Origin of the sequence: Cryptosporangium japonicum (assembly GCF_039524755.1) — a bacterium.
GTDB lineage: Bacteria > Actinomycetota > Actinomycetes > Mycobacteriales > Cryptosporangiaceae > Cryptosporangium > Cryptosporangium japonicum.
The window spans coordinates 55040-112243 of sequence record NZ_BAAAGX010000003.1 but is presented as its reverse complement, the minus strand read 5'-3'; the positions used below and the strand labels follow the sequence as shown (position 1 = coordinate 112243).

The following is a 57204-nucleotide window of genomic DNA, read 5'->3' as shown; positions in this document are numbered from 1 at the left end:
ACGCTGATCAGCCCGGCGGCCGGCCCGACCGACAGATCCATGCCACCGCCGCCGCTGAGCACCACCGGTGCCTGCGCCATGCCGAGCAGGATCAGCGGCGACGCGTAGACGAACACCAGCTTCCAGCCACCGTCGAGGAACTGCGGGGCCTTCAGCGCGGTGATCACGATCATCAGCACGACCGCGAGCACCGCCGGCACGAAGTACGGCACGCTGCGACGCGTCGCCGTGAGCGTGGTCATGAGACCTCCTGTCCGAACATGGCCGCGAGCGCCGCGTCGTGGGTCATCGCGCTGCCGTCGAGCACGGTGGCGACGCGGTGATCGGCGCAGACCGCGATCCGGTCGCACGCGGCCAGCAGCTCCTCGAGCTCGGTGGAGAGCATCAGCACGGTCGTGCCGTCGTCGGTGAGCCGGCGCAGCAGCGCGTAGAACTCGACCTTGGTGCCCAGGTCGACGCCGCGCAGCGGGTCGTTGAGCACGAGCAGGTCGGGTTCGGTGGCCAGCCAGCGTCCGACCAGGACCTTCTGCGCGTTGCCGCCGGAGAGCCCGGTGATCGGGTACCGCGGGTCGGCCGGGTGGACGCCCAGGCCCTCCATCTGGTCCCGCACGGTGGCGAGCACCCGGCTGCGCCGGAAGAAACCCCGGCGGGCCAGCCGGGGCAGGATCGCCATCGCCAGGTTGTCGGCCACGTCGAGGGTGGGGAACAGGCCCTCGTCCTGACGCTTGCCCGGGACGTACGCGACGCCGGCCGCGAACGCCGACCGGTGTCCGGTGATCGCCACCCCGTCGGCGGTCTCCACCCGGCCGGCGCGCGGTCGGCGGAGCCCGGCGACGGTCTCGACCAGCGCGCTGCCACCCTGGCCGTCGAGCCCGGCGACGCCGAGGATCTCGCCCCGCCGCAGCGTCAGGTCGAACGGCTCGGCGCCGGGCTCCAGCGCGACGTCGCGGAGCCGGAGGAACGGGTCGCCGCCGGTGCGCGGAGGGCCGCTGCGTGCCGGGGCGGCCTGCTCGGACCGTCCGCTCATCATCGCCAGCAGCGTCGCCGGGGTGGCCTCGTCGCTGGTCACGGTGCCGACCGTCACGCCGGAGCGCTGCACGGTGGCGCGGTCGATGATCAGCCGCATCTCGTCCATGCGGTGCGAGACGAACAGCACGCTGCGTCCGTCGGTGGTCTGTTCCTTGAGGAGCGCGAACAGCCGGTCGCGGGTGGCGAGGTCCAGCGCGGAGGTGGCCTCGTCGAGGATCAGCAGCCGCCAGGGCCGCACCAGCGCGCGGGCCAGCGTCAGGACCTGCCGTTCGGCCAGGCTCAGGTGATCGGGGGTGAGGCTCAGCAGGCCCGGGTCGGCGCCCAGCCGGCTCAGCGCGTCGGCGGCGGCGGTGCGCTCGGCGGCGGCGCCGCGCCGGCGCCGGAACAGCCCGTCGGTTCCGGCGAACACGTTGTCGAGCGCGGTCAGTTCGTCGGCGACCAGGGTTTCCTGGAACACCGTGACGATGCCGAGCCGCTGCGCGTGGGCCGGCGAGCGCAGCGCGACCGCGTCGCCGTCGACGTGTACCGATCCGACGGTCGGGCGCATGATGCCGGACAGCAGCTTGACCACGGTGCTCTTGCCCGAGCCGTTCTCGCCGACCAGCGCGTGCACCTCGCCGGGTGCCACCTCCAGCCGGCAGTCGGCCAGGGCGACCGTCGCGCCGTAGCGGTGCTGCACACCGCTCAGGGAAACCAGCATGGTGGTCACAACCTCTGCGCGACGTGCCGGTCGCGGCCGTAGACGGTGATGAGGACGAGGATCGCCAGCCCCAGCAGCACCTGCTGCATGGTGGCGCCGATGCCGACGCCGATGAGCAACGTGGTGAACTCGGTGGTGACGAGCACGCCGGCGATCGTGCGGGCGTAGCTACCGGCGCCCCCCAGCAGCGACGTACCGCCGACCACCACCGCGGTGATCGTCGAGAACAGGTAGGTGGAGCCGATCCCCACCGACGCGCCGCCGCTGGAACCGGCCAGCAGGACCCCGGTGGCCGCCGCGCACAGCGCGCTGACCACGTAGACGGTGATCTGCACCCGGGCCGGGCGGACGAACGCGAGCCGGGCCGCGCGGGTGTTGGCGCCCACCGCGTACAGGTGCCGGCCGAACACCGCGCGGCGTTCCACCCAGAGCACCAGCGCCGCCACCGCGACCCAGGCCAGCACCGCGAACGGAACCGGCAGCGGGCCGACGGTGCCGACCGGCGACACCGCACCGGTCAGCGCGGCCGGCACCGAACCACCGGTGTTGCCGCCGGTGGCCACCAGCACCGCGCCGGTGACGACCGAGCCGACGCCGAGCGTCACCACCAGTGGGTGCAGCCCGAGGCTGCTGGCGAGCGCGCCGTTCACCACACCGGTGGCGACGGCGACCGCCGCGATCGTCGCGAGCGCGGCCGGGAACCCCCATCCCTGGGAGTAGAGCGTGGTGAGCAGCACGTTGGCCATGCCGATCGTGGCCGGTATCGACAGGTCGATGCCACCGATCAGGATCGCCCAGGTCTGCCCGACCGCCGCGATGCCGAGCAGCGCGGCCAGCACCAGCAGCGACATCACGCCGGTGCGGGAGAGCACCTCGGGCAGCACGGCCACCAGGACGACGAACAACGCGACCGGGGCGACGTAGACGAGCCGGACCAGGAGCTGGGGGAGCGCGATTCTCGGCGCTGCGATGGTGGACATCGTTCTCCTCGAAGACGAGCCCGGCCGGCACGTGATCCGGCCGGCCGGGCGGGCGTCACTTGATCGGCAGCGCGCCGAGGTCGGCGGTGAACGTGGCCGGCTTCGCGTCGCCGGTGAACAGCGCGTCGTAGTAGCTGTCCGGTACCGACTCACCGTCGAGCGGCTGGGCGTTGCATCCGCTGTTGAGCGTCATCTGCGGCTTGTAGTACTGGGCGAAGTTGCCCGCGTTGATCTCCGGCAGCGGGTAGAGCAGCGTGTTGACCGTCGACTTCTGACCCGCCAGCAGACGCAGGGCCACCTTGAACGCCTCGACGACACCCTGGCCGCCGCCCTGGGTGAAGCCGATCGACTCCTTGCCGGTCTGCTTCCAGCTGGCCAGCCAGGCGCAGCCACCCTCGAATCCGCTCACGAACGGCAGAGTGCGCCCGGCCTGCTGGAACGCCTCGTTGACCGCGACCGCGCAGACCCCGCCGTCCCAGACCCCGGCGACGTTCCCGGCGTGCGTGCTCAGGTAGCTGAGCATCTGCGACTTGATCGTCGAGGGGGTCCACTCGCCGGTGATGCGGTCGACCTTCAGCCCGGCCTTCCGGAACACGGCGGCCGCGGCGGCCTGGCGTGCCTCGGCCGCGGCGACACCGGGGATGCCGTCGCACATCACGACCGTGCCCTGGCCGCCGGACTTCTCCACCAGCCACTGCGCGGACTTGGCGCCGGTGGCGTACTGGGCGAAGTCGGACTGGATGACGTTCGTGCACTCGGTACCGGTCTGCATGACGACGACCAGCGCGCCGGCCTTGTTGGCGTTGTCGAACGCGTTGCACATGCCCACCGACGGCGGCTGCATCGCGAAGATGACCTGGCAGCCCTGCTGCACCATGGTGGTGACCTGGGTGGCCTGCAGGCTGGCGTTGTTGTTCGCGTCCGCGACCACCAGGTCGCCGTCGACCAGGTTCTGGGTCTTGAGCTGCGCGACGATGTTCCGGGCCACGGTGAGGCCCTCGGCGCGCCACGAGTTGCCCTGGTACGCGCTGGAGTAACAGAACTTCCACGGCGCCTTCGGCGGCGTCCAGTTCGCGTACGGGCTGGGGCCCAGCCGGGTGGAGTGCCAGAAGCCGTCGTAGGACGTCTTCACCGACGCCGGCAGCGCGGCGAGCGCGTCGGTCTCGGTGCTGGTCGCGTCCTTGCCGGTGCGTAACGCGGTGTAGCCACCGGAGGTGCTCCCGCTGTCGTCGCCACCGGAGTCGTCCGCCGACAGACCACCGCACGCGGCGAGCACGCTGATCGCCAATCCGAATACCAGGGCCCGCCACAGGCCCAGTGCTCTCGGTCGGTACACGGGAGCTCCTCTCAGAGTGTCGAAAGTCCCCGGATTCACTCCGCTGTCCGGATGCTGTGCCATGTAACATGCAACATGGAACACGCGTCAAGAGGTCTCGGGGGCCGACGGCGCAGGTGAAGCGCCCAGCCGCCATGCTTGACGGGTTCGGCGTTCGATCGGAGGCGAATGAAACCCCTGCGCGAGGGTTCGATGACGGAGCGCGCCGCGGCCGCGTTGCGCGCGAGCATCCTCAACGGCGAGCTCGAGCCCAACACCCTGCACGCCACCCACACGGTCGCCGACCAGCTCGGCGTCTCACGCACCCCGGTGCGTGAGGCGCTGATGCAGCTGGCCTCCGAAGGGCTCGTGCGGGTTCAGCGCAACCGCGGGTTCGTCGTGCTGCGCTCGTCACCGCAGGACCTGCGGGAGATCTTTTCGCTCCGGATCCTGCTGGAAGTGCCGGCCACGCGGGTATCGGCCGCGCTCGCCGCGCCCGCGGACATCGCGCGGCTCGAGGCCGACATCGAGCGGATGCGCGAGGCGATGGACGACGCCGAGCGGTTCCTGCGCGCCGACCGTCAGTTCCACCGCTCGCTGCTGGCGATCGGCGGCAACGAGCGGCTGGTCGAGTTCGTCGACGGGCTGCGCAACGTGGTGCTCACCAGCGGGGTGTCGACGGCCAACCGCACCGAGTCGATCGAGCAGATCCTCGAACCGCACGTCGAGCTGCTGGAGCTGGTGCGCCGCAACGACGCGGCCGGCGCGGCGGCGTCGATGAGCCAGCATCTGGTGAGTACCGGGCTCAAGCTCATCGGGCAGGAATTCGGTCCCGACTCGGCCGACGAGTTCCGCCGCACGGTGACGATGCTGGTGCCCGGCTGAGTCAGCCGCGCCCGGCGAAGACCGCGTGCACCAGGGCTTTCAGGCCCGCCTCGGTGTCGGCGTCGGGCTGATCACGCAGGTGTTCCACCAGGTCGGCCCGCACCGCGGCGATCAGCGCGTGGGCCAGGAAGTCGGCCGGGTCCACCCCGGCGGCGACCAGCAGCCGGGTGATCTCCGCGTGGAAGCGCTCGTAGCTCTCGTTGCGGTACGGGCTGCCTCGCCCGGCGCGCTCCAGGGCCAGGGCCAGGCCGCGGTTACGCACCTTGAACCGCCACATCCTGGTCAGCAACTCGACCGCCTCGTCGGAGGGATCGAGCCCGCGGCCGGTCGGCAGGGTGTCGAGCTCTTCGGTGATCCGCTTGACGTAGAGCGCACGCACCAGGCCGAGCCGGTCGCCGAAGCCCCGGAACAGCGTGCCCTTGCCCACGCCGGCGGCGGCCGCGATGGCGTCCATCGAGACCGTGTCGGGGTCGTCGGCGGCGTCGAAGAGGCGCTCGGCGGCGGCGAGGACGGAGTCCTGGTTGCGTGTCTTGTCGGCACGCACTGATGACCTCCTGGCGAAACGGACCGTCAGTCCGCTACGGTGAAAGCGGACCGACAGTCCGTACCGTATCGCACCGATCTTCGGAGGATCATGTCCGACAGCCCGTCCGCCGTCGTCCGGCAGGCGCTCGACCATCTCCTCGCGCACGACATGGCGTCGTTCGTCGCGCTCTACGCCGACGACGCGGTCATGGAGTTCCCATTCGCCCCGCCCGGGCGCCCCACCCGGCTGGAGGGCCGGAGCGCGGTCGAGTCCTACCTCGACGGCTACACCGACCTGGTGAACATCCAGCGCATCCACGACGTGGAACTGCACCAGACGACCGATCCCGACGTCGTCATCGGCGAGTTCGCCGCGAGCGGCCTGTTCGTCGCCACCGGCGAGCCCTACACCGCGCGCTACATCGCCGTCCTCACGATCAGCGGTGGTCGCATCCGGCACTACCGCGACTACTGGAACCCGCTCCTGCTCAGCGACGAGCGGGCGACCGCATGACCGTGCTCGTCCTCGGCGCCCGCGGCACCACCGGCAGCCGGCTCGCCCGGCAACTGACCGACCGTTCCGTCGACGTGCGCCGGGCCGGCCGGTCCGCCGGCGCCGACGTGTACTTCGACTGGTCCGAACCGGACACGTTCACCCCGGCGCTGCACGGGGTCGGCGCGGTGTACCTGCTGGCCCCGGTCGGCGTCGTCGATCCCGAACCGGTCATCCTCCCGTTCCTCGGCGCGGCCGAAGAGGCCGGCGTGGAACGCGTCGCGCTGCTCGGCTCGTCGGCGATCCCGATGGGCAGCCCGGGGCTCGGCGCGGTCGGTACCCGGCTGCGCGACTTCGTGCCCGGCTGGGCGGTCCTGCGGCCGACGTGGTTCGCCAGCAACTTCACCGGCGACCACCTGCACGCCCGCACGATCCGGTCGCACGGGGAGATCGTCAGCGCCACCGGCGACGGACGGGTGCCGTTCATCGACCCCGACGACATCGCCGCGGTCGCCCGGCAGGTGCTCGTGGGCCCGGCCGCCCCGCAGCGCGACCTGATCCTCACCGGCCCCGAGCCGCTGAGCTTCGACGACGTCGCGGCGCAGCTCACCCGGCCGGACCGGGCGGTACGGCACCGGCGCGTCACCGAGGCCGGGATGTCACGGCACCTCCGGGAGGACGGGATACCGCCCGCGTTCGCCGACCTGCTCGCCGGGATGGACACCGCGATCGCGCGCGGAGCCGAGGACCGCACCACCGGCACGGTCGAGGAGATCACCGGGCGGCCGCCGCGCTCGTTCGCGCGGTTCTCGATCGACTCGTAGCCGCCGGAACCGCAGAATGCCGGCATGACGCTGTTACTGCCCGCCGACGTGCTGCGCCCCCGCCGCGTGGACGAACACTTCGCCGGCGAGTTCGACGCCGCTCGCCGCCTCGGCCACGAGGTCGCGCTGATCGACCACGACGCGCTGGCCGGTGACGGCGACCGCGCCCGGGCGGTGGCGCGGGTACCCGAGGGCGGGATCGCGTTCTACCGCGGCTGGATGCTCTCCGCCGACGCCTACGCCGGCCTGGCCGAGGCGCTCTCCGCCCGCGGAACCCGGCTGCGTACCGACGCCGCCCGGTACCGTCGCGCGCACGAGCTGCCCGGCTGGTACGCGGCGCTCTCCGCGTTCACCCCGGCGTCGACCTGGACGGTCGGCGCCGACCGCGACGGGTTCGACGTCGCCGCGGCGGCCCTGGGTGCCGGTGCCGCCGTGGTGCGCGACTACAGCAAATCGATGAAGCACTACTGGGACGAGGCGGCCTACATCCCCGACCTCGCCGACACCGCCCGGGCCTGGGCGGTCGCCCGCCGACTGCACGAACTGCGCGGCGACGACTTCACCGGCGGTTTCGTGCTGCGCCGGTACGAGCCGTTCACCGGGCCGGAGGTGCGCACCTGGTGGGTCGACGGCGCCTGCCGCTTGGTCACCGCGCACCCGGACACGCCGGACCAGGCACCCCCGGGCGACCTGGACGTGGCGGTGTTCGCGCCGGCCGTCGCCGCGGTGGGGCTGCCGTTCGTCACCGTCGACCTGGCCCGTCGCACCGACGGCGCGTGGCGGATCGTCGAGCTCGGCGACGGCCAGGTCTCCGACCGGCCCACCAGCACGCCACCGGAGGACCTGGTCGGCGTACTGCCGTGGCCTTAGTGGACGTGTCCTCCGATGCCGCGGTCCGGACGCGCGCATCGACCCTCGGCCGGTGTCCACTTATCCTGGGCGTCCCGGACGCGTCGTGGGAGCCGAAGCCATGCCGTATGTGCTCGATACCGCCGGCATCCCGCCGGAGGACCGGATCGAGGCCGTTTACGCCGCGATGATGCACGCCTCGGCGCCGTGCCACGTCCTCCACGAGGACCCCGACGGCGACGTCCATTGCCGGTTGGAAGTCTGGGACCTCGGCGACGCGAACATCTTCCTCACCCGCTCCTCGGGCATCCGCCTGCTGCGCACCGACAAGCTCGCCAAACAGGAGGCGATGCCGGTCGTCGCGGTGTCCGTTCAGGAACGCGCCCACGGTCACCTCGAGCAGCGACGACACCTGCAGGTGGTGCCGCCGGGGAACCTGCTCGCCGTCGACCTGTCCGGTGCCTACGACTACGCGTGGTCCGGTCATGGTGCGGCCGGATGCATCCAGATTCCGGTCGATCAGCTGGGACTGCCGATCGACGTCATCCGGCGGGCGATTCCCCGGCTGCGGGCCAGCCCGCTGTATCGCATGGTCACCGCCCACATCACGAACCTCGTCCGGGATCGGGCGCGGATCACCGCGGACCCGGCGGTGGCGACCGTCGCCACCGCCAGCATCGAGCTGGCTCGGGCGCTGCTGGCCTCCGCCGACCGTGCGGAGCAGGTCACGAGCCAGGTGCTCGCCGAGACCCTGCTGACCCGCGTCCGGGCTTACGTCCGCCGGCATCTGGCCGACCCCGACCTCACCCCCGGACGGATCGCCGCCGCGCACAACGTCTCCCTGCGGCACCTGTACAAGGTCTGCGCGGACGCTGACCTGAGCCTCGAACAATGGGTGATCACTCAACGCCTGCACCGCGTCTGGCACGAACTCGCCGATCAGGACAACCGGCACCTTCCGATCGCCGTGATCGCTCGCCGCTGGGGATTCCGGGACCCGACGCACTTCGCCCGGCGGTTCAAGGCCCGCTACGGCATCTCGCCGGGTCAGTGGCGACGAGTGCAGGGAGAGGCACCGCCCTCGTGATCGTGCACGGTGGGAAACGTCCGTGCACACAGGGCCGCTGATCAACCGGCTCGCCGACGCTACTTTCCCCCCGTCAGGAGCGGATGGGGAGTCGAATCATGCTCGTTCTCGATACACGATCACTGCACCCGGGAGAACGCGCCGAGGCGTTCCAGACCACGGTCAGCGCCAACTGCTCGTCCAGCATGGCCTCGTTCGAGGACCCGGCCGCGATCCAGGCGAGAATGACCGTCTCCGACTTCGGCCCCGCGAAGGTCTTCAACATCGAGGCGTCGGGAACGACGCTGCGCCGCACCCCGAAGATGTCGCGGTCGTCGGACGAGTCGTCCATCGTGCTGGCCCTGCCGACGCGTACCGACAACCACATGACCTGGGCCCGCGAGGAGCGGCTGTTCGGGCCCCGGGATCTGATCCTGGTCGACTTGTCCGTGCCCTACGTGTACGGATGGAAGGGCGCCGGTGCCTCGTACGCACTGCACGTCGACGTCGACCACCTGGGCGTGCCCCGGGACCTGATCCACGCGGCGGCCACCCAGCCGCGGCGCAGTCCGCTGTACGACCTGGTGCGCGACCACGTCGCCCGCCTGACCGCGCAGGCGGAACAGCTGGCCGACACCGCTGCCGCGGCTGAGCTCGGGGTCGCGTCCGCCGAGTTGATGCGCGCGCTGGTGATCTCGGCCGCCGGCAGCGGGCAGCGGCTCCGGGACTCGATGCAGTCCTCGACGCAGGCCCGGGTACAGGCCTACGTCCGCCAGAACCTGCGCGATCCCGACCTCACCCCGGCGCGTATCGCCGCGGCGAACGCGATGTCGCTGCGCGCCCTGTACAAGCTGTACGAGACGATGGGGCAGAGCCTGGAACAGTCGATCATCGAGCAGCGGTTGCAGGGCGCCCGTGCCGACCTGACCGCGTCGCACCGGCGGTACACCTCCATCGCGGCGGTCGGCCGGGCCTGGGGCTTCTCCAACCCGAGCTTCTTCACCGCCAAGTTCCGGCAGGCCTTCGGCGTCACTCCCCGGCAGCTGGTGGCAGCGCGGTCCGTGCCGGAGAACGCCGGCGTCGCGGCCGCCGGGGGCGACCGCGTTCCCGGGTGAGGCCCAAGTGCGCAACGAGGCGACAGACCTCTGCATCGTCAGAACACTCCCACGGCCGACGCGGTGCCACAGTGCTCGCCGTGCCGGTCCGAACGTGCCCGGCAGTGTGAGGAACACGATGATCAGATCTCCGCGTTACTGGCCCTTCCTGAGCCTTCTCGTCGCCGTCGCGGTGTTGCTCGGAATGAGCGGTTCGGCCGCCACCGCGGCGGGCCGTTCCGGCCCGAAGCCGACCGTCGTCCTCGTCCACGGCGCGTTCGCCGACGCGTCCGGATGGAACGACGTCGCACGCAACCTGGTACGCAAGGGCTATCCCGTGCTGGCGCCGGCCAACCCGCTCCGCGGTGTCGACGCCGACGCCGCGTACGTCCGGAGCGTGCTCGCGAGCATTCCGGGCCCGATCGTGCTGGTCGGCCACTCCTACGGGGGATTCGTCCTCACGAACGCGGCCACCGGCAACCCGAACGTGAAGGCGCTGGTCTACGTCGCCGCGTTCGCGCCCGACCGGGGCGACACGGTCGGCGGCCTGTCGGCCCGGTTCCCCGGCAGCGAGCTCGGCCCGGCGGCCCTCGACGTCCGCCCGTACCCGGGTGGCAACGACGGCTACCTCAAGCCCGCGCTGTTCCGTTCGGTCTTCGCCGCCGACGTGCCGGCCGGCACCGCGGCGGTCATGGCGGCCACCCAGCGGCCGTCCGAGCTGGCCACCCTCACCCAGCCGTCCGGTGCCCCGGCCTGGAAGAGCATCCCGTCCTGGACCCTGGTCGCCCGGGACGACCGGGTGATCCCGGCGGCGGCCCAGCGCTTCATGGCCCAGCGTGCCCACTCCCACGTCACCGAGGTGACGTCGTCACACGTGGCGATGATCTCCCAGCCGGGCCCGACCACCGCCGTCATCCTCGCCGCGATCAACGGAGTCTCCTGATGCCCTACGTGACCACCGCCGACGGTGCCGAGATCTTCGTCAAGGACTGGGGCTCGGGCCGGCCGGTCGTGCTCAGCCACGGCTGGCCGCTGAACTCCGACAGCTGGGAGGCGCAGGCGCTGTTCCTGGCCGGCAACGGCTACCGCGTCATCGCGCACGACCGGCGCGGGCACGGCCGTTCCACCCAGACCTGGCACGGCAACGAGATGGACACCTACGCCGACGACCTGGCCACCGTGATCGACCAGCTCGACCTGCGCGACGTCACGCTGGTCGGCTTCTCCACCGGCGGAGGTGAGGTGGCCCGCTACGTCGGCCGGCACGGCACCTCCCGGGTGGCGCAGGTGGTACTCGTCTCGGCGGTACCACCGTTCATGCTGCGCACCCCCGACAATCCCGACGGGGTGCCGGTGGAGGTCTTCGACGCGATCCGGGCCGGCTCGCTCGCGGACCGGTCCCAGACCTACCACGACCTGGCGGACGGGCCGTTCTTCGGCCACAACCGTCCCGGCGCGAACGTCTCCCGGGGCATCCGCGACGCCTTCTGGCTACAGAGCATGGCCGCCGGGCACCGCAACGCCTACGAGAGCATCGCCGCGTTCTCGGCCACCGACTTCCGGCCCGATCTGGACGCCATCGACGTCCCCACGCTCGTCATCCACGGCGACGACGACCAGGTCGTCCCCTTCGCCGTGGGTGGCCAGGCCTCGGCCGCCCGGATCAAGGGTGCCCGCCTGCTGGTGTACCCCGGGGCTCCGCACGGCATCACCGACACGCACAAGGATCAGCTCGGCCGCGACCTGCTCGACTTCCTCTCCGGAAAGGACGCCTGACATGGCACCCGACACGATCGTGCTCGTCCACGGCTTCTGGGTCACCCCGCGCAGCTGGGAGAACTGGATCAGCCACTACGAGAACAAGGGCTTCCGGGTGCTCGCACCCGCCTACCCCGGCTACGAGGTCGAGGTGGAGGCACTCAACGCCGACCCGACGCCGGTTCTGCGGTCCACGGTGCCGCAGATCATCGGCCACCTGGAGAGCGTGCTCCGCGGCCTGGAGTCGCCGCCGATCATCATCGGGCACTCGGCCGGGGGCGCGTTCACCCAGATCCTGCTCGACCACGGCTTCGGCGCGGTCGGCGTGGCGATGAACTCGGCGCCCACGGAGGGCGTCCGGGTGGTGCCGCTGTCGCAGGTGAAGTCGACCTTCCCCGCGCTCAAGAGCCCGGCGAACCGTCACAAGGTGGTGCCGCTGACGTTCGAGGAGTGGCAGTACGCGTTCACCAACACGTTCTCCGAGGAAGAGGGCCGGGCACTGTGGGAGCGCTACGCGATCCCGGCCAACGGCGGGATCCTCTGGGGGAGCGTCCTGGCCAACTTCCAGCCCGGGCACCAGGACACCTGGGTCGACTACCACAACGACAACCGGGCGCCCCTGCTGTTCGTCTCCGGCTCCGAGGACCACATCATGCCGCCGGCGATCCAGGCCTCGAACGCCAAGCACTACAAGTCGAACACCGTCACCGAACGACGGGAGTACGAGGGCTACGCCCACCTGTTGCCGGCGCAGAAGGGCTGGGAGCAGATCGCCGACGACGTCCTCGAGTGGGCCCTGCGACACGCCCGGTGAGCGAGCTGCGGATCACCCACATCGGCGGCCCGACCACGCTGATCGAGGTCGGCGGCTGGCGGATCCTCACCGATCCGACGTTCGACGCCCCCGGCCGGACCTACAAGTTCGGCTGGGGCACGGCGTCGCGCAAGGTGACCGGCCCGGCCGTCCCGGTGGACGCACTGGGCCGCATCGACGCGGTGTTCCTCACCCACGACCACCACGCCGACAACCTGGACGACGCGGGCCGCGCCCTGCTGCCGTCGGCGGGCCGGGTCGTCACCACCACCGCCGGGGGCCGGCGACTCGGTGGCCGGGCGACCGGACTCGCTCCCTGGGAGGTCACCGAGCTGGCCGCGGCCGGCAAGCCGACGATCGAGATCACCGCGACCCCGTGCCGGCACGGGCCGCCGCTGAGCCGGCCGATCGCCGGCGAGGTGACCGGCTTCGTGCTCCGGTGGGACGGCCAGCGTCACGGCCCGGTCTGGATCACCGGCGACACGGTGCTCTACCCGGGCGTCCGGCACGTGGCCGAGCGGTTCACGATCGGCACGACCGTGCTCCACCTCGGCGCGGTGAAGTTCGGCCTCACCGGTCCGCTGCACTACTCGATGACCGCGGCCGACGGCGCCGAGCTGTGCGAACTCGTCCGGGCCCGCACGGTCCTGCCGGTGCACTACGAGGGCTGGAGCCATTTCAGCGAAGGCCGATCCGTCGTCGAGGCCGCCTTCGCCGCGGCGCCGGCCGTGGTGCGGGACAGCCTGCACTGGCTCACCCCCGGCACGGCCACGTCCGTGACGGTCTGACGCGGGTCCCGGTGGCGGTCGCCGGCCGCCACCGGGACCCTCGCGCGGGAGCCTTCGCCGAGCGCCGCCAGCGCGAGCATGCCTCATTCGACCGGATCTGCCGAGAACACTCGGACCACAGACCGAGCGGGGCCTCGCGCGAACCCTCTCGCCGCTCGGGGGAGGGGAGTCCGCTCGCTCCCGCGCTGCTCGACGGGCCGGAAGGTGGACTTCCGACCCGTCGGGACGGTGGGAGTCGGCGGTGAGCTCCACCGACCACTCCGGGACGACTCCGGCCGCGGTGCCGCGAGCTGCGAGGGCTACTACCACTCCACTCGGATCGCGCTGGCCTTGTCGTTGAACTCGGTTCCCCGGTCCCAGATCCCCGCATAGGTCGTGAGAAAGCGCCCCGTGCAGTCGGAGTGCTCAAACAGAGTCATCGAGTAACCGTGCCCGGCAACGCCGGTCCGGTTGACCCAGATCGTGGCCATGTCATTGAAACCGTCAGGCACCAACGACCGGCAACCCTCGATCTGGCTCGGCTTCTGGCGCCAGATGCGTCCGGTCCAGTCCCCGTGCTCGGCAATACAGATCACTTCCTGGTAGTTGTAGCAGTCCGCCCGCGCGGCGCTGGCCGAGCCGGCACCCACCAGACTTCCGGCTAAGACGCCGACAACCGTGGCGCAGGCGGTTGACACTTTGGTACGCAGCTTCATCGTTCTCCTCGTGCGTAATGCCGACCCGCCGACCGTCCCACGCACTCGATCGCGTCGCAGGTCCGTAGTGGAAGGCTGAAAGTTCCTGAAGGCCTACCGCTCTATCGAGTCTTCAGCTTCGGCGAATAGCCTTCTGGCCTTCAGACGTCGTCGTTGACCGAAAGCGGGGTAGCAGTGGTGGTACGTGCACAGCGGCGGTTGTTGGCTCGGGTTCTGCTGGTCGTTCTGGCCGTGGTCGTGGCGCTGTTCGCCGGGGGCGCCGCGGCGCAGGCGGACGTGCTGAAGCCGAGCAAGTGGGTCGACGTGCTGCCGTCCTGACCTGGTGGGGGTGCACCGCTCAGAGTGCGGTGCGCCCCCATCCGACCGCCGCGGCGAAGTTGCCGGACTCGCCCCGTCGTCGGGCGCCCTCGGCACCCGGCCCGCCGAGCGCGGCGCGGGAGGCGTCCAGGACCGCCTGCTGCACGACGAGGTCGTGAGGCAGCGGCGCGAGTCCGGCTTCCGCGCGTACGGCGCGAGCCGCGCCGACCAGGAGCGCGGCCCATCGCAGATCGTCCACCGCCGCCGCCGTCTCAGTGGCCGATCGACGCGCTCTGGCCACGGCCAGCAGATCGAGATCGTGGGCCAGCGCCCATGCGTGTCCCACCTCGGCGTGCCGGTCGAAGGCCTCGCCGAGCAGCACCGTGGTCCGCTGTTCCGCGCCCTGCCGATCGGACACGATGGCCGACAGGATCGCCGCCCGCGCGGTTTGGCCGTCGTTGCGCCGGTCGTGGAACGTCGACAGGGCGCGGGTCAGCAAGGCGGCTGCCTCGTCGAACCGGCCGTCGCCGGTCAGTAACTCGGCCAGCACCAGCTCACACTCCGCGACGCCGCTGTCGTCCCCAGCCGCCGCGAACTCGTCCAGCGCGTCGTTCGCCCAGCGCCGCGCTTCGATCGGGTCGTCCGCCGCCAGGCCGTTGTAGGCCAGCAGCAGCGCGCACCGTCCGATCGCGTACCGGTCGCCGGTACCGTACGCCAACAGCCAGGCTCGCTCTCCCGCCCGGCGGGCGCGCGGAAGATCACCGAGTTCATGGGCGATGTCGGCCAGCTGTTCGGAAGCGCGGATCATCGCCGGCAGATCGTCCAGCGCCCGGGCGCTCTCCAGCGCCCGCTCCGCGTAGCCCAGGGCTTCGGACGGCACCGCGTACGACGCGATGACGGCGGCGGCCAGCTGCGCGGGCAGGAGCAGCCCGGGCTCCACACCGGCCGCCTCGGCCGCGGGGAGCACCCGCCGGTACCAGTGGAGCCCGGCGCGGGGCGACACGTTCGCCCACCACCACCAGAGATCGGCGACCAGCGGCAACGCGAGGTCGAACCGCTCGTCGGAGATCGCGCGACGGAGGACGGCGTGCAGGTCCGGCCGGGCGGTGTCGAGCCGGAACTGCCATCGCGACCGGTCGGGGCCGTGCCGGCCGGCCGCGGCGTCCCGGGCCAGGTCGGTCAGGTATCGCTCGAGCCGCTCGGCAATGTCAGGTGGGGCCGGCAGCGTGCGGCCGTACTGCCGAACCGCCTCCAGCATGCGGAACCGGGCCTCCGATCCGGAGACGTCGGAGGTGACCAACGACGCGTCCACCACCCCGTGGAGCAGATCGAGGACGTCGGGTAGTTCGGACACCGCCTCCGCTGCCCGGAGCGTGAAGGAGTCGGTGAACCGGGCGAGTTCCGCGAACAGCTCCCGTTCGGCCGCGCTCAGTCGTTCGGCCGCCGCGGTCAGCGCCGACGCCAGCGAAGCGTGCCGCTCCGGTGACTGCTTGGGGAGGGCGCGAAGGACGCGGAGCTGGTCACTCAGGCGTTCGACGAGTTCAGTCGGTGTGAGCACCGAGATTCGGCCGCTCGCCAGTTCGATCGAGAGCGGCAGGCCGTCGACCGCCCGGCAGATCTCGGCGATGGTCGGCGCCATCGCGTCGGTGAGCTCGAACTCCGGGCGTACCGCGCGGGCGCGGGCGCAGAACAGCGCGACCGCGTCGGCGGCGAGTGCCTCCTCCGCCGTGGTCACCCCGGGACCGGGTACCGGCAGCGGCGCGAGCCGGTACACCGTCTCGGCCGCTGTTCCGAGCGGAGAGGTGCTGGTGGCGAGGACCCGCACCGGGCCCGCGTCCAACAGCGAACGGACCAGGTCGGCGCACGCCGCGGCCACGTGTTCACAGTTGTCGAGCACGAGCAGGGTCCGCGCGTCAGCGACCACGGACCGCACCTGCTCGGCCGGCGGACGACGCGCGAGCCAGGGCGGCATCGGACCGCAAGCATCCGCCACCGCGGCGACGATCCCGTCCGGATCGGTGACAGCGTCCAGCCGGACGATCACCGCCTCGGACTCCTGGGCGGCGACCTCGGCGGCAAGCCGTGACTTACCGACGCCCGGCGGCCCGGCCAGAGTGACCAGACCGCCGTCGGCGAGCACAGTGGCAACCTCTGCCATCTCGCTGCGCCTGCCGACGAACCCCTCCGAGCCTCGTCCGCGCGGCGTGATCGGCGCGGAGCCGGTTCCGGTCGTCGTCTCGCCCGCCCACAGCCGCTCGGCGACGAGACGGGCGTCATCCATTCGTGGTGCGAATCGGCGATGCAGCGGGGTGTCCACGACATTGCCCAGAGGCGGGCCCTCCCACAGTCGCAGCGCACGGCGCAGCGCGGTGGCGGCCATCTCCCGATCGGCGGATCGCGCCAGACCGCAGAGGTCCTCGAACAGCAGCCAGTCAACCTGGTCACGCCGACCGGTCAGCCGGTAGCCGCCCGCCGCGCGGTCAAGACCGAGCGGCCCGCCGACAGCCTCCAATCCACGACGAACGGTCGAGACGTAGACCTGGACGGTATTGCGCGCAGTCGAGGGCGGCGCCCCGTCCCAGAGCTCCTCGACCAGGAGCTCCACCGGAACCACCTCGTTGAGACGCAGACCGAGCGCGGCGAGCACCGCCCGGGCCTTGCCCCCGACGACCGTGCGCTCACGATCCGAACCGATCAGCCGAATCGGACCGAGGAGCCGGAGAGCGACCCCTGCTTCTGTACGAGAGCTCGTCTTCACTGCCAGTCAGACGCTGACCGCGCAGATGACGTTGCATGAGTGTCGAGTTGTTCACTCCTGGCTTGCCTGGCTACCCGATCATGTCGGGTTGATGTACCAGCGGGGCGCTGGAACCCGGGCCGCCCAGCCCCTGGCCGCGGACGGCTCACAGGTCGGGGCCCGGGTGGATGCCCGCGGCGAACCGCGCGAGCTGCTCGTCGGTCAGGCCGGTGGCGCTGACCGCGACGCCGAGGTTCCCGTCGAGGATCACGACCGCGCCCAGCCGGTCCGGCGGCCGGTCGGCCAGCAACCAGACCCGGCGCCCCTCGACGCGGATCTCCCGCCGCACGGGCAGGCCCGGTGTGAACCCCACCGGACGCCCGAGCAGGTGGATGTTCCCCACGCCGACCCAGACCCGGGTTCCCCGGTACTCGGTGATCACCCCCGTCCAGCCCGGATCCACTGGGGGCCGCTCGCCGGGACCGACGAACGCGACGGCGGCGCCGGTCGCCGGGTCGGACGTGACGGTTCCGGGTTCCACGCCGCCCGGGAGAGTGGCGAACCGCACCAGGTCCGCCACCGGACGCGGCCGGTCGACCAGCCCTTCGGCGATCCGGCGGAGGTCGTCGACGCTCACGTCGACGTCGTCGCTGCCGCTGGTACCGGCCCGGACCTGGATCCACTCGCCGGGCTTGCGTTCGAGGACCAGCAGCCGGTAGGCCGATCGGATCTCGCCCACGCCCTCCTGGTCGCCGGGCGGCGGCGGTACCGAGACGACCGTGGCGGGTTTCCCGCTCACCGCGACGGAGGTCATCGTGCCCTCGGCCGTCCCACGTGTCGGCTCGGTGCCCGGCATGGTGACGGTCAGCGTGGTCGGCGGGTCGTCGCGTTCGGTCTGCAACCCGTAGATTCCCGGGGCGATCAGTGCCGCGCGGGGCGGGTGGAAGCCGGGCGGCAGCCAGCCCAGGTCGATCGGCGACGCGAGGGCGTCGAGTCCGCCCGACGGCCCGGCGGGGACGGCACGGTCGCCGGCCGAGTCGGTTCTCCGGGCGTCGAGTTCGCGGGGCGACCCGGCGGGGACGACCGGATCGTCGGCGGGCCCGGTTCTCCAGGCCACGGTCGTCCCGAGCAGCACGACGACCACCGCGGCCAGCACCCCGGCCACCAGTCGCCGGCGGGCCACGACGCGGCGCACCAGTTCCTGGCCCGCAGAGATCCGACCGTCGGTGTCGAGCTTCGCCCTGGGCTGCATGGGGGCCAGCATGGCAGGCGCGCGCGAGGGGGTGGTTCAGCGTCGTTCGGCGAGGCACGACGGTTCCCTGCACGCAGTTCGGGCCCGGTTCGGTTCCACTGTGTCCAGTAGCGGACCGTCTCTCGAAATCGGTACGGATGCCGGGCACGCTCGCCGAGTCACCGGAGGGACCGGTGAGAAGAACGGGGATCACGTGTTTCGTCAACGTTCACGCGTCATCGCGCTGGTGGCCGCTGTGGTCGGCGCGCTAGCAGCACTCACACCGTCCGCCGCCGTCGGTGACCAGCCCCCACCGTCGGACACCAGCACTCCGTCCACCTTCGCCTGGGGCGCGGCGGTCATCGACCTGCCGTGGACGGCAGCCGCCCTGCCCGACGGCGCCACCTGTCCCGGCGGCCGGATCGCGTTCACGGCGAACGGCGGGAATCCGCAATCCGGCGCGGCCACCGCCGGCGACCACCGCTACACCATCACCCTGGTCGAGACCGTCGACGTCTCCGCGGACGACGCCCGTGAGGCGATCGTCAAACTCGGGTGCTACGACGACGCGAAGGGCGTCTCGAGTGAGTTCTACTACCTGTACTACTGGCACGACGACCGTCCCGAGGTGCGTGACTACATCACCGCCACCCGCAACTTCGCCGGCGGACGACACCTCGTGAAACTGGTCGACGGGCAGCTCGGTTCGATCAGCCTCAAGCAGACCGACAGCACCGAACCCCGGACCTACTCCCGGACGTTCACCTGGACCGCCGACGGCCTCGTCCCCGACGCGCCGTTCGCACCGTTCCCGGCGATCGACACCGCCCCGGCGTGACCTCCCGGGAGCCCGTTCGTTCGAGCGGGCTCCCGGCCCGGGCGCGCGATGCCTTTACGCGGCTCTTCCGGCGGTACGGTCCGACGCCACTGGGCGGCGGAGTCACCCGGCCGGCAGCGGGTCGCGCAAGTATCGAGCACGAGTAGGGTCCGCGCGTCAGCCGGGATGGACCGCAAGCATCCGCCACCGCATGTCCGACGTCGCCGGCCGGCCGGGTCCGGAACTGGAGGAGAAGGGCGGGACAGGACGGGACAGGATGGGACACCTAGCGGCTGAGCTGCTGGGACGCCGTCCCGGGACGAACTTGTGACCATTGTGGACGTCCGCGGTCCGCTTAGACTCGCCGCACCGCCCACTCAGGACCTTCGGGCGGTGTGCCGACGAGAGGATCTTCGTGCGTTTACGTAAGATGGTCATCACCGCATCCGCAGTGATTCTGCCCAGCTTGTTCCTGGCCGTGGTGCCGTCGTCGCCCGCGTCGGCGGCTCCGCAGTGCACCAAGCGAGGAGAGACAATCGCCGGTGACAACGCCGGCGGAATGCTCTGGGCACCGGTTGCCGCGAACGGCTCCACGACCTGCCAGATGGGCTCGGGCTCGGTCAGCTCCGCGGTCGGGGCCCTGCAGCACAGCCTGAAGTACTGCTACGGCAAGAGCATCTCCGAGGACAACAACTTCGGCCCGGCGACGAAGTCCGCCCTGCAGTCCGTGCAGCGACAGATCGGCGCCGACGACGACGGCGTCTACGGCCCGGAGACGCGCGGAAAGATGGTGTTCAGCGCGGTCGGGACCTCCCGCAAGACCGCCTGTTACGAACTTCCCTGACGCGCCCGGTCCCGCTACCGCACCGGTCGGCCGGCTCTCCGACGAGGCGGCCGACCGGGCTGCGGTCACCCGACCGCGTTCCTCAGCGGCATTTCCCAGGAAGGGACCCGGCATGATCCGTTCTGCTCTCGCCGTTCGCAGGCGACTGGCGTTGGCCGCCGCGGTGTTGGCCCTCGGCGGTGGCCTCGCCCTGCTCCCGGCGTCCGCGGCGTCCGCGGCGTACTCGTGCGACTACGATATTTCGGCCAGCGGCTACTGGTACGCCGGTCACTACGCGGGCACCACCGTGCAGCCGTCGGCCACCGGTGTCTCGGCCGCCGGCATCGAGGCGCAGTGTCTGCTCAAGTACCGCGGCTACAACCCCGGCACGATCGACGGGGTGTTCGGCTCGAACTCCCGGGCCGCGGCGCTCGCGTTCCAGAAGCGCATGAACTCCGCGCACCGCGCGGGGTTGACCGAGGACGGCAAGGTCGGCTCGAAGACCTGGCCGTACCTGCGTAACTCGTACTACGACTGAGCGGCGCCCGGCCGTCGCTCGAACAGCGGGCGGCGGCCGGGTCACGGTCGACTCGGCCGGGACGCTCAGGATTCACCGTGGGTGTTCGGCCGCGACCCGATGAAGACGGCCCAGGCGGCCACCCCCAGGCCTGGACCTAGCGCTACACCGAAACCGACGTTGTCGAGAAGAAGCCCGGCGAGGAGGCCGAGGGCAGCGCCGAAGGCGATCCAGATTCCGATATTTCCCCAGATCCCGAGCCTTGCGGCGGTGGGGGGTGTGCTGTTGCTCGGCATCGCATCTCTCCCCGGGACACGGGCGGCCCACCACAGTGGATGCTCAGTCAGGTCTTCGACGATATCAATCGGCTTCAAGGGAGTGCGTGCTCATAGAGCCGGAACAAGCGCAGGCGCGACGACCCGTCGGTCTCCGCGGGGCCGGCGTGATCGAGGCGTTCCCAGCAGGTGGCGGCGAGTCGGCGCGCCGCGGCGCCGGGCCAGGGTGAGGGCAGGAGCTCCGGGGGGAGCAGCGGGTCGGGCCGCATGGCTCGGGTGAACTCGGCGGCGAGTCCGACGGCCATCGTGAGTCGCTGAATCGGATCGGGCTCCGGCGTGGCCTCCAGGTCGGCGAGGCAGCGCGCGGCGAGTGCGGCGAGCCGTTCGTGGCCGGCCCGGATCTCGTCCAGCGGCCAGAGCGCCGCGGCGAGCGCGGGTGGGTCGGTGAGCCTCCCGACGCGGAGGTCGGTGCTGGTGAGGAACGTGACCGAGTCGAGCACGCCGAGCGAACGCGCGTGCGCCTCGACGGCGTCCGCGACGGCGTTGGCGGTGACGTAGAGGCCGCCCTGGAGCGGTGCGGCGCCGAGGTGCAGCAGCGTTTCGCGCAGGGCGTCGCGGGCCGCGCGTCGCGCTTCGGGCACGGCGAACGCGAACAGGTGCCAGGTGCCGTCCCATGGCGCGAGGCCCGCGTCCTGGCGGTAGGCGTAGCGGACGTGGTCCGCGTCCGGAGCGAGGTTCCCGGAGGGGTCGGTCACTGCCCGCAGCACGGCCTTGCGCCCGCGCCCGGTCTGGGTGAACCGGCCCTCGTCGACCAGGCGTTTGACGCAGAGCCGCACCTGCTGGTCGGTCAGGCCGAGCGCGTTCGCGACCGGATAGAGCTCGCCGGCGTCGACCGAGCCGTCCTCACGGACGAGCGCGTGCACGAGCAGCCGGGTGGGGATCTCGGGGCGGTCGGGTGTCATGCTCCGCTCCGGGGTGCGGCCGTCGCCGGGCGGTGCATCGTGGTCACCGCGCCGAAGCCGAGCAGGCGCCGCAGGTAGGGCGTCTGCTCGGTGCGGCGCGCGACGAAGCCGTGGCGCTCGTACAGAGCCCGCGCCCGCGGGTTGGTGTCGATGACGTCCAGGCGGATCCGACGGCACGCGTTCTCGGCGGCGATCGTGACGATCTCGCTCAGCAGGCTGCTGCCGATGCCGTGGCCCCGGTGTCGCGCGTCCACCGCGATGCCGTCCATGACCAGTTCTCCCGGGGCGGGCGTGCGTTCGAACAGTGCGAGGATCGCCAACCGGCGCAACCCGCGGACGGCACCGTAGGCCGACAGCACGTCCCGGGCGCCGCCGCCGGTGAGAGCGCGTCCGCGGAGCTGATAACCCGCCACCCCGACCACCCGGCCGCCGGCGATCGCGACGACGGCTCGGTCGTGGTTGAGGTGCGTGGCGAGGAACGCCCGCCCGGCCTCCGGTGGATCGAGCGCAGGGCCGAGTTTGCGGCCGAACGCCTCCCAGTAGAGGGCGGCCACGTCCACTTCGCTGCCGGGTGGGACGCCACGGCGGTACTGCTCGGGCGCTTGCATGCTCGCATCCTATACGTTCATATCGAGAACGAGCGTTTCGATTCTGAGCGAAAGCGTGGCGATGGGGCACACGCACGCGTTCCGCGACGAGCGGGTGGTGTTACGGCACGCGACCGGACGGCTGGCCTCGGCGGCGGCGTCAGGTGGTCGCGGCGTCGGCTAGAACCTCGCTGATCACGTACCGTGCCTGTGCGGCCAGGGGCTTGTTCGTCTCGTGGTAGTAGGGCAGCTGGAGGCAGGCCTGGGAGAGCGACCACGCGCGACTCCGGAGCCAGGTCGCCTCGTCGACGTCGAGCTGGTCCCGGAAGGCCGGACGGAGCCGGGCCGGCAGCAGGTTCCAGGCGAGTCCGATGTCGACGGCCGGGTCGCCGCGGCTGACACCGGAAAAGTCGATCAGACCGGCCAGACGCCCGTCCCGCACCAGCAGGTTGCCCGGGGCGACGTCGCTGTGGATCCAGGTGCCCGGAGGCTCGCAGGGCGGGAGGGTGAAGGCGGCGTCCCAGACCGCGGTGACCGCGGCGGTGTCGACCATGCCCACCATCTCGGAGATCGACCGCCGGGTCACCTCGTCCCGCGCCTCGAAACCGAAGCCCCGCTGATTGACCGGGCCCCCCGGCACGTCGAGGGCACGGATGGCGTTGAGGCAGTCGGCGATGTCGCGTACGAGCGGCTCGGTGAGGTCGTCGGCGGTCGGGTTCGCGCCGTCGAGCCAGGTGTAGACCGACCAGCGCCAGGGATACCCGTACGCCGGCTCGCCCAGGCCCAGCGGCGCTGGCGTCGCCACCGGCAACAGCGGGCCGATCACCGGTAGCCACGTCTGTTCGTGATCGACCGAGCCCGCGGCCCAATCGATCCGGGGCAGACGCACGACCATCGTGTCGCCGAGCCTGAACATGGCGTTGTCGGTGCCGGCCGATGACGCGTGCCGCACCGGAAGGTTCGCCCACTGGGGAAACTGAGCCGCGACCAGCCGCTCGACCAGGGTCTGGTCGATCGACACCTCGTGCTCGTGCATCCTCGTGGTCAACGGCGGTTCCTCCGACTCGGCCGGACCGTGACCCTACCGTTACGTCAGACGAGGTCACCAGCCGATTCTCGGGTCGGACCGCGGCGTCGCCGTGGCCCGGACGGCACGACCTGGCGCAGCCGGCGCCGTCAGAGCCAGCCGCGGCGGTGTGCGACACGGACTGCCTCGACCCGGGAACGGGCGCCGAGCTTGGCCATGACGGTGGACAGGTAGTTGCGGACCGTACCGTGGGAGAGGAACAACTCGGTCGCGATCGCCCGGGTGCTCAGCCCTCGGTCCACGAGACGCAGAATCTCCTGTTCGCGCTCGGAGAGTGCGTTGGGTCCGCTGCGCAGGGCGTCCGCGGCGAGCTGAGGGTCGATGACGATCGTCCCGGTCGCGACGTTCTTGATCGCAGCGATGAGCCGCGCCCCGGTCGTCGCCTTGACGAGGTACCCGGAGGCCCCGGCCTTCAACGCCCGGTGCAGGTGACCGCTGCCCGGCAGAGCGGTCAGAAGGACGACCTTGCAGTCGGGGTACTTGGCGGTCACCAGGTGGGCCGCCTCGATACCGGTGGCACCGGGCATGTCCACGTCGAGCAGGGCCACGTCGGGACGGTACTTCTCGACGGCCGGCAGCACGTGATCACCGCGACCGACCCGGGCCACGACCGAGAACGTGGGCTCGGTGCCGAGCAAGGCCTCGAACGCCTCGGCGACGAGCTCGACATCGTCGGCGATGAGCAGCTTGAGTGGTCGTCCGCTCATGAGCGGACCGCCGGCCGACCGGCCAGCGGCTCGGTCGTCCCGGCCCGGGCCGGCTCCTCGTCCTGCGGAAGCGGCGAGTCCGCCCCGACGTAGGGGATCCGCACGACGACGCGGAACTGGCCACCGGCGACCGCTTCGGCCGACACTTCACCGTGTAAGGCCGCTACGCGCACGCGGATACCGTCGAGCCCGGTGTGGGCACCGTCGTCGGACGACGGGACGACCCCGTTGTTGACGACGGTGGCGACGATGGCCGCGGACTGACGCTGAATGCCGATCCGGCACCAGGTGGGCCGCCCGTGTTTGAGGGTGTTCGTCACGGTCTCGCGGACGACCGCGGCCAACAGCTGATCCACGACGCGGTCCTCGACCTCGACGGCGGCGATCTCGACCCGCACACCGAGCAGATCGAACAATTCGCGCGCGCTGGCCAACTCGTCGTCGAGGCTGATGAGTGCCGGTCCGCTGGTCAAGGACCGGAGCCTGGCCTGACCGTCGATGACCAGCGATCGAAGAGCGGTGAGCTGGGCGCGGCAGCGCTCGAGGTCGGAGTCGAGCAGCCGTAGCGCGGCTTCGTTGCGCAGCGAAACGGCGACGAGCGTGCGGCCGAGCAGGTCGTGCAGTTCACGCGAGATCCGCAGACGCTCCTCGTCCACCCGGGCCCGGGCCATCTCCTCCCGCGTCCGGCGCAGCTCGTGGAGCACGATGCGCAACCAGGTCACGGCGTAGAGACCGCAGCCGGCGACGAACACCGTCGCGGGGATGGCGAGCCAGGCGGCGACGGGTGTGCCGTCCGACTTCACGAGCAGCAAGGCCACGTCGGCCGCGCAGAGCAGCGCCACGACCAGCAGCCCGCGCCGGCCGACGGCGACGAGCAGCGCCGCTGCCAGCGCGAGCGCGAGCATCGTCCAGGCGCTGCCCAGGCCCAGAACCACCAGCGAGGCCACCACCTGGATCCACATCAGCACCTGGATCTCCCGGCCCCGCAGCCCTCGGTCGAACAGGGTCGCGAGCCGTAGATAGCACCCGGCGACCACGACGCTCAGCACGTCGCAGATCGCCTCGACGGGCACGGTCAGGTTCTCCTGCAACCGCTGCGCTCCGGCTTGGCCGACGCTGAGAAAGAGCATGAGCGTGACCAGCAGCCACACCCCGACGACGGCCGCGACCTCACCGGGTGCCGTCGACCGGCTCCAACGGAACATCCGACGCCTCCGCACTCCCTGCGCTCTTCGCGGGTCACGATAGCCCGGCCGGACATTTCGGTGACAGTTGTCATGTCGGAGAGCTGACTCGTGACCCTGATCCCGGGCGGGCGCCTGCTCCTACGGTGATCAACGTACTGATCAACCGCCGCGCTGCTGGCTCGGAGGTGTCATGAACGGAGCAATCGCATGTCCAAACTCATCACCGCGAAGAGCCCGGTTTTCTGGATCGTCGTCTTCGCCGGCGTGGTCCTTCCCGCGCTCACCTTGCACGGGGTCGCCCAGGCGGTCGTGACGCTTCTGGTTGTCGCGTTCATCGTCGTCGGCCTGCTACGCGCGCGCCGGCGGCAGCGCGCGTCCGCCGCCGAGTGACGCCGATCCAGCGTTCACGCTTCGGCGAGCGGGTGCGCACTCCGCGTCGCACAATGATCCGGAGCGCTGGTGGGGATCCGGCGGGACGACACCACCGGAGACACGCTGATGAGTACCTCGAACGCGCGGTTCGATCTTCCGCCGCAGCCGACGTCACCGGAGATCGCGCGTCGATTGACCGGTGCTCTGCTGGAGGCGTGGGGCGCACCCGCTGAGCGTCGCGACGACGTGGTGATGCTGATCAGCGAGGTGGTGTCCAACGCGGTCGAGCACGTCGGCGGGGAGGCCAGCTTCGAGTTGACGCTCGTGCACTCCGGCGACTGGTTGCGGGTGGGGCTGACCGACGGGTCGTCGATTCCGCCGATGGTGAGGGAACTGGATCGGCGGGCGGTGCGGGGGCGGGGGATGCAGCTGGTGGCGGCGATCGCCGACCGGTGGGGCGTCGAGCAGCACCACGGAGGCAAGACCGTGTGGTTCACGATTCGTCTCGACCCGCACGCCTGAGCTCGCCGGGTGGATGGTGGCGCACGGGCATCCGTTGATCGTGACCGACCTGGACGCCGACCCTCGGGTACCGCCGGAGGCCCCGGCCCGCGCGGCCGGGATCCGGTCGTACCCGGGTTCTCCGATCCGCGACGCGGACATCACGATCGGCCGGGGAAGCCGAGCGCGTCCGAGTTCGGACGCCGCACCGTCCGCGGTGGGGCATCCGTATCCGCGGGTACGCCGATCCGCAGTGCGATCGCCGGGTGCCCGGCCGCTCCGAGCAGGCTGCGCAGCGCGCGCCGCGCCGAGGCGATCTCGACGACCTCGCTGATCGGCGACGCGACGAGTCCACGGCTGGTCAGCGTCAGCCAGACGTCGGACAGCGCCTCTCTGGCCACCAGCCAGGCGAGCCGGTCGTTGCGTTCGGTGAGCAGCACGCCGTACACGGTGCCCCCGTCGGTGCCCGACCCCTGCCCCTCCCGCTCGCGGCGGAACGTCCGCGTCGGCACCGTTCGCCCGGTGTCCGGGACGACGGTCCGCCCGGGCAGGCCGTCCCGCCGGACGGCCGGGCGGGTGGTCCAGGTGCGGAGGTCGGTCAGCAGCGATCGCTCGGCGTGCTCGACGATGTCGGCCACCTCGGCGATGTCACCGAACGACGGCAGCTCCTCGGGCGTCAGGAAGCGCAGCCGGACGCCGTGCTGTACGGCGGCCGCGCTCAGCGCGTCCAGATCGGCGGTCGCGGGCGGCTCCTCCGCGAAGGGCCGTCGTTCGGTCTGACGACGGTAGATCGCCTCGTGGTTACGCGGCTCGGGCGCGCACGGCGGGCCGATCCGCAGCCGGGCGACCAGATCGGGCCGGGCCTCGTCCGGTAGGCGCTCGACGCTCCCGGCGTAGCCGTCGGCACGCAGCGCGGTCACCGCGTGGTCCAGCGCGGCGCCGCAGCTGATCAACAGCAGGCGTCCTTCGGGATCGAGCGCGCGGAGTCGGCGGTTGCCCTCGATCAGGAGTTCGGCGGTGTCGCCGACGAAGCACCAGCGCCACGGCTGGGTGTTGAGGACGGACGGGGCGCGGAGCGCAGCCAGGGTCGCTTCGGTCAGCACCTCGATTGCCGCACGGCCGGACATCGTCGGCTCCCTTCGTCGTCGAGCGGGTCCCACCGCTACGGTCGTCGTCCGGCGGCCGGCGCAGTAGGGCCGACAAGGCCCGGCCCGGTGCGACCAAAGACCCTGGATCGGCGCCGGATCAGCACCTCGCCGCCGGGTCCGTCGCCGGTGCCGCCACGGACTGAACGCCGGAGCGGTGTCGGGACCGAAGACCCGGTGATCCGGGACGGGCGACCCGGGCCGTGGCTGGTTCGTCGGCGGACGATCGAACTGCCCGAGAAGGATCGGCAGACATCGAGGGAAGGCAGCCATGAGCCGAGCAGGAGCGGAGGCCGACCGTATCGTCGTCGGCGTCGACGGGTCGGATGCGTCGGAACACGCGCTGCGCTGGGCCCTGGACCAGGCCCGCGTCACCGGAGCGACCATCGACGCCGTCATCGCCTGGCAGCCCGTCGTCGTGTTCGGCTACCTGCCGCCGCCGGGCGACTTCGACGTCGAGGGAGCCGCGCGCTCCGTTCTTGGCGGAACGGTCGCGCAGGTCGTGGCGGACGGGGAGAGCCCTCCCGTCCGGCAACACGTGGTCGAGGGCGCGGCGAGCCGAGTCCTCGTCGACGCCGCGAACGGGGCGACGCTGCTCGTGGTCGGCAACCGGGGACACGGAGGGCTGACCGAAGCCCTTCTCGGGTCGGTGGGCCAGCACTGCGTCCACCACGCCACCTGCCCGGTGGTGGTGGTGCGCCCGTCGGCGTGATCGGAGGGCGCGTCACGAGCGGCGTCCGGTGGAGCCGGCGCCCACCTTGCCCGACGGCCTCATCGGGAGCCGTCGGGCAGTGGGTGAGGGAGCGATGCCGCTCCGGGTCAGTCCGCGAGGAGGCCGGATTCCTGGGCGGCGGCGTACACCTGCTCGGCCGCGTCGATCAGTTCCTTCAGGTTGCCGAACCCGTACGGCAAGGTCAGGTACACGTGCTCGACGCCGCCGGCGGCGAGTTCGGCCAGGTCCTCCATCAGCTGCGCCGGGCTTCCCGTGTACGGCGCCCGCCCGGCCGACGGCACCTCGGCCAGGCTGAGGTAGCCGACCTGGGTGATGCACGGCAGCTCGGCGCCCGCCGAGTCACGGAGCTGGGACAGCGCCTCAGTGGTCTGCGCCGGCGACAGCCCGGTCGGCAGCCACCCGAGACGACGCTCGGCGATCCGGCGCAGCGCCGGTGCGCTGAGCCCGCCGAGGAAGATCGGCATCTCGCCGCTCGGCTTCGGATTGAGGTAGGAGGGAGGCAGCCGGAACGTCGACCCCTCGAAGGACACCGGGTCCGCGGCCCAGATCGTCGCGGCGACGTCGAGGAACTCGTCCAGCGCCGCGCCGCGCTCGCTGATCGGCCGGGGCGCGACGGCGTCGAACTCGTCGATCGACCACCCCGAGCCGAGACCGGCGATCAGCCGGCCACCGGACGCGACGTCGAGCGACGCCATGGTCTTGGCCAGCTGGACCGGGTTGTGCAGTGGCGCGACCAGCACCCCGGTGCCCAGCGCGATCCGCGAGGTGACCGCGGCGGCCTGCGCCAGCGCGATGAAGGGGTCCGTGACCCGCTGGTAGTGGTCGGGCCAGGGCAGGTCGGGGACGCCGTACAGGCCGTGGGCGCCGCTCTGCTCGGTCGGGGTGATCACCCGTTCGAACACCCAGAGGCTGGCGTACCCGATGCGCTCCGCCTCGCGCGCGAAGTCGGGAACGTCCTTCGCCAGGTCGTACGGGGTGGTCTGGGGCAGATTGACGCCGAGCTTGAGCGGCACGAAGAAACTCCTTCGGGGAGACAGCGAGGGTCGAGTGGCACCGGTTACGTCTAAATTGGAGGATAACTGACGCGATTCAGGTGACCTCCCGGTGTCGTACACAATGGAGCTGGTGCACACCCTCTTCGTGGTCACGGCCGTCGCGCACCTGTGTGCGGTCGTGCTGCTCAGCGTGGAACTGGTCCGGGGATGGAGACCACCGGCCGCGGTCGTGCCGGTGGGGTGTGCCGCGGTGGGCGCCGGCGCCGCCCTCCTGGTCGGGCGCGAGGTGGCGTCGGTGGCCGGCGTCGCGGTGGGCGTCCTCCTGGTGGGTGCGGTGGCCGTTCGCCGGACGCCCGCGCTCCGCGCGTCCGGAGCGGTCGCCTGGACGACGCTCCTGGTCAGCACGGCGGCGGGTACGGTCGTCGGCCTCGTCCACCTGTCCGGATCCACCGTCCACCCGGTCGCTCTGGCGCTGCTCTGGGTGGTCGCGGTCGTCGGCGTCGTGCGCACCCCGTCGAGTCTGCTGCAGCTGTACGAGAACTGGGAGGTCGGGCTGCGCCGGCGGTGGCGGCGCAGCCTCACTCCGCTCGTCGACTGGCAGCCGCCCTCCGACGCCCCGTTCGTTACCGTGCAGGTGCCGATCCACGCGGAGCCGCCGTCGGTCGTCGTCGCGACGCTCGACGCGCTGGCCCGTCTCGACTACCCGCACCTCGAGGTGCTCGTCATCGACAACAACACCCGCGACGAGGAACTCTGGCGACCGGTCGAGCGGCACTGCGCGGAACTCGGTGAGCGATTCCGCTTCCTGCACGTCGAGGGCATCACCGGGGCGAAGGCCGGTGCGCTCAACTGGTCGCGGCCGCACCTGGACCCCAGGACGGCCCTGGTCGCGCTCGTCGACGCCGACTACCAGGTCGACCCGCGCTGGCTGCGGCACACCGTCGGGTTCTTCGACGACCCCGGGATCGGGTTCGTGCAGTGCCCGCACGCCTACCGCGACTATGCGCACTCCGCGTACGGCCGCTGGGCGAACACCGGGTACGAGTGGGCCCAGGTCACCGAGATGCGCTCGCGCAACGAACACGGTGCCGGCATCACCGTGGGCACCATGTCGCTGATCCGGCTGGAGACGCTCGACGCCGCCGGGGGATGGGCCGAGTGGTGCCAGACCGAGGACTCCGAGTTCGCGATCCGGGCCCACGCGGCCGGGTACGGCTCCGTGCTGGTCGACCGGGCCTACGGCTGGGGCCTGATCCCGGAGACCGTCGCCGAGCTGAAGAAGCAGCGGTTCCGCTGGACCTACGGGCCCGGGCAGGAGTTCAAGGCCCATGCCCGGCTCTACGTCGGGCGGTCGCGGCTGACGCGTGCCCAGCGCGTTCGGCACGGCCACTACGGCCTGGTCGTGCTCGTCACCGGCCTGGGGGTGCTCTCGTTGCCGGTCAGCCTCGTGCTCGTCGCGTTGGCGTTCTGGCGCCACGACGTGCCGGACGTCGCGGCGGCGCTGCTGCTGCCGGTGGCGGCCGGGCTGGTGGCGCGCCGGATCATGCGGTGGACGCTGTTCCGGACGGCGGTCGGCGCCGGTTTCGGCGCGTTCCTCGGTGGGTGCGTCGCGCTGCTCGCGGTGAAGCCGACGATGTCGAGCGCGGCGTTCGGGGTGTTGATCGGACGCCCGGCGCGCTGGCAGCGCACGAACAAGTTCCGGGTGCGGCCGAGCCGTTTCCGGTTCCTCCAGGATTCCTGGTCGGAGATCGTGCTGGCCGCCGGCTGCCTCGCGGTGGCGGTCGCGCTGCCGTTCGCCGCACCCGCGAGCGTGGCCACCGTGCTGTTCACGCTCGGCTTCGGCTGGCAGGCGCTGGTGTACGCGTGCACCCCGGTGATGGCGGTGCTGGCCGAGCGGGCCCTGCGGGCCGGCGCCGAGCACCCGCCGGGTGTCACGTACCCAGATGCGGCTGGTCACGCAGTTGGCGGCGGGAGGTGATGCCCAGCTTGCGGAAGATGTTGCGCAGATGGGTGTCCACGGTTCGCGGGCTGATGAACAGCCGCGCCGCGACCTCGTTCGACGTGGCACCCGCGGCCACCAGGCGCGCGATGTGGACCTCCTGCATGGTGAGCTGATCGTAGGTGCGCGGTGAGCGTCCCCGTGGGCGCTCGCCGGTGGCGCGCAGCTCGTCGGCGGCCCGGCGGGCGAAGGCCTCGATCCCGGCCTCGACGAAGACGACGTGCGCGGCGCGGAGGTGCGGACGGCAGTCCCGCCGTCGTCCGGCGCGGCGCAGCCACTCGCCGTAGAGAAGGTGTGCCCGCGCGCGGTACACGGTCAGCGGGCTCTGCTCGAGGTACTCCACCGCGCTGCGGTACTCCTCCTCGGACCCGGTCACCAGCCCACGGCAGTACGCCGCGACGCCCAGCCCCGTGACCGTGCCGGCGGCGTCGGTGCGTCGCGTGAGGTCGGCCAGCGCCGCCTCGGCGGTCGCCGTCTCACCGCACCGGACCGCCGCCTCCACCAGTTCGGGCAGCGAGAAGCCGGCCAGGAACAGATCGCCGCCACTGACGGCCTGCCGGGCGGCGGCCAGCGCGGCGGGATAGTCGGCGAGGCCGTTGTGCAGCGCGGCCGTGGCCCAGTGGACGTTGGCGATCAACAGGCCGCTGCGGTCGGCCGTGGCCGCGTCCAGGGCCCGGCCGAACAGCTCGAGCGCCTCCCGGCGGCGGCCACGCACCGCGGCCAGCTGGATCCGGTGGTACCGCATCGGCGGGCCGCCCGTCGCGTCGGCGATCGCCTCCTCCTCGGCGATCGTCGACATCGCCAGGCCGAGGTCGCCGGTCATCGCGGCGTACACGCCGGCGTGGGCCAGCCCGAGGCGTAACAGCAGCGGCGAGCCGGACTCGCGGCCCTCGGTGATGAGCCAGTCGACGATCTCGGCGTGCAGGTGCAGGTCCCACAGCTCGGCGGCGAGCATCAGCGCGAGCGCCGGGCGGGTGGTCCGCAGCGGATCCGACGGTTCGTCGAGCGCCTTGCGGATCATCGGTACGGCCGCCTGGTGCCCGTCGTCGTCGAGCACGATCAGCGCGTCGAGAACGTCCGGGGGCCCGGGCGCCGGCCGCGACGACCGCGCCGCGTCCAGGACCTGGTCCAGCACGCCGCTGGCCCGGCCGACCAGCAGGCTCATCTCCAGCGCGTCCAGCAGGTACCGGCGGGAGAGTTCCGGATCCCGGTCCGCGACGCGGCGGGCCGCGCGGATCATGAAGACCGGCCCGCTGTCGTCGGTGTGGCTCTGGAACGCCACCTGCGCCCGGAGCAGGTCGGCGTACGCGTGCTGGAACTCGTCGAGCGTCGCGTTCTCCACCGATCGGAGCAGCGCGGCCGCCGCCGGGGAATCGCCGGCGGCGAGTTTGGCCCGAGCGGCGTCGAGCGTCCGTGCGACGCGGACGGCGCCGTTCCGGGAGAGGTCGGCGGCGCGCTCCAGGAAGGCCGCCGCGGCCACGACGCCACCCCGCGCCCGTGCGCGCGAGGCCGACCGTTCCAGCTCCTCGGCGACGTCGTCGTCGGGCCCGGCGCTGGCCTGGGCGCGATGCCAGGCGCGGCGGTCGGGGTCGGCCACGGCGTCGGTCACCTCGGCGAGCACGCGGTGCGCGGTGAGCCGGTCGCTCGCGGTGGCCGCCCGGTAGACCGCCGAGCGGGCCAGCGGGTGACAGAACCGGACGCGGGTGGAGAACGTGACCAGCCCGGTGCCCGCGGCCGCCGCGCTCGCCGGCGCGACGTCGATGCCGAGCCGTTCGGCGGCCGGCCAGAGCAGGCCGGGGTCGCCGGTCGGGTCGGCGCCGGCGACGGTCAGCAGCAGACGGGCGTCCCGGGGGAGGTCCGCGAGACGGGCGCGGAAACTGCGTTCGATCCGGGTGGAGACCGGCGCCGGGTCCGGCGGGCCGAAGCCACCGGACGGCGGCAGTTCCAGCAGCGCCAGCGGGTTTCCCCTGGCCTCGGCCAGCAGCCGGTCGAGCACCTGCTCGTCGAGCACCTGGTGGCCGCGGGCCGCGAGCAACGTCCGGCCGTCGGCGTCGCTCAGCCCGCGCGTGTCGAGACCCGGCAGCTCGGCCAGCTCGTCCGGTGCCGGCGGCCGGAGGGCGAGAAGCAGGGCGATCGGCTCGGACGCCACCCGGCGGCCGACGAAGGCCAGCGTCCTCGACGAGGCCGCGTCGAGCCACTGGGCGTCGTCGACCACGCCGAGCAGCGGGCGCTCGCGGGCCGCGGACGCCAGCAGTTCCAGGGTGGCGAGCCCGATGCGGAACAGGTCCGGCGTGCCGTCGGCCAGACCGAACGCGGTTCGCAGCGCGTCGCGGTGGCGGGTGGGCAGGTCGGTGAGGCGGTCCAGTACCGGGACGCAGAGCTGGTGGAGCGCGGCGAACGGCAGCTCCCGCTCGAACTCCGACCCGGACGCCTCGAGCACCCGCCATCCGGACGCCGCCTCGCGGACGTGCGCGAGCAGGGCGGTCTTGCCGATCCCGGCCTCGCCGCGCACCACCAGCACCCCGCCGCGGCCGGATTTCGCGGCGCCGGTGAGCTCGCCGAGCCGCCGCAGCTCGTCGCCCCGGCCGATCAGGGCGGGCCGGGGGAGCGGTGGCGTTCCCATGGGGAGAGGCTAACCGGCGCAACTGCGTACGCAATTCTCACGGACGCGAAGCGGCGCCCTCGCGCCGGATCCTGGACCCGTTCGGTCACCCGATGACAGGAGAATTCATGACCGCCCTGGAGTCCGCTCGTCCGACGCGTGTGCCGGACCGGACCGGACGTGCCTTGATGGCGATCCTCGCCGCGATCACCGCCGTGGTGTTCGCCGACGCGCTCCGGCGGCTGCCCGGCGTGGACGAGGACATGCTTCTCACCGAGTACTGGCGTGCCGTCGGCTACGTCGTCTTCGGTGGCATGGCCCTTCTGCTGGCGATCGCGCCGCGGAAACAACGCGGCATGTGGGAGTTGCTACTCGTCCACAAGATCGCGGTCACCGTGCAGGCGCTGTTCGTTCTCGACGTGCCCAATGCCGGGCTGACCGCCGCCGTCGACGGGTTCGTCGTCGCGCTCACCGCCACCGCGTACGTCCTGTGCCGCGGCTGGATCGCGTGGCGCCCCGGCCAGCTCGGCCCCGACGACAACCGCTGAGCGCCCAGCCTGCAATAACAAGCCCAGACGCCCACGCAGACGGCCGGACCTCCGCAGGCTCTCGGAGCGCCGGCGTGCCGCCGGGCCGCCGGGCCGCAGTGACCGGAGCGCGCCGGTCATCGGGGCGGCGGCGAGCAGGATCAGCACCGCGCTGGTGCCCCAGGCGGCGCCGAACCCCGCGACGGCGACGACTCCGGAGAAGACCGTCGGGCCCAGCGCGTTGCCGGTGAAGGTGCCGGTCTGGGTCCAACCGGTCGCCACCGAGACGTTGTCGGCCGTCGCGGCCATGGCGAGGTTGACCCCGGCGGTCCATCCCCAGCCGACGCCGTACGCCAGGAGGAGGCCGACCCCGTATGCGGTCAGCGACCCGTGGGCCACGGCGGCGACGACGAGGACGAAGCCGGCGCAGCCGACCACGAACGTCACCGCGCAGCTGAACAGCCCGGCGCGCGGGCCGAGGCCGGCGCACAGCTGGGCGACGACGATGCGGCTCACCGCGCACAGGACACCGGCGGCGGCGATCCACCCGGCCGTCGCCGTGACGTCGAAACCGGCCGCGTGCGCGGACGTCGCTGCGAACCCCGGCGTGGTGGCCGAGGCCGACGCGCCGAACCCGCAGGCCACGGTGAGGAGACCGACGGTCAGGCGGCCGGCGCGCAGCCGCGGGGACGCCGACGGCCCGGTGCTCGTCGCAGGCACGACACGCTGGGGTCGGCGGAGCGGGACGAGCAGCAGGATCAGCGCGCTGACGGCGCCGGCGATCAGGTAGGTCGCTCGCCAGCCGAGCGTCTCGGTGATCAACGGCAGACAGAGCGCGGAGACGACGACCGAGCCGGGCACGCAGGCCTGCGCCACGCCGCCGACCAGCCCGCGCCGACGCAGCGGGATCCACTGCTGCAGCACGGTGTTGGTCGCCGGCTGGATCAACGCGTTGGACGCGCCGGTGATGCTCATCAGCGCCACCACCTGCCAGGGTTCCCTGGCCGCGGCCAGACCCGCGAACGCGAGGACCGAGGCCAGTGCGACGAGGCGCAACGCGGTGAGCGGGCCGGTGCGGGCGACCAGGCGCCCACCCGCCACCGACAACAGCGCCGCCGAGGTGAAGAACACCGCCATGGACACGCCGAGCGTGCCGGTGCCGACGCCGATCTCGGCGAGGTGCACGGCGAGCACACCGGTCAGGAACGGCGCCCAGGACGCCGTGAGCATGACGCCGCCCGTCGACAGGCCGAGCCGGAACGTGCCCGGGCCAGGGGAGTCGGTCATATACTGAGCGGTGTATCCGCCGTCGACGTACACGACGCTGCCCGTCACGTAGCCGGCTTCGGGGTCGAGCAGGGGCACCACGATGTGGGCCACCTCGGCGGGCGTACCCCAGCGTCCGACCGGGAGGCTGGCGAGGAACGCCTTCTGCGCGGCGGCGTCGGTGGTGGCGGCGGACTCGTTCATCGGCGTCCGCACCGGCCCGGGGGCCACGCAGTTCACGGTCACGCCGTCGGTCGCCACCTCCAGCGCCACCGAGCGGGTCAGCGCGGCGATCGCTCCCTTGGTCGCGGCGTACCCGGCCCGGCCGGCCGCGCCGGTGGCGCCGAGCACCGATCCGATCGTGACGATCCGTCCGTAGCTCCGGCGCACCATCGCCGGTACGACCGCCTCGAGCGCCAACCAGGTGCCGAGGACGTTGACCTCGAACGCCGCCCGCAGCTCGTCCGCGGTCAGCTCGCCGAGCCGGCCGCGTGCGAGCTGTCCGGCCGCGGTGACCAGCCCGTCCACTCGTCCCCAGCGGCTCTCGCCCTGTTCGACGGCGTCGGCCAGTGCGTCGGGGTCGGTGGTGTTCGCGCTCAGCACGAGCGCGAGGTCACCCGGCGCGTCCTCGGCGAGCGACTTCCGGGCGTCGGCGCACCGGTCGGGGTCGCGGCCGATCACGACGACCGGCCGGCCGGCACGGACGAGCGCGCCGGCGATGGCCAGACCCATGCCGCTCGTGCCACCGGTGATCAGGACTGCGGACATGAGGCTCCCTCGGTGCCGGACGATCGACCTGACCAGCGTCGGTCGGCCGGGACGCAGGAGGCCAGGAGTTCGTCTTGCTCACCGGACCGAGGGGCCGACCAGGGTGCGGACCAGTGCCCGGCACCGGTGCGAGCGGCGTGGGTGCGGCCGAGGGTGGAGCGGACATCACAGCGATTCCCCGAGGAGAAGCCATGGATTTCGCGATCGAAGTTGTCGTCCTCCCGGTCTCGGACGTGGACCGCGCGAAGGACTTCTACACCCGGCTGGGCTTCCGGGAGGACGTCGACCACCGCGGGCCGGACGGCTTCCGGGTCGTGCACGTCACTCCGCCGGGCTCGGCGACCTCCCTCGTGATCGGCAGCGGGATCACCGACGAACCTCCCGGTGCGTCGCAGGCCGTGCACCTCGTGGTGGACGACGTCGTGGCCGCCCGCGCCGAACTCGAGGCCCGCGGCGCCCGGCCGAGTGAGGTCTTCCACGACGCGGGCGGTGTCTTCCACCACGCCGGCGTGGTGGGCCGCGTCCCCGGTCCGCATCCGGACCGGCAGTCGTACGGGTCGTTCCTGACGTTCACCGACCCCGACGGGAACCTGTTCGTGGTGCAGGAGGTCACCACGCGCCGCCCCGGCCGCGTCGACCGGGTCGTCTACCGGTCGGTGGACGAGGTGGAGAAGGCGCTGGTCGACGCGGCCCGCGCGCACGGCGAGCACGAGAAGGAGATCGGCCGGGCGGACGAGAACTGGCCGGCCTGGTACGCCGCCTTTCTGGCCCGTGCCGCCGGGCTCGGTGCCTGATCCCACCGGGCGGCGTCGGTCCCGCCGGGGCGGGACCGACGTGCGGCGCTCAGCCCCGCGAACCGTACCGGGCCTCGATGGCGGTGACGGTGTTGCTCAGGGCCTTGTCGAGCTGGCCCTTCGCGACCGTTCCGAGCAGGAACCCGACGATTTTCCCCTTCAGGTTCTTCCCCTCCCGGACGACCACGGCGTCCAGGACGGTCATCCCGTCGGCGCGCCGCGTGAGGGTGTACGTGTGGCCGGAGGCCCCGCCCCACAGGTTGGAATCGATCGTCGTCATCACGATGCGGTTCGGGTCCGACCAGTCGTACCGGAGCCGCTCCCAGACGCCGCCGGATCCTTCGGTCACGTCGGCCCGGGTGGGGCCCCGGTCGTGCACCTGGAGCCGGTCGTCCGCGCTGGCGCTGAAGAGCGTCGAACGGCCGGGGCCGAAGTCGGTGATCCCGGCGACGAGCTGCTCCGGTGTGGCCGTGGTGGTCTTGCTCATGCGAATGATCGACATGCGCAGAGCGTCGCCGGAGAACCGGAAGGATCGCGCCCGTGGTGGACACTGGTCCGCACCCGGGTGTCACCGGTGAGACGAAGGAGAGACGTGCTGCTGGGGCGAGGGCGCGAGTGCGATGCCCTGGACGGCCTGCTGCGTAACGTCCGGGCCGGGCGGAGCGGTGTGCTGGTGCTGCGCGGTGAGCCCGGCATCGGGAAGAGCGCCCTCCTGGACCACGTGGCCGGGCAGGCCGCGCCGGGCCGGGTCGTGCGCGTGGCCGGCGTCGAGGTCGAGGTCGACATCGCCTACTCCGGGCTCCAGCAGCTGTGCGGACCGCTGCTGCCCCACCTCGGCGCGCTGCCGGGTGTGCAGGCCGCGGCGCTGTCCACGGCGCTCGGGCTGACCACCGGGAGCCCGCCGGAGCTGCTCCCGCTCGGCCTGGCGGTGCTGAGCCTGCTCGCCGAGGCCGCGTCCGAGCGGCCGATCGTCGGCGTCGTCGACGACGCGCAGTGGTTGGACCGGATGTCCGGGCTCATCCTCGGTTTCGCCGCCCGCCGCCTGGACGCCGAGTCGGTCGCGTTGATCTTCGCGACCAGGGAACCGAGCGACGACTCCGTTCTCGGCGGGCTGCCCGAGCTCCGGGTCGGCGGGTTGCCCGTCGGCGCGGCGCGGACGCTGCTGGACTCCGTCCTACCGGAGCCGGTCGACGCCGCGGTCCGGGAGCGGCTCCTCGCCGAGGCCGGTGGCAATCCGCTCGCGCTGCTGGAACTGCCGCGGGGTTCGTCCTCGGCCGAGTTGGCGTTCGGGTTCGGTGGTCATCGCACCACGCCGGTCGCCGGGCGGGTGGACGAGGGCTTCCGGCGGCGGATCGCCGCGCTCCCGGCCGAGACCCGGGTCCTGCTGCTGGCCGCCGCGGTCGAACCGACCGGCGACGCCCCGCTGCTGCTGCGAGCTCTCCAGCTGCTCGGCGTCAAGCTCTCGGCCGCCGAACCGGCCGCCACCGAGGGCCTGCTCGAGCTGGGGGCGGCCGTGCGGTTCCGGCATCCGCTCGTCCGGTCGGCGAGCTGGCGGTCCGCCGACGCCACGCTGCTGCGTGAGGTCCACGCGGCGCTGGCCGACGCCACCGACCCGGCCGACGACCCGGATCGCCGCGCCTGGCACCGTGGCCACGCGGCGCTGGAACCCGACGAGGAGGTGGCCGGGGAACTGGCCGCCGCCGCCGGCCGGGCGCTGGCCCGGGGAGGCCGGGCCGCGGCCGCCTCGTTCCTCGAACGTGCGGCGGTGCTCACCCCGGATGCGGACCGGCGGGCCGCCCGGCTGCTCGCGGCCGCGCGTGCCCACCTCGCCACCGGTGCGACCGCGGCCGTGGCCGGTCTGCTGGCCGCCGCCGAGCTCGGGCCACTCGACGCGCGTCTGCGTGCCGAGGCCGGCCGGCTCCGAGCCCGCGCGGCGTTCCTGGGCGACTCGGGTGCCCGGTCCGGTCCGGTGCTGCTCGACGCGGCGGCCGTCCTCGCGGAACTCGACGGCACCGCGGCGCGGGAGACCGCCCTGCTGGCCTTCGCCGCCGCGATCCACGGCGGCCGTTCCGGCGATCCGGACGCGCTGCGCCGCACCGGGGAGGCGGCGAGTGCGCTCCCGCGCGGCGACGATCCGGCCGGGCGGCTGCTGGACGGCCTGATCGCCCGGAGCGTCGACGGGGATGTGTCCCGGGCGGCGGCACCGGAAACGACCGACGATCCGGAGGTGCTCTGGCTGTCGGCGACGGTGGCGCTGGACCGGCTGGACCAGGCGACGCTGGATCGGCTCACCGTCCGCGGCGTGGAGAACGCGCGCCGGAGCGGAGCACGGTCGGCCCTTCCGGTCGCGCTGGCCGGCCGGAGTGAGGCGCTGCTCGCCGCGGGACGCCTGGCCGAGGCGCGGATCCTTCTCGACGAGGCGCGGACGATCGCCGAGGCGACCGGCCGGCCGAGCCGTCTGGGCACCCGCGCTCTCGTCGCCGCTCATCAGGGGCGGGAGAAGGAGGCCGAGGAGGAGATCGGAGCGGCCGAGCGCACCGCGGCGATCACCGGCGTCGGTCGCCTGATCGGGGTCGCGGCGCTGAGCCGGGCCGTGCTCCGTAACGGTCTGGGGCACTTCCCGGCCGCGCTGGCCGCCGCGCGCGCCGGCACGGAGTTCCCCGACCTGTCGCTCTACCCGCGGTTGCTGAGCGAACTGGTCGAGGCCGCGAGCCGGGCCGGGGCGCCCGCCGCCGCGGCGGAGGCCCGCGACCGGATCGCCGAACTGGCCACCGCGGCCGGCACACCGTGGGCCCTCGGCGCGCTGGCGTTGGCGGAGGCGCTGACCGGCCCCACGTCCGGAGCGGAGGCGCGGTTCCTGGCGGCGATCGCGCACTTCGACGTCGACCTGCTGGCGTTTCCGCGTGCGCGAGCGCGGTTGCTCCACGGCGAATGGCTGCGCCGGGAGAACCGCCGCGTCGACGCCCGGACGGCGCTGCGCGCGGCCCACGAGGCCTTCACCGCGATGGGGGCGGACGCGTTCGCCGATCGCGCCGCACGGGAGCTGACGGCCACCGGCGAGACCGTGCGCAAGCGTTCCGCGGACGCGCGCGACGAGCTGACGCCGCAGGAGACGCAGATCGCCCGGCTCGCGCTGGACCACCGCACCAACGCGGAGATCGCCGCGATGATGTACCTGAGTCCCCGCACGGTCGAGTGGCACCTGCGCAAGGTGTTCACCAAGCTCGGTATCTCGTCCCGCCGGGAACTGGCGACCGTCCTCGGCGAATGAGGCCCGGCCCGGGTGGCGACTCGCTTCTCGCCGCGGGCAGCGGCGCTGCCGTCACACTGGCCCTGCCGGACGTCGCCGTCGCCGGCGACCGGACGCCCACCACCGTCGATTCGATCCTGGGCATGGTGCTGTCGCTGCTCACGTCGTGATGCCGGGAGCGGGCCGATCGTTGTCCCCGGACGCTGCCGGCATTCCGTGGTCGCGGGCCGCGACCGCGCGGACACGGCACCGTCGGGTAGCTCGGGCGCGATGAGGAACGGTGGGCGTTCGGCGTTCGTCAGCCAGCGCAAACCCCACTCCACCGGGCCGTATCGGAACCGGCGCAGCCAGAGTGCGCCGGCTGCCAGCCGCGCGCCGAACGCCGCGAGCGCGAACGCCATCAACGCGAGGGGGAGAACGTCCCCGCGAGCCCGGCGCCGACACCGCTGAACACGATCAGGCCGATCGCCGACTGGGCCAGATAGGCAGTGAGCGCCATCCGCCCGGCGGGGGCCAGGGCGCGGCGTACGGCGCCGGACCGGTGCATGAGCCGCAGCAGCGTCGGCTCCGCGGGCCAGCGCTTCGTCCCGTCGTCGACGAACGAGTCGAACTCCGGATCGTGCACCAGGTTGCCGTCCGCGCCGCCGGCCCGCGGTCGCTGCGCTGGCTCGACCGGGCGCTGGCCGCGCTGGACGGCACCGGGCTGGAGCACGGCGAACAGCTCACCGTGGCGACGACGCTCACCGGGTACGCGTCCCAGCAGGCCGGTCCGGCGTTCGCCCTCACCGGTGGGGGCGAAGGTCCGGCGACGGGCCCGATCGAGGGCCTGGCCGACTACGGCCGGATCCTCGGGGAGGTCCTGGACCCGGAGCGGTATCCGGCGCTCTCGGCCGCGGTCGCGCGGAACGCGTTCGGTGCGGCGCCGGACTGGATCGACGACGCCGGCTTCTGCTTCGGGCTCGAGCTGCTGCGCGACGGGGTGCAGGCGCTCATCGCCCGCCGCGCCGATACTCGTCCGGACGCGACCTGACGACTGGGCGCAGCTGCCCGTCACCGGGGTGCCGCCGGGTCAGGCGCTGAGCTGCCAGCCTTCCGCGGCCAGGGTCTCGGCGATGAGGAGGTGACCGGCGGCGTTGGGGTGGTCGCCGTCGGCGGCCAGCAAGCCGGTCGGGTCGGACGAGCCGTCACCCTTGAACGGCGCGTAGAGGTCGACGCAGACCGCGCCGGCGTCCGCCGCGCCGCCGCAGATCGCGGTGTCGGCCAGCTCGGTCACCTGCTCGGCGAGGGTGGTGTAGTCGGTGCCCAGGTCGTCGGCGGCGTTCCCGTCGCGGAAGACGTTCCAGTAGTCGGTCACCAGGATCGCGGTCGGGTAGCCGCCCCGCAACGTCCGGATCCGGTGCACGATCGCGGCCACGTCGGTGCGGACCGAGTCGGCGACCGGGCGGAAACACGCCAGATCGCAGTCCCCGGACTCCCAGTCGTCGAGCGCGGGAGCGAAGTCGTTCGCGCCGATCGTGACGATCAGGATGTCGCTGCCGGCCACGCGTCGGGCGGTGCCGGTGTCACCGGTCAGCGAGGCGCGCAGTTGTGTGCTCGTCTGGCCGGGCACGCCGAGGTTCTCGGTCGTCACCCGGTGCCCGGTGGCCTGCCGCGTCAGGGCCGCGTAGGAGTCCACGAACGCCGCGCAGTCGCAGGCCGACCCCGCAGTGACCGAGTCGCCGAGCGCGGTCACCGTCCACCGGCCGGGCGTCGGCGCGATCGCCGCGGCCCCGGCCGGCCGGGGGCCGGATCCGCCGCACGCGCCGATGACCAGCACGCAGGCGAGCAGCACCTGAACCGCGGAACGAAGTCTCACTGAGAAGAACGGTAGCCCGCGACGATAGGTATCGGCTGTGCCCGGCCCACGCCGTGTGGCAGAGTCGGCACTCCATGACGACAGCCGACGACCTCTGCCGGGACAGCCTCGACGGCCTGTCGGTGGGCGACGCACTGGGCGCGCAGTTCTTCGTTCCGGGTACCTCGCTCGCGCAGCTGGCGGTGGGCCGGCTACCGCCGCCGTGGCCGTGGACCGACGACACCGAGATGGCGTGCTCGGTGGCGGTCGAAACCCGACGCACCGGCGGCGTCGACCAGGACCGTCTGGCCGCGTCGTTCGGGGAGCACTTCGAGCCCTACCGCGGTTACGGCGGTGGCGCGGTCGTGCTGCTCCGCCAGATGGCGGTAGCCGCCGCCGAAGCCGGACGGGCACGCGCCGAACGCCGAAGGCCGGAGCCGGCCGAACTCCTGGACACGGTGCTGGACCATCTGGTCGACAGCCGGGTCACGGCCGGAATCGAGCGGGCCCGGCGACTGCTCGGGGCGGACGCCGGCGAGGCGGCCTACGAACTGGGCAACGGTGCCCGGGTGCTGGCTCAGGACACGGTGCCGTTCACGCTGTGGACAGCGGCCACCTTCCTCCACGACTATCCCGCGGCGATCCTCACCTGCATCCGGGCCGGCGGGGACGTCGACACCACCGCGGCCATCGTCGGGGGCATCGTCGCCACCTTCACCGGCACCGGACCGGGCGGTATCCCCGGCGACTGGCTGGCGGCCCGCGAACCGCTACCGGACCGGAGCACCTGACGGCGCCGGGCCGCGCGGGGGTGAGGCCGGCGCCCGCTCACCCGGCCGCGCGTCGCGGTTTGGCCCGGAACCACGTTTCGCGGTCGTGCGGGTCCGGTCCGCGTCGCGGCTGCACCGGCACGTCCGCGCCGGTGACCGGCGCGTAGTGGTCGAACCGGTTGGTCAGCACCGCCTCGCCTCCGGTGAGGTCGGGCAGGGCCGCCACCACCGGCGGCACCTGTGCGGACGGCAGGGTGCCGCTCACCTCCAGGTACCCGTCCCCGGACGCGCTGTCCAGAATGATCGCGCCGAGTCGGCCGAACAGCGCCAGCGCCGGGTCGACGGCGGACGGCGGCAGGTTCACGTCGAACCGCTCGACCGGCTGGCACACCCGGCTGCCGGCCCGGCGCAGCGCGGCGGTCACCACGACCGGGGCCAGGTTGCGGAAGTCGGCCGCCACCGTCGAGAACGCCTTGTTGAACTTCTGGTGCGCGTGACTCTGCCGCGGCCAGTACTGCGAGGACGTCATCGTGACCACGCAGTCGGTGACCGGCCAGCCGTACCGGCCCTGCTGCAACGCCGCCCGCACGCCCTCCTCGGTGGCCGCGATGAACGTCGGAGGGAGCCGGCCCGGTTCGATCCCGGGCCGGAACTCGATGCCGTGGCCGACCGGGGCGGCCTCGATGCGCAGCCCGAGCCCGGCCAGGTACGGGTTGCCGCGCTCCTTGATCCGGTCCTCCGCGGCGCCGGTGCCGACGACGCGTTCGATGCAGGCGATCACCGTGCCGGAGAAACGCACCTCGACGCCGTACCGGTCCAGCAGCAGGGCGGCGAGCACCTCCTTCTGGACCTCGCCGTGCAGGCGGATCACCGCCTGCTGCTGGTGCTCGTCGAGGCGCAGATCGACCAGTGGGTCCTCGTCGGCCAGCTCGGCGAGCCCGGCGAACATCGCCAGCCGCCGCGCCGGGTCCACCGGTTCGACGACCGTCTGCCGGGTCGGCGGCGGGAACCGGTAGGCGTGCCGGCGGGGCGGATCGCCGACACGCTGGCCGATCCGGGCGGACAGGCCACGCACCGCCGCGATCTGACCGGCCGTCACCGCCGGCCGGACCTGGACGCCACCGGGCTCGCTGACGGCGATCTCGGTCACCGTCTGCGGCCGGCCGCCGACCAGTTCCACCCGATCCCGTACGCGCAGGTGCCCGGACCACAACCGCAGCCAGACCCGTCGCCCACGGTCGTCCCGGTCGACGGCGAACACGGTGCCGGCCATCGGAGCGTCCGGCTCCGCGTCGAGCGGCAGCAGTTCGGCCAGGACCTGACGCAGCTCCGGCATCCCGGCCCCGGTGATCGCCGAACCGCACACCACCGGCGTGATCCCGCCGTACCGGACCGCGTGCCGGATCGCGCCGCTCACCTCGCGGTCTCCCACCGGCTCGTCGGTCAGCCAGCGCGTCGCCACGGCGTCGTCCACCTCGGCCACCGCCTCCAGCACCGATGCGGTGCTCAGGCCGACCGGCCGCACCCGGGCGTCCCGGCCGCCCTGCCCGGTGACCGCGGCCAGCACGACCGGCTGCGCCGCGAGGCGGCGGCGCAGCTGGGTCACCGCACGGTCGACGTCGGCGCCCCGGCGGTCCACCTTGTTGACGAACACCACCGTCAGCACGCCGATGCGGCGCAGCGCCCGCCAGATCGCCACGGTCTGCGGCTGGACGCCCTCCACCGCGGACACCACCAGCACGGCGGCGTCCAGCACGGCCAGCGACCGCTCGACCTCCGCGATGAAGTCCGGGTGGCCCGGGGTGTCCAGCAGGTTGATCCGCAGGTCATCCAGGACGATCGACGTGACGGCCGCCCGGATGGTGATGCCGCGACGGCGCTCCAGGTCCATCGAGTCGGTGCGGGTGGTGCCCTCGTCGACGCTGCCCAGCCGGGTCACCGCGCCCGACTCGTACAGCAGGCGTTCGGTCAGGCTGGTCTTCCCGGCGTCAACATGGGCGACGATTCCCAGATTCAACAACGACAAAGCACAACTCCACGGCAGAACGGTCCAGGGCCGAAGGCGTGGAAGCTGCGCGCATTGTCACTCCAATTGTGTAGGTACGCCGGATCTCAGGTCTATCCGCTGCGGCGACGGCGCGCCACCCATTTACCGGCGCCCGTGTGTCGATCACGCCGATTCGGCGAGCCGGGACTGCAGGATCCGAGCCAGCGGGCCGGTCGAGTCGCCGAGTGCGCTCCGCGCTTCCCTCCACGCGGCTCGCCCGGCCACGTGGTCGCCGCTCTGATGACGCAGGTCACCGACGGCCAGCAGCACCTCGGCGCAGGCCGCGGGCGTACCGGACCGCCGGTAGCTGTCGGCCGCGCGGAGCCAGTGGTCGACCGCGGCCCGGCTGTCGCCGTTCTGCCGATACGTCCGGCCCAGCAGATCCCAGCCGTGGCCGGCGCCGCGTACGTCGCCGGCGGCGTTCGAGAGCGACAGCGCTTCCCGCAGTAGCGGTATCGCCTCGGACCGTCGGCCGAGCGCGGCCACGTTGGCCGCGACGGCGCGCAGCGCGGCGGCCTGACCGCGGACGTCGTCGAGGCGCCGGTAGCGGTCCAGCGCGTGCCCCCCGTGGCGGACGGCGTCCGCGAACCGGCGCTGAGCCCCTCGCACGTAGGCGGAGTTCAGGTCGACGACGGCGAGCTGAGCATCGTCTCCGATCGACTCGGCGATCCGCCGGGCGTGCCGCAGGTGGGCCCGGGCGGCGTCGAAGTCGCGGAGCATGTACAGCGCACCGGCCAGGCTCCGCGACAGCCGCGCTCGTCCCGGCACGTCACCGAGGGCGACCGCGGCCTCCACACCGGCGGCGGCGATCCGGGCCCACTCCGGGATCCGGCCGCTGACGTGCAGGTAGTCCTGCAGGGACAGTGCGAGGTGCGCGGTGATGTCCGGAGCGTCGTGCGCTCGTGCCCCGGCGACGACATCGAGGAGCGCCTGCCGCTCCGCCGTGAACCACGCGATCGCGTCGCCGACGTTCTCGAAGCGCAGCGGCGTCACACCGGCGACCACCGGAGGCGGATCCGGTGCGGCCAGCTGGGGTTCGAGCCAGAGGTGGGCGGCGTGCGCCGAGGCACGGTAGTGCTCGTACACCCGGATCGCTGCCGTCCGGCGCGGCCCGGCGGCATCCACCGAGGTGCCGAGGTCCTCCGCGTTGGCCCGCAGCAGACCGTGCTGCCGGTACCGCCCGGCGCGGTGGTGCACCAGCGTGTGAGAGGCCAACTCGCCCAACAGCGCCGCCGCGCTCCGGGTGTCGACGCCGGCGAGTGCGGCGGCCGACTCGACGGTGAGGTCCGGCCCGGGATGCAGCGGCAAGAGGCGGAACAGGTCGGCCGCGCCCGTCGTCAGCGCCTGATAGGAGAGAGCGAAGACCGCACGCAGATCGGTCGCCGCGTCCGGTCCGAAGCCGAAGAGGTCACGGCCCCGGGCCAGCTCGGCGGCGATCTCCGCGAGGGGGAGCTCCGGCGTCCGCGCGGCCCGCGCCGCCACCAGCGCCAGCGCCAGCGGCAACCGGCCGCACCGCGTCACGATCTCGTCCACCGCGGCGGACTCCGCGGCTACCCGCTCCTCACCCAGCCGCCGGGCCAGGAACAGGTGGGCCTCGCTCCGGGACGGCAGGCCCAACGGCAGCGGATGCCCGCCGTCCTTGCTGATCAGAGAAGTCAGGCGGAGACGGCTGGTGACGATCACCAGGCTCTCGGGAGAAGCCGGGAGCAGGTGACGCAACTGCTCGTGGTCACGGCAGTTGTCCAGCACGATCACCATGCGTCGACCGGCCACGACGCTCCGGAACAGACCGGTCAGCGCGTGCAGCTCCGACGGGAGGCCGGACGGTCGGACGCCGAGCGAGCTCAGGAAGCCGCGCAACGCTTCCTCCGGCGCCATCGCCGCGTCCCTGCTGCTGAAGCCGCGCAGGTCCACGTAGAGCTGCCCGTCCGGGTAGTGGGCGGCCAACCGGTGGCCGAGATGCACGGCCAGGGTGGTCTTGCCGACGCCGGGCATCCCGTCGATCGCCAGCGCGACCGTCGGCCGGTTCCGGCGCCGATCCTCGGCCAGCAGACCCTCGGCTCTCGCCAGCACGTCCACACGGCCGCTGAAGAAGGGAAGGTCCGGGGGAAGCTGCGCCGGAACCGGCGTGGCCGACCGGGGGCCGGGCGGCGCGGTGCGTCGGTGCAACAGTCGTTCGTAGGCGTCGAGCAGCTCCGGCGACGGGTCGATGCCGAGCTCGTCGTCCAGTTCCCGGCGCACCGAGTGGAAACGGTCCACCGCCTCGGCCTGGCGCCCGTCGGCGGCCAGCGCGAGGATCAGCCGCGCCTGCACGGCCTCGTCCAACGGGTTGAGCTGACCGGCCCGGCGGAGCGCCGGGATCACCGGGCCGACGGGGCCGTGCCGCAGCGCGATGTCCGCGGCGTTCCGCGCCACGAGCGTGCACTCCGCGTCGATCGCGACGAGCGTCGGGTGTACGCAGAGTCCGGCGGCCGCGGGGCCCCGCCAGAGCGCGAGCGCCTCGGCGTAGAGGCGGATCGCCCGGTCGGGCTCGACCGCCTCCCGTGCTCGATCGGCCAGGGCGCGGAACCGGAGCAGGTCCAGCGACGACTCCTCCACCTGGAGCCGGTAGCCCGTCGCGGTGCGGAGGACGTGGCGGCCGGTCGTGCGGATCGGCAGCGCCGGCTCGAGCACCCGCCGGAGCAGGCCGATGTGCCGATGGACGACGTTCACCGCACTGCTGGGCGGATCGTCTCCCCACAGGGTGTCCACCAGTTCGGCCACACCGACGGTCGAGCCCGCCCGAGCCAGCAGCAGAGCGAGCACGACGCGCTGCTTCCGTCCGCCGGCATCCACGTCGACGTCGTCTCGCCGGACACCCAGCGGGCCGAGGATCGTGAACCCGAGCATCGTCATCGCCACCCTCGCGGCGCGCCGGCGCGGCACTCGCCGGTCACCATACGGGTGGCCGGATCCAGGAATCGAGCAGGGTCGCTTCGGCTGCGGGTTCCGGTGGGGCGACCTCGTCGCTGGGCGCCGAGGTCGCGGAGTCCGGCGGGGAGGGGAGGGCAGGTTCGACGAAACGCATACGTCGACGCTAGGTACGCCGACGTCGTCGCACATCACCCCGGTTCCCCGGCCAGTACTCATTCCCGGCCCGTCACCAGCTCCACGAGCCCGGCACGATTGTGTACCCCGGTCTTGGCGTAGATGCGACGCAGATGGACCGCCACCGTGTGGGGCGAGAGGAAGAGCGCGTCCGCGATCGCCCGGTTGGTGCGTCCGGCCACCACTTCCCGGACGACCCGTTCCTCGCTGACGGTCAGCCCGAGCCCGAGCGTCGGCTCGGCGGCGCCGGTCGCGCGCAACCCCGAGGAGCGGAGCAGTTTGTCGATCCGCGCGGTCTCGCGGTGCGCACCGCAGGCGAACCACTGCGCCCGTGCCTCACGGAGAGCGTCGGCACGCTCCACCGGATCCGCGGAGACGTCCGCGAGGTCCTCGGACGCTTGAGCGCTGAGCATCGGACGCCCCAGCTCCCGGTAGGCCTCACGCGCCGCCCGGAGCGTCTCGGCTCGTCGCGCGATCGCTCCGTCCGCGTGCAGCGCGGCGGCGTTCGGCAGCGGAGCGTCGGTGGTCGACGCGAGCGCACGCAGAAAAGCGCTCAAGCGGGTCGCGTGCGTGGTCAGGCCGTGCCGCACCAGGATCCGGAGCCGAAGGATCTCGTCGGTGATGCCCCGGGCGATCGCGTACCGCGAATGGCCGTCCAGCCCCTCGGCGAGCCGGGCCCAGTCCGCCACCTCGTCGGCCGAGGTCGCCTCCACCGCCACCAGGAGGCCGATCGCCGCGGTCGTGCGTCGCGCGCTGTCGGTACCCAGCCGATGCTCGAGGACCGGCCGGAGCTCGGCCAGACCCGAGGCGTCCCCCCGGAGATGCGCGATGCGGACGAGCAGGTTGACGGTGTTCGTCTCGATCCGATCGGACGGTCCGACCGTGCGGCCGAGCTGCCGCGCGGCCCGGAGATTCGCCGCGGCGTCGGTCAGCCGTCCGGCCTCCATCTCGCAGGTGGCACGCACCATGAGCAGCGGCGGGATCGCGAACAGATGGCTGCGGCGCTCGGCTTCCTCCGCGCACGCGTCGAGCACGTGAACGGCTTCGTCGAGCCGGCCCAGGTCGGCGAGCAACTTGGCCCGGAAGATCGAACCGATCCACCACTCCGGTCCGTGGCTCCGATCGTCGGGGATCTCGCTCGCCAACGAGGCTTGGCGCAACGCCTCGACGAGATCGCCGGACGAGCTCACGCTCAACGTCCGGGCCAGACCCACGAGTGCGAACGCCCTGGCGTCGTCCGAGTCGGTGGCCAGCGCCGCGACCGTGTCGATCTCGGTCCGGTCGAAGACGTTCTGATAGGCGTCGCAGACCAGCCGCACCGCCCTCAGCCGCGCCTGCTCCACCGCGCTCGTCGGCCGGCTGAGCGCGCGGTCGGTCAGGTTACGGGCGGCCGCGGTCCGTGAGGAGAAGAACACCTCGGCGAGCGCGGAGCTCACGGACGGTGGGTGGTCCTCGTCCAGACGCGCGGCGGACGACTCGGCCGTGCCCGGATCGCCCCCCTGGACCGAGTAGGAGAGGAAGCGGGCCGTCGCCTCGTCGATGTCCGGCCGGGAGCGGGCCGTCGCCGCTTCGCGGTGGGCGAGCAGCGCCGCCGTGCCCAGGTCGCGCCGCGCCACCAGGTTCGAGAGATCGCGCAGCACGGCCGGGGCGAGCGGCGGAACCGGCTGTTCCCGGAGCACGCGGACGAGCCGGCTGACCTCGCCGCTGCGTGCGAGCGTCGTCAACACCCGGGAGACGTCGACGCCCGCGGCCGGGAACATGCGTCGGACCACGCGGTGGCTGAACCGCAGGTCGTGGCCGTCGTCGACGAGCACGCCGGCGTCCACGGCGGCGAGAAGGGTGTCGAGGATCGCCCCCACCGGCCGGTCGAGCACCTCGGCCAGGTCGTCGGGGGAGAACCGGAGGCCCAGAACCGCGGCGGCGGCCAACACGTCGTGGTCCTCCGCCCGCAGGCCGGTCCGCAGGCACTCCGGCCACCCCGGGCCGTCGGGGTCGGCGCGGCGGGCGGTCTCGACGACGTGGCGGGGAAACCGGGGCGATGCTCCGGAGGGAGCGCGTCCACCGACGCGGACCGCCAGGGTCTCGGCGTCCCGGTGGGACAGTTCGTCGATCCGGAACCGCCGCCCGACGGGGTGCGCCCGGATGCTCGGCTCGGCCGGATCGCCGGCGACGACCCACAGCAGGGCGGTGTCTCCGAGCGACGGCGGCGCCAGTTCGGCTGCCCGCCGGGTGCTCGCGTCGCAGTGACCGACGTCGTCGACGAGAACGATGACCGCATCGTAGGGCTCGGAGAAGGGTGCCGCCCGGCGGCGGAGCCGGGCCAGCCGGTAGAGCGACAGCGGACGCCCGTCGCCGGCGTGGATCCGGGGAAGGTCCGCGGCGACGGCGGCCTGGTCGACGACTCTCAGCAACGTGGTCAGGCCCGACCCGGGCGGGCCTTCCAGGACGACCGCGCCACCGCGTCCGGCACGGAGGTCCGCGAGCGCGTGGTCGAGCGCGGCGAGCGCTTCCTCCCGTCCGGACGTCAGGAGCGAAGCACGGACAGCGGCGCCGGTCATCGTGTCCGCACCCAGTCGCTCAATTCACTTCGGGACCGGATGTCCAGCTTGGCGTACACGTGACGCAGGTGGGTCGTCACGGTGTGCGGGGAGAGGCCGAGCTCCGCCGCGATCCGGCGCACCGATCCGCCCCGCGCGGCGGAATCGACGACCCGGCTCTCGGTCGGGGTCAGCGCGGGGGCGGTGGGGCGCTTCGGCGTCACCACCCGTCCGTGCAGGCCGAGGTGCCAGCGCACCCGCCACGCGTCCCGATCGGCGCCCAGCGCCGTGAGCCGCCCGTGGGCCTCTTCCATCAGCGCGGCTCCCGAGCGGTCTCCCGCCTCCAGCAGCACCGCGCCCTGGTCGGAGAGCGCGGCCACCTCGAGCAGCGGCCGTCCGAGCCGCTGCCAGCCCCGGCGGGCCCGGTCGAGCGCGGCCGCGTCCACCCGCACCACGCCGTGCAGATGGTCGGCCACCGTCACCGCCAGGGTGTGCCGGCCGCTGCGTTCGACGCGTGCCGCGGCCCGGTCGACGAGATCCTGACCGGCCCGCTGGTAGCCGTTGATGGTGAGCGCTCGGCCGATCAGTACCTCGTCCGCCGGGTCCAGCCAGGAGACCGCCGGCAGCGAGTCCGGGTCGACCGAGCGGCGATCGGGCGCGCTCGTTCCCTGCGCGTCGTCGAGGAGGAAGTACCACCAGCCTCGGCGGCCGAAGGCCTCGGTCCCCGGCTCGGCGCCCGACCGGTCGAGGATCGCGCGCAGTTCGTCGAACTCCGCCCGAGCACCCTGATGGAGCGCCACCTTCAACCGCACCGAGAACGCGATGGCCTGCAGCCGGTCGTCGACCCCGTCCGCGACGTCCCACAGCCGCTGCGAGAGGGTGGCCGCGAGCACCGCGGCGTCGTCGGCGTCGCTCAGACGGCCGAGAGCGAGATGGGCGAGGGCCCGCTCGGCGTGCAGGAACCGGGTGGCGAACGGTTGCGCCGCGTCGAGGGCGTCGAGGAGACCCCCGATGCGCCGCAGACCCTCCCGCGGATCGTCGAGCACGGTGACCAGGTGCGGGCCCCAGATCATCTCCGGCATCCACTCGGCCGTCGGTGCGCCCGAGCGCCGCCAGGTCGCGTCCGCGAGTGCGGTCAGCGACGTCGCCCGCCGGTACTCGCCGCGGTAGAAGTGGCGAATGGCGTCGCAGGTCTGCAGGCGGGAGAGCGCGTCGTCATCGCCGCTGTCCTGTGCCTCCGCGAGCGCCGACGGCAGGCGCGCGTCGACGAGGTCGACCCGGCCCAGCGTCGACAGGCAACGCAGCTGGACGCTGTGCAGGCGGGCGCGGATGGCGGCCGGGACGCCGGGGATGGCCAGCGCCGCCGTCGTCAACTCGATCGCGCGTCGCGGTGCCCCCTCGAACCGGGCCAGCCAGAGCAGCACCTGGGCCTCGACCTCGGCTCGTCCGCGCTCGGCGAAGACGCGCTTCGCCAGCAGCCGGGCCTCGTCCACGCGGGAGGTCTGCCACAGCAACGGCAGGAGCCGCCAGGCGAGGTCGGTGAGCCGCTCGTCGTGGTCGGAGACGAGCGTCACCGCCGCACTGCCGTAGTCGGCGGCCGCCTCCGGATCGTCGTCGGCGAGTGCGTCCATCGCGTCGGTGAGAACGCTGAACGCGACGGCGTCGTGCGGCCGCGCCGAGGTCATCGTGCGCTCGGCGGCGAGAACCGTCGTGCCGACGTGCCGCTGCACGGCCCGCAGTGAGCCGCGCTCGAGCGAATGCCGGACCGACCGCGGCAGCCGGGTGCACAGCTGCTCCCGGTGCTCCGCGTGCCGCAGCACGTAGTGACCGGTGTCGAACGCGGCGACCCCGCGCTCGGACAGCGACCGGGCGGCGGTCGTGCAGACCTGGCGCGACTCGCCGCTCAACTCGGCCAGCTCATCGGCGGTCAGACCGAAGTCGGACGAGGCGAGCAGCCGCGCGAGCAGCAGTTCGACCCCTCCGAGCTCGTCGATACCCGCGGCCGGCCGGGTCTCGTGTTCCACGGCGGTACGCGCGATCCACGCGGGCGAGTCGCCGTCGACGCCGGGAGCGGAGTCCAGCCACTGCCGCGTGATCGCGTCGAGCGACTCCCGGTGGTCCACCAGCAGCAGGACGCCGACGTACGCGTCCAGTCCGCCGAGGTGTTCCTGGACGGCGCGGATCAGATACCGGGCCGCGCGACCGGGCAACCCGGCCGCGCTCATCCGGGGCGCGGTCGACGGGTGCCCGACCTCGCGGAGGCCGCGAAGGAGCCCGCCGACGGCGAAGGCGCGGAGCTGCGGGTCCGACCGAACGGGGACCACGAGAAGACCGGCGGCCCGCCCGGCTCGGGCCACCGGGTGCAGGTCGGTCTCCGAGGGGACGACGAGGGTACGTCGCCGACCGTCCACGGCGTCCCGGATCAGGGTCTCCACGGCGTCGCTCAGCTGCGGCGTCATCGTGAACACTCCCGTGCCTGGAATCGATTCCGGTGTCCGTTTCCACGGTAGTCGGACGTCAGCGGTGAACGCGACCGTACCGACGTGCATCCCTTCGTCACTCAATACGCATTGGCGATTCCTAGCGTCGTGACATCAGGTCTCGGCCCTCGCCCGGAGGGCCTCGAACGCCTCGGCCGCCCTCGCTGCGCCGCCGGCTCGTTCCTGTGGAAGGACGGACATGACTCTGGCCCCGATCGCTCCCGGCCGCGCCGATTACTCCGACTATCCGTCCGTCGCCCCGCTGTTCCAGGACTACAGCGCGTGTCCCGACGACGCTCCGGAACGCGCGGAGCTCCGGGAACGGCTCGCCCTGCTGCACCTGCCGCTCGCGGAGAACCTCGCCCGCCGGTTCGCCCGGCGCGGTGAGCCGGTCGACGACCTCGTCCAGGTCGCACGGCTGGGGCTGCTCAAAGCCATCGACCGCTTCGACCCCCGTCGCGAGGTCCCGTTTCTCGGCTTCGCGGTCCCGACGATCGTCGGTGAGATCCGACGCCACTTCCGCGACCGGGCCTGGTGCGTCCGGCCGCCGCGTCGCCTGCAGGACCTGCACCTGCGGATCAACGCGGCCACGACCGAGCTCCTCCGGCGTGACCACCACGCGCCGACGGCCCAGACGCTCGCTCGTCACCTGGGTGTCTCCACCGAGGAGATTCTCGAGGCGATCCAGCTCACCAACGCCTACGCCCCCATGCCGCTGGACGCCTCGGTGCGCTCCGAGCCGAACGGGCCCTCGCTGATCGAGTCGCTCGGCGAGGACGACCAGGCGCTGGGGCTGGTCGACGACCGCGAAGCCCTCAAACGACTGGTCCGGGAGCTCCCGGACCGGGAGCGCCGGATCCTCGCCCTGCGGTTCTTCGAGGACCGGACGCAGACCCAGATCGCGGCCGACGTCGGGGTCTCCCAGATGCAGGTTTCCCGGCTGCTCTCCGCGATCCTCGCCCACCTGCGGCGAGGACTGCTGAACGACTGATCCCCGACCGGAAGGAGAGAACGGTGTCGCACCACCTCGATTCCCCGCTCGCCCGGCAGGACCCGCGGTTGAACATCACCGACCAGTACGTCTTCGACGACCGCGACGGAACGATCTTCGTCCTCAACGCACGCACGTCCCTGGGCGGGGAGAGCACGCCGCCCGGCTTCCACGAGGAGGCGCGGTACGAGATCCGGATCCACCTCGACGACTCCGACATCGAGAACCTCACGTTCCGATTCGCCTTCGACCGCGGTAGCGACGGAAGCCAGCGGTACCGGCTCAGCCGCCTCGAGGGCGGTGACGCCGCGAACGACGACGCCCCCGGTGCCGACGTGTCCCAGGGGCGCACCGGACAGGTCGTCCGAACCAGCGAGGGTGTCGACGTCTGGGCCGGCCGTGCGCTCGACCCGTTCTTCCTCGACCTCGCGCAACTCGACGCCGTCGACCGGTTCGTCATTCATCGCGAGGACGCCGACCTCACCGGTTACCGGCCCGGCACGGCGACGAACACGTTCTCCGGAGCGACCGTCCAGAGCATCGTCCTGCGCATCCCGCACTCCGACCGCATGCTCTTCCCCCACCGGGATCTCCGGGTGTGGAGCACGTCCCGGCTGGCGACCGATGCGGGCGGTTGGCGGCAGGTCGGTCGGGCGGGCCTGCCGATGATCTGGCCGATCTTCCGCGATGCCCACGGCGCTGCCGCGAGCGCGGCCAACCGGACTCATCCCGGGCAGGATCGGGTGACCTACGGCCCGGCCATCCACGCCCTGGTCGCCGATGCCGTGCGCCGGCTGGGTACGTCGGTCCGCCCGGAGGCCTACGCGGACTCGGTGGTGGAACGGCTCACGCCGGACACGCTGCCGTACCGCACCGGAACTCCGGCGACGTTCGGGTTCGGCGTCTTCAACGGACGGCAGCTGGCGGACAACGCGCCCGAGGTGATGTTCTCGCTGGCGACGAACTCCGCGGTCAGCACCGGTCTTCCGCCCGGGGCGACGGCGGGCACCCGCTCGGAGTCGTTCCCGTTCGTCGTACCGAGGTGAGTGCGGTGGCGCGAGTACTGGTCACCGGTGGTAGTGGGTTCGTCGGGGCGCACACGGTCGTGCGGTTGCTCGAGGCCGGGTACGAGGTCCGTACGACGGTGCGGTCGTTGCGGCGGGCTGGTGTTGTGCGGGCGATGGTGGCTCGGCCGGGCGCTGCGCTGAGTGTTGTCGAGGCGGATCTGACGGCTGATGCGGGTTGGGCCGACGCCGTCGACGGCTGCGAGTTCGTTGTGCATGTGGCGTCGCCGTTTCCGGCGGGGGAGCCGTCGGACCCGGACGAGGTCATCGTGCCGGCCCGGGAGGGTGCGTTGCGGGTGCTGCGGGCGGCGCACGCGGCTGGTGTGCGTCGGACGGTGTTGACGTCGTCGTTCGCGGCGATCGGGTACGGAGCACCGGTGAACCGCCCCTACGACGAGTCGGACTGGACCGACCCGACCGGCGATCTGCCGGCCTACATCCGGTCGAAAGCGATCGCGGAGCGTGCCGCGTGGGAGTTCGCTGGTGCGGTCGGTGCGGAGCTGGTCGTGATCAACCCGACCGGTATCTTCGGCCCGGTCCTCGGCTCGGACTACTCGACGTCGGTGGGGTTGGTGCGCGCGATGCTCGACGGCGCGATGCCGACCGTCCCGAAAGCGTCGTTCGGGGTCGTCGACGTGCGTGACGTGGCCGACGCGCACGTGCGCGCGATGACGATCCCGGAGGCGGCGGGACAGCGGTTTCTGTGCACGTCGGGGCAGGCCGGGTGCAGTTATCTGGAGATCGCCCGGATTTTGCGGCGCCGGTTCCCGGAGCTGGCCGACCGGCTGCCGGTCGAGGAGGCGCCGGGGCCGGACGTGCCGGTGAAGGAGTACCGGATCGAGCGGATCCGGACCGTGTTGGGCTGGGATCCCCGCCCGGCCGAGGAAGCCGTGGTGGCCACGGCCGAGAGCCTGCTCGCTCTCCCGGGGACACCGGCAGGTGCACCGTGACCACACCGAGTCCGCACGTCGTGGTCGGAACCGACGGGTCGGAGGGCGCCGACCGCGCGGTGCGTTGGGCGGCCCGGGAAGCAGCGCTGCGCGGGCGGACCCTCCGCATCGTGCATGCGTTCATCTGGCCGTACCTGCGGGTCTCGACCGCCCCGGTGCCGGGCATGCGGGGCACCGGGCTCCGACGGATCGCCGAGGATCTCCTCCTCGACGCCGCCGCGGTGGCCCGCGCCGCGAGTCCCGGTGTCCGCGTGGTCACGGACCTCCCGGTGGGAGCCCCGATCGGAGTGCTGCTGGCCGCCGCCGACGACGCGGAGCTGGTGGTGATCGGCAGCGACGGGCTCGGTCGGCTGGACGGCCTGATCATCGGGTCGGTGGGCGTGGGGTTGATCGCCGGTTCCCGCGGTCCCGTGGTCGTCGTCACCGGCCCGGTCGCGGAACGGACCGACGAGCGCCGGGTCGTCGCGGGCGTCGGCGGATTCGACCACCGGAACGGACCGGCGCAGATCTCCGCCGTGCTGGACTACACCTTCCGGGACGCGACTCGGCGACAGGCGACGGTGACCGTCGTACATGCCACGGCCGGGCGGGAGGAAGGTCAGGACGGCACCGCGATCCGTGCCGCGGTCGCAGCGTGGTCCGACGACTACCCCCACGTCGACGTCCGCTACGTGGCCGACCGGCGGACACCGGCGGCCGCCCTCGTCGCCCGGGCGGACGGTGCCGAGCTGCTGGTGCTCGGCACCCACGGATGGGGTGGGTTCGCCGGTCTGGTGCACGGGTCCGTCGGCCAGGACGCACTCCGGCGCGCACCCTGCCCGGTGGCGGTGGTCCACAGCGGCACCTGACGGAGCGGGGTTAAATGTCCGCATGACCGCGGAGCCCCTCGTGATCGGCCGCGACACCGAACTCGACGAACTCGACCGCAGACTGCGGGACCTGCCCCGAGGCGGAGGGGCGCTGACGCTGGACGGCGAAGCGGGAATCGGCAAGACGGTGCTGGCCGCCGCGGCGACCCGGCGCGCGACGAACGCCGGATACCGGGTGTTGAGCGGCCACGGTGTCCGTGGCGAGGCGGGCGTCGGTTTCTCCGGGCTCCGGAGACTGCTGGAACCCGTGCTCGACCGTGCCGACGCGTTACCGGAACGGCAGCGCGTCGCGGTGCTGACCGCGTTGGGGTGCCTCGACGGTCCCCAACCGGGGCTGCTGTTGCTCGGCTTGTCGACGCTGGGGCTTCTCGACGAGATCGCCGCCGAGCGCCCTCTCGTGGTCGTGATGGAGGACCTCCACTGGGTCGATCCCTCCAGCCTCGACGTCCTCGGCTTCGTCAGCCGCCGCCTGTCCGATACGCCGATCCTGCTGCTCGCCACCCGGCGGCCGGATCCGCTCACGGACGGCGCGTCGCCCGCGTCGCTCGCCGGTGCGGTGGTCCGGCTCGCTCCGCTGAGCC

At 72.7% G+C, this 57204-nt stretch carries 50 protein-coding genes and 2 pseudogenes (1 of these 52 running past the window's edge); 28 read left to right on the top strand and 24 right to left on the bottom strand.

What is annotated here, in order from left to right:
* The 4 genes in view from ABD437_RS02385 to ABD437_RS02370 are tightly spaced (at most 55 nt apart) and all read right to left on the bottom strand, a layout consistent with a single transcriptional unit that may run on beyond the window.
* A protein-coding gene (locus ABD437_RS02385; protein ID WP_344647051.1) for an ABC transporter permease crosses the window boundary here: on the bottom strand, positions 1–242 show its 5' end (the start). Its footprint begins 715 nt before the window's first position; only the first 242 of its 957 coding nucleotides appear in the window; its start codon is at positions 240–242; its stop codon lies off the left edge, out of view.
* On the bottom strand, positions 239–1729 hold the full coding sequence (locus tag ABD437_RS02380) for a sugar ABC transporter ATP-binding protein (RefSeq protein ID WP_344647050.1): 1491 nt from the start codon (positions 1727–1729) through the stop codon (positions 239–241). The genes ABD437_RS02385 and ABD437_RS02380 overlap by 4 nt, the downstream gene beginning before the upstream one ends.
* A gap of 5 nt (positions 1730–1734) precedes the next feature.
* The gene (locus tag ABD437_RS02375) at positions 1735–2709 is read right to left on the bottom strand and encodes an ABC transporter permease (RefSeq protein ID WP_344647049.1); all 975 of its coding nucleotides are present in this window, start codon (positions 2707–2709) and stop codon (positions 1735–1737) included.
* Positions 2710–2764: 55 nt separating this feature from the next.
* Positions 2765–4045 (bottom strand): substrate-binding domain-containing protein, encoded by a 1281-nt coding sequence (locus ABD437_RS02370; protein ID WP_344647048.1) that lies wholly within the window; start codon positions 4043–4045, stop codon positions 2765–2767.
* Between the two features lie 168 nt (positions 4046–4213).
* On the opposite strand from ABD437_RS02370, the gene ABD437_RS02365 reads away from it, so the two are divergent.
* Positions 4214–4909, top strand: a complete 696-nt coding sequence (locus ABD437_RS02365; protein WP_344647047.1) for a GntR family transcriptional regulator — start codon at positions 4214–4216, stop codon at positions 4907–4909.
* Position 4910: 1 nt separating this feature from the next.
* Here ABD437_RS02365 and ABD437_RS02360 read toward each other — a convergent pair whose 3' ends face one another.
* On the bottom strand, positions 4911–5453 hold the full coding sequence (locus ABD437_RS02360) for a TetR/AcrR family transcriptional regulator (RefSeq protein ID WP_344647046.1): 543 nt from the start codon (positions 5451–5453) through the stop codon (positions 4911–4913).
* A gap of 90 nt (positions 5454–5543) precedes the next feature.
* Between ABD437_RS02360 and ABD437_RS02355 the strand changes: the two genes are divergently transcribed.
* The 9 genes from ABD437_RS02355 (at position 5544) to ABD437_RS02315 (ending at position 13120) form a co-directional block, all read left to right on the top strand.
* Entirely contained in the window at positions 5544–5948 is a 405-nt protein-coding gene (locus tag ABD437_RS02355) for a nuclear transport factor 2 family protein (protein WP_344647045.1), read from the top strand.
* The gene (locus ABD437_RS02350) at positions 5945–6751 is read left to right on the top strand and encodes a Rossmann-fold NAD(P)-binding domain-containing protein (RefSeq protein ID WP_344647044.1); all 807 of its coding nucleotides are present in this window, start codon (positions 5945–5947) and stop codon (positions 6749–6751) included. The genes ABD437_RS02355 and ABD437_RS02350 overlap by 4 nt, the downstream gene beginning before the upstream one ends.
* Before the next feature lie 24 nt (positions 6752–6775).
* Positions 6776–7621 (top strand): ATP-grasp domain-containing protein, encoded by an 846-nt coding sequence (locus ABD437_RS02345; RefSeq protein WP_344647043.1) that lies wholly within the window; start codon positions 6776–6778, stop codon positions 7619–7621.
* A gap of 100 nt (positions 7622–7721) precedes the next feature.
* Positions 7722–8687, top strand: coding sequence for a helix-turn-helix domain-containing protein (locus ABD437_RS02340; protein WP_344647042.1), 966 nt, complete (start codon positions 7722–7724; stop codon positions 8685–8687).
* A gap of 98 nt (positions 8688–8785) precedes the next feature.
* Positions 8786–9781: a helix-turn-helix domain-containing protein gene (locus tag ABD437_RS02335; RefSeq protein ID WP_344647041.1), complete on the top strand. Its 996-nt coding sequence runs from the start codon at positions 8786–8788 to the stop codon at positions 9779–9781.
* Positions 9782–9899: 118 nt separating this feature from the next.
* Positions 9900–10703 (top strand): alpha/beta fold hydrolase, encoded by an 804-nt coding sequence (locus tag ABD437_RS02330; RefSeq protein ID WP_425558072.1) that lies wholly within the window; start codon positions 9900–9902, stop codon positions 10701–10703.
* On the top strand, positions 10703–11536 hold the full coding sequence (locus ABD437_RS02325; RefSeq protein ID WP_344647040.1) for an alpha/beta fold hydrolase: 834 nt from the start codon (positions 10703–10705) through the stop codon (positions 11534–11536). The genes ABD437_RS02330 and ABD437_RS02325 overlap by 1 nt, the downstream gene beginning before the upstream one ends.
* A 1-nt stretch (position 11537) precedes the next feature.
* Entirely contained in the window at positions 11538–12332 is a 795-nt protein-coding gene (locus tag ABD437_RS02320; protein WP_344647039.1) for an alpha/beta hydrolase, read from the top strand.
* Positions 12329–13120, top strand: a complete 792-nt coding sequence (locus tag ABD437_RS02315; RefSeq protein WP_344647038.1) for an MBL fold metallo-hydrolase — start codon at positions 12329–12331, stop codon at positions 13118–13120. Before ABD437_RS02320 ends, ABD437_RS02315 begins: the two co-directional genes overlap by 4 nt.
* A gap of 302 nt (positions 13121–13422) precedes the next feature.
* On the opposite strand, the gene ABD437_RS02310 is transcribed toward ABD437_RS02315, so the two are convergent.
* The 3 genes from ABD437_RS02310 to ABD437_RS02300 all read right to left on the bottom strand — a co-directional run bounded on the left by ABD437_RS02310 (position 13423) and on the right by ABD437_RS02300 (position 18101).
* A complete protein-coding gene (locus ABD437_RS02310; protein WP_344647037.1) occupies positions 13423–13815 on the bottom strand; it encodes a hypothetical protein in 393 nt (130 codons plus the stop codon).
* Between the two features lie 337 nt (positions 13816–14152).
* Positions 14153–16870 (bottom strand): ATP-binding protein, encoded by a 2718-nt coding sequence (locus ABD437_RS02305; protein ID WP_344647036.1) that lies wholly within the window; start codon positions 16868–16870, stop codon positions 14153–14155.
* Positions 16871–17015: 145 nt separating this feature from the next.
* A complete protein-coding gene (locus ABD437_RS02300; protein ID WP_344647035.1) occupies positions 17016–18101 on the bottom strand; it encodes a hypothetical protein in 1086 nt (361 codons plus the stop codon).
* Positions 18102–18294: 193 nt separating this feature from the next.
* On the opposite strand from ABD437_RS02300, the gene ABD437_RS02295 reads away from it, so the two are divergent.
* From ABD437_RS02295 to ABD437_RS02285, 3 genes are all read left to right on the top strand, one after another.
* Entirely contained in the window at positions 18295–18918 is a 624-nt protein-coding gene (locus ABD437_RS02295) for a hypothetical protein (protein ID WP_344647034.1), read from the top strand.
* 430 nt (positions 18919–19348) lie between these two features.
* Positions 19349–19741: a peptidoglycan-binding domain-containing protein gene (locus ABD437_RS02290; protein ID WP_344647033.1), complete on the top strand. Its 393-nt coding sequence runs from the start codon at positions 19349–19351 to the stop codon at positions 19739–19741.
* Between the two features lie 112 nt (positions 19742–19853).
* The gene (locus tag ABD437_RS02285; protein WP_344647032.1) at positions 19854–20258 is read left to right on the top strand and encodes a peptidoglycan-binding domain-containing protein; all 405 of its coding nucleotides are present in this window, start codon (positions 19854–19856) and stop codon (positions 20256–20258) included.
* A 349-nt stretch (positions 20259–20607) separates the two neighbouring features.
* Here ABD437_RS02285 and ABD437_RS02280 read toward each other — a convergent pair whose 3' ends face one another.
* The 5 genes from ABD437_RS02280 to ABD437_RS02260 form a co-directional block, all read right to left on the bottom strand.
* Complete coding sequence (locus ABD437_RS02280; protein ID WP_344647031.1) at positions 20608–21474, bottom strand: PaaX family transcriptional regulator C-terminal domain-containing protein; 867 nt, start codon at positions 21472–21474, stop codon at positions 20608–20610.
* Positions 21471–22082, bottom strand: coding sequence for a GNAT family N-acetyltransferase (locus tag ABD437_RS02275; protein ID WP_344647030.1), 612 nt, complete (start codon positions 22080–22082; stop codon positions 21471–21473). The genes ABD437_RS02280 and ABD437_RS02275 overlap by 4 nt, the downstream gene beginning before the upstream one ends.
* A gap of 139 nt (positions 22083–22221) precedes the next feature.
* Positions 22222–23109 carry an aminoglycoside phosphotransferase family protein gene (locus ABD437_RS02270; protein WP_344647029.1) on the bottom strand — a complete coding sequence of 296 codons (888 nt, stop codon included), beginning with the start codon at positions 23107–23109 and terminating at the stop codon, positions 22222–22224.
* 128 nt (positions 23110–23237) lie between these two features.
* Positions 23238–23855, bottom strand: a complete 618-nt coding sequence (locus ABD437_RS02265) for a response regulator (RefSeq protein ID WP_344647028.1) — start codon at positions 23853–23855, stop codon at positions 23238–23240.
* Positions 23852–25060 (bottom strand): sensor histidine kinase, encoded by a 1209-nt coding sequence (locus tag ABD437_RS02260; protein WP_344647027.1) that lies wholly within the window; start codon positions 25058–25060, stop codon positions 23852–23854. Before ABD437_RS02260 ends, ABD437_RS02265 begins: the two co-directional genes overlap by 4 nt.
* 189 nt (positions 25061–25249) lie before the next feature.
* Between ABD437_RS02260 and ABD437_RS02255 the strand changes: the two genes are divergently transcribed.
* From ABD437_RS02255 to ABD437_RS42945, 3 genes and pseudogenes are all read left to right on the top strand, one after another.
* The gene (locus ABD437_RS02255; RefSeq protein ID WP_344647026.1) at positions 25250–25432 is read left to right on the top strand and encodes a hypothetical protein; all 183 of its coding nucleotides are present in this window, start codon (positions 25250–25252) and stop codon (positions 25430–25432) included.
* 69 nt (positions 25433–25501) lie between these two features.
* The gene (locus ABD437_RS02250; RefSeq protein ID WP_344647025.1) at positions 25502–25936 is read left to right on the top strand and encodes an ATP-binding protein; all 435 of its coding nucleotides are present in this window, start codon (positions 25502–25504) and stop codon (positions 25934–25936) included.
* A gap of 13 nt (positions 25937–25949) precedes the next feature.
* A pseudogene (locus ABD437_RS42945) lies at positions 25950–26027 on the top strand (hypothetical protein); the annotation flags it as partial.
* Positions 26028–26076: 49 nt separating this feature from the next.
* On the opposite strand, the gene ABD437_RS02245 reads toward ABD437_RS42945, so the two are convergent.
* Positions 26077–27042, bottom strand: a complete 966-nt coding sequence (locus ABD437_RS02245; protein ID WP_344647024.1) for an Acg family FMN-binding oxidoreductase — start codon at positions 27040–27042, stop codon at positions 26077–26079.
* Between the two features lie 289 nt (positions 27043–27331).
* On the opposite strand from ABD437_RS02245, the gene ABD437_RS02240 reads away from it, so the two are divergent.
* Entirely contained in the window at positions 27332–27772 is a 441-nt protein-coding gene (locus ABD437_RS02240; RefSeq protein WP_344647023.1) for a universal stress protein, read from the top strand.
* Positions 27773–27879: 107 nt separating this feature from the next.
* Here the strand turns inward: ABD437_RS02240 and ABD437_RS02235 are convergent, their stop codons facing one another.
* Positions 27880–28806, bottom strand: coding sequence for a TIGR03619 family F420-dependent LLM class oxidoreductase (locus ABD437_RS02235; RefSeq protein WP_344647022.1), 927 nt, complete (start codon positions 28804–28806; stop codon positions 27880–27882).
* Positions 28807–28897: 91 nt separating this feature from the next.
* Here ABD437_RS02235 and ABD437_RS02230 point away from each other — a divergent pair, with 91 nt between their 5' ends.
* Positions 28898–30766: a glycosyltransferase gene (locus tag ABD437_RS02230; protein WP_344647021.1), complete on the top strand. Its 1869-nt coding sequence runs from the start codon at positions 28898–28900 to the stop codon at positions 30764–30766.
* On the opposite strand, the gene ABD437_RS02225 is transcribed toward ABD437_RS02230, so the two are convergent.
* Both ABD437_RS02225 and ABD437_RS02215 read right to left on the bottom strand, forming a co-directional pair.
* Positions 30720–33410, bottom strand: coding sequence for a helix-turn-helix transcriptional regulator (locus ABD437_RS02225; RefSeq protein ID WP_344647020.1), 2691 nt, complete (start codon positions 33408–33410; stop codon positions 30720–30722). The two genes, ABD437_RS02230 and ABD437_RS02225, sit on opposite strands and share 47 nt — an antisense overlap.
* A gap of 347 nt (positions 33411–33757) precedes the next feature.
* Positions 33758–35950, bottom strand: a complete 2193-nt coding sequence (locus tag ABD437_RS02215) for an SDR family oxidoreductase (protein ID WP_425558070.1) — start codon at positions 35948–35950, stop codon at positions 33758–33760.
* A gap of 191 nt (positions 35951–36141) precedes the next feature.
* Here ABD437_RS02215 and ABD437_RS02210 point away from each other — a divergent pair, with 191 nt between their 5' ends.
* Positions 36142–36744, top strand: a complete 603-nt coding sequence (locus ABD437_RS02210; protein WP_344647018.1) for a VOC family protein — start codon at positions 36142–36144, stop codon at positions 36742–36744.
* A gap of 49 nt (positions 36745–36793) precedes the next feature.
* Here ABD437_RS02210 and ABD437_RS02205 read toward each other — a convergent pair whose 3' ends face one another.
* On the bottom strand, positions 36794–37246 hold the full coding sequence (locus ABD437_RS02205; protein WP_344647017.1) for a hypothetical protein: 453 nt from the start codon (positions 37244–37246) through the stop codon (positions 36794–36796).
* 90 nt (positions 37247–37336) lie between these two features.
* Between ABD437_RS02205 and ABD437_RS02200 the strand changes: the two genes are divergently transcribed.
* On the top strand, positions 37337–40015 hold the full coding sequence (locus tag ABD437_RS02200) for a helix-turn-helix transcriptional regulator (protein WP_344647016.1): 2679 nt from the start codon (positions 37337–37339) through the stop codon (positions 40013–40015).
* A complete protein-coding gene (locus ABD437_RS02195; RefSeq protein WP_344647015.1) occupies positions 40012–40164 on the top strand; it encodes a hypothetical protein in 153 nt (50 codons plus the stop codon). Before ABD437_RS02200 ends, ABD437_RS02195 begins: the two co-directional genes overlap by 4 nt.
* 183 nt (positions 40165–40347) lie before the next feature.
* On the opposite strand, the pseudogene ABD437_RS02190 reads toward ABD437_RS02195, so the two are convergent.
* Positions 40348–40493: pseudogene (locus tag ABD437_RS02190) on the bottom strand (DUF418 domain-containing protein); the annotation flags it as partial.
* Between the two features lie 120 nt (positions 40494–40613).
* On the opposite strand from ABD437_RS02190, the gene ABD437_RS02185 reads away from it, so the two are divergent.
* Positions 40614–41024, top strand: coding sequence for a TetR/AcrR family transcriptional regulator C-terminal domain-containing protein (locus ABD437_RS02185; protein ID WP_344647014.1), 411 nt, complete (start codon positions 40614–40616; stop codon positions 41022–41024).
* 39 nt (positions 41025–41063) lie between these two features.
* Here ABD437_RS02185 and ABD437_RS02180 read toward each other — a convergent pair whose 3' ends face one another.
* Positions 41064–41849: an SGNH/GDSL hydrolase family protein gene (locus ABD437_RS02180; protein ID WP_344647013.1), complete on the bottom strand. Its 786-nt coding sequence runs from the start codon at positions 41847–41849 to the stop codon at positions 41064–41066.
* A gap of 74 nt (positions 41850–41923) precedes the next feature.
* Here ABD437_RS02180 and ABD437_RS02175 point away from each other — a divergent pair, with 74 nt between their 5' ends.
* Positions 41924–42619 (top strand): ADP-ribosylglycohydrolase family protein, encoded by a 696-nt coding sequence (locus tag ABD437_RS02175; RefSeq protein ID WP_344647012.1) that lies wholly within the window; start codon positions 41924–41926, stop codon positions 42617–42619.
* 37 nt (positions 42620–42656) lie between these two features.
* Here the strand turns inward: ABD437_RS02175 and ABD437_RS02170 are convergent, their stop codons facing one another.
* The 4 genes from ABD437_RS02170 to ABD437_RS02155 all read right to left on the bottom strand — a co-directional run bounded on the left by ABD437_RS02170 (position 42657) and on the right by ABD437_RS02155 (position 52728).
* Positions 42657–44624, bottom strand: a complete 1968-nt coding sequence (locus ABD437_RS02170; protein WP_425558069.1) for a GTP-binding protein — start codon at positions 44622–44624, stop codon at positions 42657–42659.
* Between the two features lie 144 nt (positions 44625–44768).
* A complete protein-coding gene (locus tag ABD437_RS02165) occupies positions 44769–47540 on the bottom strand; it encodes an AfsR/SARP family transcriptional regulator (RefSeq protein WP_344647010.1) in 2772 nt (923 codons plus the stop codon).
* Positions 47541–47770: 230 nt separating this feature from the next.
* A complete protein-coding gene (locus ABD437_RS02160) occupies positions 47771–50290 on the bottom strand; it encodes a helix-turn-helix transcriptional regulator (RefSeq protein WP_344647009.1) in 2520 nt (839 codons plus the stop codon).
* Positions 50287–52728 (bottom strand): LuxR C-terminal-related transcriptional regulator, encoded by a 2442-nt coding sequence (locus ABD437_RS02155; RefSeq protein WP_344647008.1) that lies wholly within the window; start codon positions 52726–52728, stop codon positions 50287–50289. The genes ABD437_RS02160 and ABD437_RS02155 overlap by 4 nt, the downstream gene beginning before the upstream one ends.
* 220 nt (positions 52729–52948) lie before the next feature.
* Between ABD437_RS02155 and ABD437_RS02150 the strand changes: the two genes are divergently transcribed.
* From ABD437_RS02150 to ABD437_RS02130, 5 genes are all read left to right on the top strand, one after another.
* On the top strand, positions 52949–53740 hold the full coding sequence (locus tag ABD437_RS02150; protein WP_344647007.1) for a SigB/SigF/SigG family RNA polymerase sigma factor: 792 nt from the start codon (positions 52949–52951) through the stop codon (positions 53738–53740).
* Between the two features lie 23 nt (positions 53741–53763).
* Complete coding sequence (locus tag ABD437_RS02145) at positions 53764–54786, top strand: DUF4331 family protein (protein WP_344647006.1); 1023 nt, start codon at positions 53764–53766, stop codon at positions 54784–54786.
* Positions 54787–54791: 5 nt separating this feature from the next.
* On the top strand, positions 54792–55754 hold the full coding sequence (locus tag ABD437_RS02140) for an SDR family oxidoreductase (RefSeq protein WP_344647005.1): 963 nt from the start codon (positions 54792–54794) through the stop codon (positions 55752–55754).
* The gene (locus ABD437_RS02135; protein WP_344647004.1) at positions 55751–56602 is read left to right on the top strand and encodes a universal stress protein; all 852 of its coding nucleotides are present in this window, start codon (positions 55751–55753) and stop codon (positions 56600–56602) included. Before ABD437_RS02140 ends, ABD437_RS02135 begins: the two co-directional genes overlap by 4 nt.
* Positions 56603–56624: 22 nt before the next feature.
* The coding region (locus ABD437_RS02130; RefSeq protein WP_344647003.1) for an AAA family ATPase at positions 56625–57204 on the top strand (580 nt) is incomplete at its 3' end.

Bases quoted from the DNA above. Each gene is read 5' to 3' on its own strand.
- ABD437_RS02210 (WP_344647018.1), top strand. From the start codon at position 36,142: ATGGATTTCGCGATCGAAGTTGTCGTCCTCCCGGTCTCGGACGTGGAC.
- ABD437_RS02365 (WP_344647047.1), top strand. From the start codon at position 4,214: ATGAAACCCCTGCGCGAGGGTTCGATGACGGAGCGCGCCGCGGCCGCG.
- ABD437_RS02175 (WP_344647012.1), top strand. From the start codon at position 41,924: ATGACGACAGCCGACGACCTCTGCCGGGACAGCCTCGACGGCCTGTCG.
- ABD437_RS02205 (WP_344647017.1), bottom strand. From the start codon at position 37,246: ATGTCGATCATTCGCATGAGCAAGACCACCACGGCCACACCGGAGCAG.
- ABD437_RS02260 (WP_344647027.1), bottom strand. From the start codon at position 25,060: ATGTTCCGTTGGAGCCGGTCGACGGCACCCGGTGAGGTCGCGGCCGTC.
- ABD437_RS02225 (WP_344647020.1), bottom strand. From the start codon at position 33,410: ATGGGAACGCCACCGCTCCCCCGGCCCGCCCTGATCGGCCGGGGCGAC.
- ABD437_RS02195 (WP_344647015.1), top strand. From the start codon at position 40,012: ATGAGGCCCGGCCCGGGTGGCGACTCGCTTCTCGCCGCGGGCAGCGGC.
- ABD437_RS02240 (WP_344647023.1), top strand. From the start codon at position 27,332: ATGAGCCGAGCAGGAGCGGAGGCCGACCGTATCGTCGTCGGCGTCGAC.
- ABD437_RS02320 (WP_344647039.1), top strand. From the start codon at position 11,538: ATGGCACCCGACACGATCGTGCTCGTCCACGGCTTCTGGGTCACCCCG.
- ABD437_RS02330 (WP_425558072.1), top strand. From the start codon at position 9,900: ATGATCAGATCTCCGCGTTACTGGCCCTTCCTGAGCCTTCTCGTCGCC.
- ABD437_RS02375 (WP_344647049.1), bottom strand. From the start codon at position 2,709: ATGTCCACCATCGCAGCGCCGAGAATCGCGCTCCCCCAGCTCCTGGTC.
- ABD437_RS02310 (WP_344647037.1), bottom strand. From the start codon at position 13,815: ATGAAGCTGCGTACCAAAGTGTCAACCGCCTGCGCCACGGTTGTCGGC.
- ABD437_RS02335 (WP_344647041.1), top strand. From the start codon at position 8,786: ATGCTCGTTCTCGATACACGATCACTGCACCCGGGAGAACGCGCCGAG.
- ABD437_RS02255 (WP_344647026.1), top strand. From the start codon at position 25,250: ATGTCCAAACTCATCACCGCGAAGAGCCCGGTTTTCTGGATCGTCGTC.
- ABD437_RS02275 (WP_344647030.1), bottom strand. From the start codon at position 22,082: ATGCAAGCGCCCGAGCAGTACCGCCGTGGCGTCCCACCCGGCAGCGAA.
- ABD437_RS02285 (WP_344647032.1), top strand. From the start codon at position 19,854: ATGATCCGTTCTGCTCTCGCCGTTCGCAGGCGACTGGCGTTGGCCGCC.
- ABD437_RS02155 (WP_344647008.1), bottom strand. From the start codon at position 52,728: ATGACGCCGCAGCTGAGCGACGCCGTGGAGACCCTGATCCGGGACGCC.
- ABD437_RS02345 (WP_344647043.1), top strand. From the start codon at position 6,776: ATGACGCTGTTACTGCCCGCCGACGTGCTGCGCCCCCGCCGCGTGGAC.
- ABD437_RS02300 (WP_344647035.1), bottom strand. From the start codon at position 18,101: ATGCAGCCCAGGGCGAAGCTCGACACCGACGGTCGGATCTCTGCGGGC.
- ABD437_RS02165 (WP_344647010.1), bottom strand. From the start codon at position 47,540: ATGACGATGCTCGGGTTCACGATCCTCGGCCCGCTGGGTGTCCGGCGA.
- ABD437_RS02160 (WP_344647009.1), bottom strand. From the start codon at position 50,290: ATGACCGGCGCCGCTGTCCGTGCTTCGCTCCTGACGTCCGGACGGGAG.
- ABD437_RS02265 (WP_344647028.1), bottom strand. From the start codon at position 23,855: ATGAGCGGACGACCACTCAAGCTGCTCATCGCCGACGATGTCGAGCTC.
- ABD437_RS02215 (WP_425558070.1), bottom strand. From the start codon at position 35,950: ATGTCCGCAGTCCTGATCACCGGTGGCACGAGCGGCATGGGTCTGGCC.
- ABD437_RS02380 (WP_344647050.1), bottom strand. From the start codon at position 1,729: ATGCTGGTTTCCCTGAGCGGTGTGCAGCACCGCTACGGCGCGACGGTC.
- ABD437_RS02150 (WP_344647007.1), top strand. From the start codon at position 52,949: ATGACTCTGGCCCCGATCGCTCCCGGCCGCGCCGATTACTCCGACTAT.
- ABD437_RS02245 (WP_344647024.1), bottom strand. From the start codon at position 27,042: ATGTCCGGCCGTGCGGCAATCGAGGTGCTGACCGAAGCGACCCTGGCT.
- ABD437_RS02340 (WP_344647042.1), top strand. From the start codon at position 7,722: ATGCCGTATGTGCTCGATACCGCCGGCATCCCGCCGGAGGACCGGATC.
- ABD437_RS02280 (WP_344647031.1), bottom strand. From the start codon at position 21,474: ATGACACCCGACCGCCCCGAGATCCCCACCCGGCTGCTCGTGCACGCG.
- ABD437_RS02350 (WP_344647044.1), top strand. From the start codon at position 5,945: ATGACCGTGCTCGTCCTCGGCGCCCGCGGCACCACCGGCAGCCGGCTC.
- ABD437_RS02355 (WP_344647045.1), top strand. From the start codon at position 5,544: ATGTCCGACAGCCCGTCCGCCGTCGTCCGGCAGGCGCTCGACCATCTC.
- ABD437_RS02325 (WP_344647040.1), top strand. From the start codon at position 10,703: ATGCCCTACGTGACCACCGCCGACGGTGCCGAGATCTTCGTCAAGGAC.